Origin of the sequence: Deinococcus sp. LM3 (assembly GCF_002017875.1) — a bacterium.
In the GTDB taxonomy this organism is placed as follows: Bacteria; Deinococcota; Deinococci; order Deinococcales; family Deinococcaceae; genus Deinococcus.
In genome coordinates this window covers 2652636-2709765 of sequence record NZ_MUFV01000001.1, presented here as the reverse complement: position 1 = coordinate 2709765, position 57130 = coordinate 2652636, and the positions used below count along the sequence as shown (strand labels likewise).

At 69.6% G+C, this 57130-nt stretch carries 51 protein-coding genes (2 of these 51 only partly in view); 29 read left to right on the top strand and 22 right to left on the bottom strand.

Features of this window, described 5'->3' with window-relative positions:
• From BXU09_RS12770 to BXU09_RS12755, 4 genes are all read left to right on the top strand, one after another.
• Positions 1–1114 carry the 3' portion of an ABC transporter substrate-binding protein gene (locus tag BXU09_RS12770; protein WP_055363420.1) on the top strand. Its footprint begins 146 nt before the window's first position, so the window shows 1114 of its 1260 coding nt (coding positions 147–1260); its start codon lies off the left edge, out of view; its stop codon occupies positions 1112–1114.
• A 288-nt stretch (positions 1115–1402) separates the two neighbouring features.
• Positions 1403–2332 carry a sugar ABC transporter permease gene (locus tag BXU09_RS12765; RefSeq protein WP_055363419.1) on the top strand — a complete coding sequence of 310 codons (930 nt, stop codon included), beginning with the start codon at positions 1403–1405 and terminating at the stop codon, positions 2330–2332.
• An 18-nt stretch (positions 2333–2350) separates the two neighbouring features.
• Entirely contained in the window at positions 2351–3202 is an 852-nt protein-coding gene (locus tag BXU09_RS12760) for a carbohydrate ABC transporter permease (protein ID WP_055363418.1), read from the top strand.
• A 377-nt stretch (positions 3203–3579) separates the two neighbouring features.
• Complete coding sequence (locus tag BXU09_RS12755) at positions 3580–4746, top strand: branched-chain amino acid ABC transporter substrate-binding protein (protein ID WP_078303477.1); 1167 nt, start codon at positions 3580–3582, stop codon at positions 4744–4746.
• A gap of 222 nt (positions 4747–4968) precedes the next feature.
• On the opposite strand, the gene pfkA is transcribed toward BXU09_RS12755, so the two are convergent.
• The 4 genes from pfkA to BXU09_RS12735 are packed head-to-tail and all read right to left on the bottom strand — an operon-like array spanning position 4969 to position 7715.
• Positions 4969–6006, bottom strand: a complete 1038-nt coding sequence (gene pfkA / locus BXU09_RS12750; RefSeq protein WP_078303473.1) for a 6-phosphofructokinase — start codon at positions 6004–6006, stop codon at positions 4969–4971.
• Positions 6003–7001, bottom strand: a complete 999-nt coding sequence (gene rsmI / locus BXU09_RS12745; protein ID WP_078303469.1) for a 16S rRNA (cytidine(1402)-2'-O)-methyltransferase — start codon at positions 6999–7001, stop codon at positions 6003–6005. Before rsmI ends, pfkA begins: the two co-directional genes overlap by 4 nt.
• Positions 6994–7290: a hypothetical protein gene (locus BXU09_RS20960; protein ID WP_168174526.1), complete on the bottom strand. Its 297-nt coding sequence runs from the start codon at positions 7288–7290 to the stop codon at positions 6994–6996. Before BXU09_RS20960 ends, rsmI begins: the two co-directional genes overlap by 8 nt.
• A complete protein-coding gene (locus BXU09_RS12735; protein ID WP_078305013.1) occupies positions 7287–7715 on the bottom strand; it encodes a hypothetical protein in 429 nt (142 codons plus the stop codon). Before BXU09_RS12735 ends, BXU09_RS20960 begins: the two co-directional genes overlap by 4 nt.
• A gap of 141 nt (positions 7716–7856) precedes the next feature.
• On the opposite strand from BXU09_RS12735, the gene BXU09_RS12730 reads away from it, so the two are divergent.
• The gene (locus BXU09_RS12730; RefSeq protein ID WP_078303466.1) at positions 7857–8297 is read left to right on the top strand and encodes a 23S rRNA (pseudouridine(1915)-N(3))-methyltransferase RlmH; all 441 of its coding nucleotides are present in this window, start codon (positions 7857–7859) and stop codon (positions 8295–8297) included.
• Between the two features lie 77 nt (positions 8298–8374).
• Positions 8375–9046 carry a GNAT family protein gene (locus tag BXU09_RS12725; RefSeq protein WP_346417574.1) on the top strand — a complete coding sequence of 224 codons (672 nt, stop codon included), beginning with the start codon at positions 8375–8377 and terminating at the stop codon, positions 9044–9046.
• 89 nt (positions 9047–9135) lie between these two features.
• Here BXU09_RS12725 and BXU09_RS12720 read toward each other — a convergent pair whose 3' ends face one another.
• A complete protein-coding gene (locus BXU09_RS12720; protein WP_078303463.1) occupies positions 9136–9819 on the bottom strand; it encodes a hypothetical protein in 684 nt (227 codons plus the stop codon).
• Positions 9820–9986: 167 nt separating this feature from the next.
• Here BXU09_RS12720 and BXU09_RS12715 point away from each other — a divergent pair, with 167 nt between their 5' ends.
• The 8 genes from BXU09_RS12715 (at position 9987) to BXU09_RS12680 (ending at position 18228) form a co-directional block, all read left to right on the top strand.
• Positions 9987–10457: a hypothetical protein gene (locus BXU09_RS12715; protein ID WP_055363416.1), complete on the top strand. Its 471-nt coding sequence runs from the start codon at positions 9987–9989 to the stop codon at positions 10455–10457.
• 103 nt (positions 10458–10560) lie between these two features.
• A complete protein-coding gene (locus BXU09_RS12710; protein ID WP_055363415.1) occupies positions 10561–11484 on the top strand; it encodes a phospho-N-acetylmuramoyl-pentapeptide-transferase in 924 nt (307 codons plus the stop codon).
• Between the two features lie 74 nt (positions 11485–11558).
• Complete coding sequence (locus BXU09_RS12705) at positions 11559–12458, top strand: class I SAM-dependent methyltransferase (protein ID WP_078305011.1); 900 nt, start codon at positions 11559–11561, stop codon at positions 12456–12458.
• Between the two features lie 89 nt (positions 12459–12547).
• On the top strand, positions 12548–13192 hold the full coding sequence (locus BXU09_RS12700) for a monothiol bacilliredoxin BrxC family protein (protein ID WP_078303457.1): 645 nt from the start codon (positions 12548–12550) through the stop codon (positions 13190–13192).
• Positions 13193–13541: 349 nt separating this feature from the next.
• Positions 13542–14390: a hypothetical protein gene (locus BXU09_RS12695; protein ID WP_078303453.1), complete on the top strand. Its 849-nt coding sequence runs from the start codon at positions 13542–13544 to the stop codon at positions 14388–14390.
• Positions 14387–14791, top strand: a complete 405-nt coding sequence (locus BXU09_RS12690) for a hypothetical protein (RefSeq protein WP_078303450.1) — start codon at positions 14387–14389, stop codon at positions 14789–14791. The genes BXU09_RS12695 and BXU09_RS12690 overlap by 4 nt, the downstream gene beginning before the upstream one ends.
• Before the next feature lie 322 nt (positions 14792–15113).
• Positions 15114–16970 carry a HAMP domain-containing protein gene (locus tag BXU09_RS12685; RefSeq protein ID WP_078303448.1) on the top strand — a complete coding sequence of 619 codons (1857 nt, stop codon included), beginning with the start codon at positions 15114–15116 and terminating at the stop codon, positions 16968–16970.
• 130 nt (positions 16971–17100) lie between these two features.
• Positions 17101–18228 carry a transposase gene (locus BXU09_RS12680; protein ID WP_078303445.1) on the top strand — a complete coding sequence of 376 codons (1128 nt, stop codon included), beginning with the start codon at positions 17101–17103 and terminating at the stop codon, positions 18226–18228.
• Positions 18229–18260: 32 nt separating this feature from the next.
• Here the strand turns inward: BXU09_RS12680 and BXU09_RS12675 are convergent, their stop codons facing one another.
• A complete protein-coding gene (locus BXU09_RS12675) occupies positions 18261–18719 on the bottom strand; it encodes a PA2169 family four-helix-bundle protein (RefSeq protein ID WP_078303442.1) in 459 nt (152 codons plus the stop codon).
• A 296-nt stretch (positions 18720–19015) separates the two neighbouring features.
• Here BXU09_RS12675 and BXU09_RS12670 point away from each other — a divergent pair, with 296 nt between their 5' ends.
• Positions 19016–19759 carry a DUF2071 domain-containing protein gene (locus tag BXU09_RS12670; protein ID WP_240501231.1) on the top strand — a complete coding sequence of 248 codons (744 nt, stop codon included), beginning with the start codon at positions 19016–19018 and terminating at the stop codon, positions 19757–19759.
• 31 nt (positions 19760–19790) lie between these two features.
• Here BXU09_RS12670 and BXU09_RS12665 read toward each other — a convergent pair whose 3' ends face one another.
• From BXU09_RS12665 to BXU09_RS12655, 3 genes are all read right to left on the bottom strand, one after another.
• Complete coding sequence (locus BXU09_RS12665) at positions 19791–20759, bottom strand: hypothetical protein (protein ID WP_078303437.1); 969 nt, start codon at positions 20757–20759, stop codon at positions 19791–19793.
• A gap of 73 nt (positions 20760–20832) precedes the next feature.
• On the bottom strand, positions 20833–23097 hold the full coding sequence (locus BXU09_RS12660) for a bifunctional (p)ppGpp synthetase/guanosine-3',5'-bis(diphosphate) 3'-pyrophosphohydrolase (RefSeq protein ID WP_078303434.1): 2265 nt from the start codon (positions 23095–23097) through the stop codon (positions 20833–20835).
• Positions 23098–23675: 578 nt separating this feature from the next.
• Positions 23676–24695, bottom strand: a complete 1020-nt coding sequence (locus BXU09_RS12655; RefSeq protein WP_240501230.1) for an alpha/beta hydrolase — start codon at positions 24693–24695, stop codon at positions 23676–23678.
• An 805-nt stretch (positions 24696–25500) separates the two neighbouring features.
• On the opposite strand from BXU09_RS12655, the gene BXU09_RS12650 reads away from it, so the two are divergent.
• On the top strand, positions 25501–26037 hold the full coding sequence (locus tag BXU09_RS12650) for a hypothetical protein (protein ID WP_078303431.1): 537 nt from the start codon (positions 25501–25503) through the stop codon (positions 26035–26037).
• A gap of 164 nt (positions 26038–26201) precedes the next feature.
• On the opposite strand, the gene BXU09_RS12645 is transcribed toward BXU09_RS12650, so the two are convergent.
• The 6 genes from BXU09_RS12645 to BXU09_RS12620 all read right to left on the bottom strand — a co-directional run bounded on the left by BXU09_RS12645 (position 26202) and on the right by BXU09_RS12620 (position 33875).
• A complete protein-coding gene (locus tag BXU09_RS12645; protein WP_078303428.1) occupies positions 26202–27410 on the bottom strand; it encodes an acyl-CoA dehydrogenase family protein in 1209 nt (402 codons plus the stop codon).
• An 81-nt stretch (positions 27411–27491) separates the two neighbouring features.
• Positions 27492–29162 carry an acyl-CoA carboxylase subunit beta gene (locus BXU09_RS12640; protein WP_078303425.1) on the bottom strand — a complete coding sequence of 557 codons (1671 nt, stop codon included), beginning with the start codon at positions 29160–29162 and terminating at the stop codon, positions 27492–27494.
• Positions 29163–29262: 100 nt separating this feature from the next.
• Positions 29263–29892, bottom strand: a complete 630-nt coding sequence (locus BXU09_RS12635; RefSeq protein WP_078303423.1) for a CoA transferase subunit B — start codon at positions 29890–29892, stop codon at positions 29263–29265.
• A 169-nt stretch (positions 29893–30061) separates the two neighbouring features.
• A complete protein-coding gene (locus BXU09_RS12630; RefSeq protein ID WP_078303420.1) occupies positions 30062–31006 on the bottom strand; it encodes a hypothetical protein in 945 nt (314 codons plus the stop codon).
• Between the two features lie 8 nt (positions 31007–31014).
• Positions 31015–32475, bottom strand: a complete 1461-nt coding sequence (locus BXU09_RS12625; protein WP_276205840.1) for a nicotinate phosphoribosyltransferase — start codon at positions 32473–32475, stop codon at positions 31015–31017.
• A complete protein-coding gene (locus tag BXU09_RS12620) occupies positions 32472–33875 on the bottom strand; it encodes an MFS transporter (protein ID WP_346417573.1) in 1404 nt (467 codons plus the stop codon). Before BXU09_RS12620 ends, BXU09_RS12625 begins: the two co-directional genes overlap by 4 nt.
• Before the next feature lie 99 nt (positions 33876–33974).
• Here BXU09_RS12620 and nadE point away from each other — a divergent pair, with 99 nt between their 5' ends.
• Positions 33975–34814, top strand: a complete 840-nt coding sequence (gene nadE / locus BXU09_RS12615) for an ammonia-dependent NAD(+) synthetase (RefSeq protein ID WP_078303414.1) — start codon at positions 33975–33977, stop codon at positions 34812–34814.
• A 57-nt stretch (positions 34815–34871) separates the two neighbouring features.
• On the opposite strand, the gene BXU09_RS12610 is transcribed toward nadE, so the two are convergent.
• The 3 genes from BXU09_RS12610 to BXU09_RS12600 are packed head-to-tail and all read right to left on the bottom strand — an operon-like array spanning position 34872 to position 37399.
• Complete coding sequence (locus tag BXU09_RS12610; protein ID WP_078303412.1) at positions 34872–35570, bottom strand: CoA transferase subunit A; 699 nt, start codon at positions 35568–35570, stop codon at positions 34872–34874.
• 28 nt (positions 35571–35598) lie between these two features.
• Positions 35599–36330 carry an alpha/beta hydrolase gene (locus BXU09_RS12605; RefSeq protein ID WP_078303410.1) on the bottom strand — a complete coding sequence of 244 codons (732 nt, stop codon included), beginning with the start codon at positions 36328–36330 and terminating at the stop codon, positions 35599–35601.
• Positions 36323–37399 (bottom strand): alpha/beta fold hydrolase, encoded by a 1077-nt coding sequence (locus tag BXU09_RS12600; RefSeq protein WP_078303407.1) that lies wholly within the window; start codon positions 37397–37399, stop codon positions 36323–36325. The genes BXU09_RS12605 and BXU09_RS12600 overlap by 8 nt, the downstream gene beginning before the upstream one ends.
• Before the next feature lie 103 nt (positions 37400–37502).
• Between BXU09_RS12600 and BXU09_RS12595 the strand changes: the two genes are divergently transcribed.
• From BXU09_RS12595 to BXU09_RS12565, 7 genes are all read left to right on the top strand, one after another.
• Positions 37503–38663, top strand: coding sequence for an ABC transporter substrate-binding protein (locus BXU09_RS12595; protein WP_078303404.1), 1161 nt, complete (start codon positions 37503–37505; stop codon positions 38661–38663).
• A 129-nt stretch (positions 38664–38792) separates the two neighbouring features.
• Positions 38793–39653, top strand: a complete 861-nt coding sequence (locus tag BXU09_RS12590) for a branched-chain amino acid ABC transporter permease (protein WP_078303401.1) — start codon at positions 38793–38795, stop codon at positions 39651–39653.
• A complete protein-coding gene (locus BXU09_RS12585) occupies positions 39650–40639 on the top strand; it encodes a branched-chain amino acid ABC transporter permease (RefSeq protein ID WP_078303398.1) in 990 nt (329 codons plus the stop codon). Before BXU09_RS12590 ends, BXU09_RS12585 begins: the two co-directional genes overlap by 4 nt.
• Positions 40636–41421: an ABC transporter ATP-binding protein gene (locus tag BXU09_RS12580; protein WP_240501228.1), complete on the top strand. Its 786-nt coding sequence runs from the start codon at positions 40636–40638 to the stop codon at positions 41419–41421. The genes BXU09_RS12585 and BXU09_RS12580 overlap by 4 nt, the downstream gene beginning before the upstream one ends.
• Before the next feature lie 121 nt (positions 41422–41542).
• Positions 41543–42301: an ABC transporter ATP-binding protein gene (locus BXU09_RS12575; RefSeq protein WP_078303395.1), complete on the top strand. Its 759-nt coding sequence runs from the start codon at positions 41543–41545 to the stop codon at positions 42299–42301.
• 100 nt (positions 42302–42401) lie between these two features.
• Entirely contained in the window at positions 42402–45413 is a 3012-nt protein-coding gene (locus tag BXU09_RS21940) for a BTAD domain-containing putative transcriptional regulator (RefSeq protein WP_078303393.1), read from the top strand.
• Between the two features lie 218 nt (positions 45414–45631).
• Complete coding sequence (locus BXU09_RS12565) at positions 45632–46402, top strand: 3-hydroxybutyrate dehydrogenase (RefSeq protein WP_055362986.1); 771 nt, start codon at positions 45632–45634, stop codon at positions 46400–46402.
• 75 nt (positions 46403–46477) lie between these two features.
• Here the strand turns inward: BXU09_RS12565 and BXU09_RS12560 are convergent, their stop codons facing one another.
• The 3 genes from BXU09_RS12560 to BXU09_RS12550 form a co-directional block, all read right to left on the bottom strand.
• The gene (locus BXU09_RS12560; RefSeq protein WP_078305007.1) at positions 46478–46978 is read right to left on the bottom strand and encodes a CAP domain-containing protein; all 501 of its coding nucleotides are present in this window, start codon (positions 46976–46978) and stop codon (positions 46478–46480) included.
• A 136-nt stretch (positions 46979–47114) separates the two neighbouring features.
• Positions 47115–49166 (bottom strand): M3 family metallopeptidase, encoded by a 2052-nt coding sequence (locus BXU09_RS12555; RefSeq protein WP_078303390.1) that lies wholly within the window; start codon positions 49164–49166, stop codon positions 47115–47117.
• 176 nt (positions 49167–49342) lie between these two features.
• Complete coding sequence (locus tag BXU09_RS12550) at positions 49343–49600, bottom strand: cold-shock protein (RefSeq protein WP_055362985.1); 258 nt, start codon at positions 49598–49600, stop codon at positions 49343–49345.
• 430 nt (positions 49601–50030) lie between these two features.
• Between BXU09_RS12550 and BXU09_RS12545 the strand changes: the two genes are divergently transcribed.
• The 5 genes from BXU09_RS12545 to BXU09_RS12525 all read left to right on the top strand — a co-directional run bounded on the left by BXU09_RS12545 (position 50031) and on the right by BXU09_RS12525 (position 55883).
• On the top strand, positions 50031–50702 hold the full coding sequence (locus BXU09_RS12545; RefSeq protein WP_078303386.1) for a GntR family transcriptional regulator: 672 nt from the start codon (positions 50031–50033) through the stop codon (positions 50700–50702).
• Positions 50699–51631 (top strand): proline dehydrogenase family protein, encoded by a 933-nt coding sequence (locus BXU09_RS12540; protein ID WP_078303383.1) that lies wholly within the window; start codon positions 50699–50701, stop codon positions 51629–51631. The genes BXU09_RS12545 and BXU09_RS12540 overlap by 4 nt, the downstream gene beginning before the upstream one ends.
• A gap of 6 nt (positions 51632–51637) precedes the next feature.
• Positions 51638–52108 (top strand): hypothetical protein, encoded by a 471-nt coding sequence (locus BXU09_RS12535; RefSeq protein WP_078303380.1) that lies wholly within the window; start codon positions 51638–51640, stop codon positions 52106–52108.
• An 11-nt stretch (positions 52109–52119) separates the two neighbouring features.
• Positions 52120–53691: an L-glutamate gamma-semialdehyde dehydrogenase gene (gene pruA, locus BXU09_RS12530; protein WP_078303377.1), complete on the top strand. Its 1572-nt coding sequence runs from the start codon at positions 52120–52122 to the stop codon at positions 53689–53691.
• A gap of 413 nt (positions 53692–54104) precedes the next feature.
• Complete coding sequence (locus BXU09_RS12525; protein ID WP_078303374.1) at positions 54105–55883, top strand: S8 family serine peptidase; 1779 nt, start codon at positions 54105–54107, stop codon at positions 55881–55883.
• Positions 55884–55934: 51 nt separating this feature from the next.
• Here the strand turns inward: BXU09_RS12525 and BXU09_RS12520 are convergent, their stop codons facing one another.
• Positions 55935–57130, bottom strand: partial view of an NAD(P)/FAD-dependent oxidoreductase gene (locus BXU09_RS12520; RefSeq protein ID WP_240501226.1) — the 3' portion only. It continues 163 nt past the right edge of the window; the window shows 1196 of its 1359 coding nt (coding positions 164–1359); its start codon lies off the right edge, out of view; its stop codon occupies positions 55935–55937.

Sequence of the window (57130 nt, the reverse complement as noted above, 5' to 3'; positions counted from 1 at the left end):
GACCGGCAACACCGTCAAGATCTTCGAGAGCCCCAACCTGACCAACGACCGCCTGGGCCTGTACCAGCAGCAGCTGGCCGCCAAGAGCAGCGACATCGACGTGTACCAGCTCGACGTCGTGTGGCCCGGCCTGCTCGCCCAGCACTTCGTGGACCTGAAAGGCAAGGTGCCGGCCACAGAGGTGAACGCGCACTTCAAGGGCATCATCGACGCGAACACCGTGAACGGCAAACTGGTCGCCATGCCCTGGTTCACGGACGCCGGCCTGATGTACTACCGCACCGACCTGCTCCAGAAGTACGGCTTCAAGAGCCCCCCCAAGACCTGGACGGAACTGGCCCTGATGGCCAAGAAGATCCAGGACGGCGAGCAGAAGACCAACAAGGCCTTCACCGGCTTCGTGTGGCAGGGCAAGAACTACGAGGGCCTGACCTGCGACGCCCTGGAATGGGTCGTGAGCTTCGGCGGCGGCACCATCGTGGACGCCAAGGGCAACATCACCATCAACAACGCCCAGGCCGCCAAGGCGCTGGACACCGCCGCCAGCTGGATCAAGAGCATCAGCCCCGCCGGCGTCACCACCTACGCCGAGGAAGAAGCGCGCGGCATCTTCCAGGCCGGGAACGCCGCCTTCATGCGCAACTGGCCCTACGCCTGGGCGCTGGGCCAGGGCGACGACTCCAAGGTCAAGGGCAAGATCGGCGTGGCGCCCCTGCCCAGCGGCGGCAGCCGCAACGCCGCCACCCTCGGCGGCTGGCAGCTCGGCGTGAGCAGCTACAGCAAGAACCAGGCCGCCGCCATCGACCTCGTGCGCTACCTCGCCGGCCCCGCCGAGCAGAAGATCCGCGCCATCGAGGGCACCTACAACCCCACCATCGCCACGCTGTACAAGGACAAGGACATCCTGAAGGCCAACCCCTTCTTCGGCAGCCTGTACAACGTGTTCACCAGCGCCGTCGCCCGGCCCTCCGGCCCCACCAAGAGCAAGTACAACCAAGTCTCCCAGGCCTTCAGCACCGCCGTCAGCGACGTGCTGAACGGCAAGATGAAGGGCCAGGCGGCCGTCGCCAAGCTCTCGACCGACCTGGCGCGCATCAAGGGGCGCGGCTGGTAATCCCCGGCACCCCCGCGCCCTGAGCTGGACATCCGGATCAGACCGCGCCAACCGCCACACCGAACAACCACCATACCGAACAACCGTACGAGGAGCCAAGCGGGGGGGACGCCCAGAGTCTGGGCCTCCCCTCCGCCTTCGCGTGCCGGGATCCGGTTGATGGGCAGACGGTTAACCGTCGGGCGCCGCGCGGAGTCATACACTGCCAGCACGCACATCCCCGTCCAGTCTGATTCCCGGCCCTGCCCACCTGCTTCTGAGTTCCGCGCCAAAGGAGGCCACCCGACCATGACCGTCAAGACTCCTGTTTCTGCCGCGCCCGTCAAGACACGGGGCATCGAGGCGGCCCGCGCCCGGACGGCCATCTGGCTGCTGCTGCCCACCCTGATCGCCATCGCGCTGGTCGCCGGGTACCCGCTGTACCGCACGATCTACTTCTCGCTGTTCGAGGCGAACCTGACCAGCCCGGACCAGCGGACCTTCATCGGGCTGGGGAACTTCTGGTTCACCACGCCCGAAGGCATCGGCCTGGGCTTCCTGCAGGACCCCAAGTGGTGGGGCGCCGTGAAGAACACCCTGCTGTTCACGGTGGTGTCCGTGTTCCTGGAAACCGTGTTCGGCATGATCATCGCGCTCGTCGTGAACAGCGCCTTCAAGGGGCGCGGATTCCTGCGCACCGCCATGCTGGTTCCCTGGGCTATTCCCACGGTCGTGTCGGCGCAGATGTGGGCGTACCTGTACAACGACTCCTTCGGTCTGATCGGGCGCGGCCTGCTGGGCGGACAGGCCGTGCTGGCGAACACCGACAGCGCCATCTGGGCCCTGATCGCCGTGGACGTCTGGAAGACCACGTCCTTCATGGCCCTGCTGATCCTGGCGGGGTTGCAGAGCCTGCCCAGCGACATGTACGAGGCGGCCGACATGGACGGCGCGAGCAAGTGGACGCAGTTCTGGCGCCTGACGCTGCCGCTGCTGCGCCCGGCGCTGCTGGTCGCGCTGGTGTTCCGCAGCCTGGACGCCCTGCGCGTGTTCGACGTGATGTCCGTGATGCTGGGCAACGTGAACGCCGCCAGCACCAGCATGACCGGGTACGCCCGGCAGGCGCTGATCGACAACCAGCTGCTGGGACTGGGCAGCGCCGTCAGCGTCGCCGTGTTCGTGATCATCATGGTGATCGTCGTGATGTACGTCACCGCCTTCCGCGTCAAGTTCGACTGATTCCCAGGAGGTGACCCCATGAACCTGAAAAACACCAACCCCACCCTGTACTACCTGCAACGCGCCGGCTTCTACCTGCTGGTCCTGGTGATCGGCGTGTACCTGCTCGCCCCGTTCTTCTGGGCGGTCCTGACCAGCCTGCGCTCGCCCGGCGACCTGTTCCTCACGCCGCTGGAATTCATCGGCGCGAGAACGACGTTCGGCAACTACGCGGACGTGTTCGCCAACCCCGGCTTCCAGCGGGGCCTGATCTACTCGCTGATCGTGGCGGTCGGGTCGGTCGCCATCAGCCTGCTGCTGGGCGCGTTCTCGGCGTACGCGCTGGGACGCTTCCGGTTCAAGGGCAAGACCATCGTCATGTACGTGATCCTGGCGGTCAGCGTGTTCCCGCAGATCGCCGTGCTCTCGGGCCTGTACACCCTGATCAACAACCTGGGGCTGTACAACAACCCGCTGGGCCTGATCCTGTCGTACCTGATCTTCACGATTCCGTTCACGGTGTGGGTGCTGACCAGTTTCGTGCGCGACATTCCGGGCGAACTGGAGGAAGCGGCGCTGGTGGACGGCGCCAGCCCCCTGCAGACGCTGTTCCTGGTGCTGTTCCCGGTCATGATGCCGGCGCTGGTCACGACCGGCCTGCTGGCCTTCATCAACGCCTGGAACGAGTACCTGTTCGCGCTGACCTTCACGAGCACCAACCGCACGGTGCCGGTCGTGATCGCCAACTACTCGGGCGCCACGCAGTTCGACCAGCCGTGGGGACAGATCATGGCCGCCAGCATCGTGGTGACGGTGCCGCTGATCATCCTGGTGCTGGTGTTCCAGCGCAACATCGTCTCGGGCCTGACCGCCGGGGCCGTCAAGGGCTGATACGGGTTCCGTTTGTTTCGCTGACAATCCGGAACTTCACCGGATTGCCAGCTCCACGTCCGGAACCCGTTTCTCTCCTTCTCGCATCCGCTCGGATTGAACGGGCTTTGCAGCCCATTCAATCGGAGTCCGTATGACCCTCCCCCGCTCCTCCCGGCCCGTTCCAAGCCCGTCCCTCCCACACCCGTCCCTGCCATGCCCGGCTGGGACGGGTCTTTTCTGCATTCTCGCCGGCCGGAGCCCGCGCACCTGTGTAGACGCCCCGGGGGGCGCGCGGGCCTATCTGGCTGGACATCCCGCCCCGGACGCGCCTGCCCCGCCTATCCTCGTGCCCTGGACCGGCCCGGTTTTCCGGCCCCCGGCACGAGGAGTCCCACATGTCTGCTACCACCCGAATGACCGTCACCCTCGCCGCCCTGCTGCTGGGGTCCGGCGCCAGCGCCCAGAACGCCGGCAAGACCATCAAGATCGCCACGCTCTCCCCGCTGTCCGGGTCGCTCAGCAGCCTGGGCGTGCAGGTCCGTAACGGCACGCAACTGGCCGTGAACGAGGCCGCGCCCGCCTTCGCGAAACTGGGCCTGAAACTGCAACTCGTCGCCTTCGACGATCAGGCTGACCCCGCCACCGGCACCGCCGCCGCCCGCAAGATCGCCGCGGACCGTCAGATTCTCGCGGTGGTCGGCGCGCTGAACAGCGGCGTGACCATCCCCGCCACCGCCGCGTTGCAGGCCAGCCGGGTCGCGGTCGTGAACTCGGCCAGCACCGCCAATCAGGTCACGGACCGCGGCCTGAAGAACGTCAACCGCATCGTGCCGCGCGACGACGCGCAGGGACCGGCGGGGGCCAGCTTCATCCGCTCGACCCTGAAAGCGAAGAAGGTGTACGTCCTGAACGACAAGACCGCGTACGGCGAGGGACTGGCGCGCGAGGTGGAACGCAGCCTGAAGGCGGCCGGCGTGAAGGTTGTGGCCAGCGAGGGCACCGAGGAGAAGGCGGACTTCTCCGGCGTGATCGCCAAGATCCGACTCCAGAAACCCGACGTGATCTACTTCGGCGGGGTGTACAACCAGGTGGGCGTGTTCCTGCGGCAACTGCGCGGCGCGGGCGTCATGATCCCCGTGGTGGGCGGCGACGGCCTGGACAGCAGCGAACTGAGCAAGATCGCCGGGCCCGGCGCGCGGGACGTGTACTACACGACGACCGCCGCGCCGGTCGAGTCGCTGCCCAGCGCCGGGGCGTTCGCGGCGACGTACCGCAAGACCTTCGGCATGGCCCCGCAGGGCTTCGCGGTGTTCGGCTACGACGCGGCCCGCGTGGCGCTGCGCGGCATCCTGGCCGCCGCGAAGGCCGCCCAGAACGGCGTGCCCAGCCGCGAGCAGGTGCAGAGCGCCGTGCGCCAGGGCACCTACAGCGGCCTGCTGACCGGCACCGTGGCCTTCAACAGCGTCGGGGACCGCCGCGAGGCGAACCTGTACGTCATGAAGCTCAATGGCACGAAGGCCACCCTGAGCACCACCGTGAAGGTCAAGGCCCCGGCCCGCTGATACGGACTCCGATTGAATGGGCTGCAAAGACCGTTCAATCCGAGCGGATGCGAGAAGGAGAGAAACGGGTTCCGGACGTGGAACCGGCAATCCGGTGAAGTTCCGGATTGTCGGCGAAACAAACGGAATCCGTATGAGCGGCCGCACGACCGGCGTTCAGAGGTACAGGGCAGAGGCACCGGAGGGCGTTACCCCGGTGCCTCTATCCTCTGTGTGCGTCGGTCAGACGCTGAGGGTCTTGGCGCAGCGGTACAGGTCGCGGTTGACGTCCTTGCGTTTCTCCCAGGTGTCGTTCAGGGGAATGAAGGTGATGCCGTGGTTCTGGCGGCCCACCATGACGTTGCTGCGGCCTTCCATCAGGGCGTACACGGCGGCCTCGCCGAGGCGGCTGGCGAGCACGCGGTCGCTGCTGACGGGGCTGCCGCCGCGCTGGATGTGACCCAGGATGCTCACGCGGGTTTCCATGCCGGTGCCGGCCTGGATGGCGTCCGCGACGCCCTGCGCGCCGCCGGGGTAGCCTTCCGCCACGATGATGATGCTGCCGGTCTTGCCCTTGGCGACGCTCTGCTTGACGACGTCCAGCACGCAGCTGACGTCCTTGGCGTCCTCGGGGATGAAGACTTCCTCGGCGCCTCCGGCCACGGCGACGTCCAGGGCGATGTGCCCGGCGTGGCGGCCCATGACCTCGATCACGAAGATGCGTTCGTGGCTGGCGCCGGTGTCGCGGAGTTTATCCACGGCGTCCAGGGCGGTCTCGACGGCCGTGAAGTACCCGATGGTGTGGTCGGTGCCGTACAGGTCGTTGTCGATGGTGCCGGGCACGCCGATCACGGGAATGCCGTGCTCCTGCTGCAGGTAGTGCGCGCCGTGGAAGCTGCCGTCGCCGCCGATGACGATCAGGCCGTCCACGTTCCAGTCGCGCAGGTGCTGGGCGCCGCGCGCGCGGCCTTCCGGGGTGCGCCAGGTGTGGCTGCGGGCGGTCAGCAGGATGGTGCCGCCGCGCTGGATGGTGTTCGCCACGTCGCGCGGGCCGAGCAGGTGCAGTTCGCCGCGGTGCAGGCCGGAGAAGCCGCGGCGCACGCCGACGACCTCGATGCCCTGCGAGGAGGCGGTGCGCACGACCGCGCGGATGGCGGCGTTCATGCCGGGGGCGTCGCCGCCGCTGGTCAGGACGGCGACGCGCCGGACGCCCTGCGGGTTGGGGTGCGCGGGTTCCGGGTTGAGGGAGGACGGGACGGGAGCGGCGTTCTGGTCGGTCATGGGAGCCTCGTTTCGGGGGCGGCGGGTGGGCGGGGGCCGGCGTGGGTGCCGGTCGCCTGTAACGCCAGGGTATATGCGTCATTCTTACGCAAACCCTGCGAAACGAGAAGCTCACGTATATCCCTGACCCCCAGCCCCTGGGCAGCCCAGGCCTGCGCCTGCCCCAGGTGATCGACCTGCGCGGCCTCGGCGGCCACCTCGGCGTCGCTGCGGCCCGCGACGACCACGGCGATCTCGCCGCGCACCGCGCCGCCGAAATGGGCCGCGAGTTCGCTCAGGGTGCCGCGCGCCGTCTCCTCGAACCGCTTGCTGAGTTCCCGCGTCACGCTCGCGGCCCGGCCCTCCCCGCAGGCCTGCGCCAGGTCCAGCAGCGTGGCCTGCAGGCGGTGGGGGCTCTCGTACAGCACGCTGGTCTCGGAGCGGGCCGCGATGGCCGACAGGCGCTCCTTGCGTTCCCGGCCACTGCGCGGCAGGAAGCCCTCGAAGGTGAAGCGCCCGCCGGGCAGGCCCGACAGGACCAGCGCCGGCACGAAGGCGGTGGCGCCCGGCAGCACCTCGACGGGAATGTCGGCGGCCACAGCCGCCTGCACGAGTTCCGCGCCGGGGTCGCTGATGCCGGGCGTGCCGGCGTCACTGACGTACGCCAGGCGCGGGTACTTCCCGAGGACCTGCGGCGCGCGGCGCATGGTGTGCGCGTCCAGGCGCACCAGCGCCTTGCGGATGCCCAGGTGCGTCAGCAGCGCCCCGGTGCGGCGGGTGTCCTCGCAGGCGACCGCGTCGGCGGCGCGCAGCACCTCCAGGGCGCGCAGGGTGATGTCGCCCAGGTTCCCGACCGGGGTGGGGACCAGCCACACGCGCGCGCCGTCCGGGATGCCCGGGGGGGCGGCGTCCAGCGTGAGCGTCCCGTCTGTGCCGTCCGCGCCGGACAGGTCGGCGTCCGTCTGATCCGTGTCCGTCTGATCAGGGTGGGGCTGATCCGGGTGGGGGTCAGTCATTGGCGACCCGCGGCCCCCGGCCGTACCCGAGCGCGGCCTGCCCGAGTTCGGCGGCGGCGCTGCTGGCCTGCTCACCCACGCGGGTGGCCTGCTCGCTGAAGGTGGCGGCCAGTCCGGTGTTCGGTTTCAGGCGCACCTTGACCTTGCGCGGGCGTTTGAGGACGTTGGTGATGCGGGCGCGCAGCAGCTCGCCCTCCCCGACGGTGACGGTCACGACCGTGCCTTCCGGCAGGCGGCCTCCGATCACGACGACCACGCCGTTTTCCACGACGCCCTTGTAGGCTTTCATGCTTCCCTCCTCTGGGCGCGGCGCTGACGGCGCTCGGCGCTGGACAGCGCTTCACGCAGCGCAACGATTTCCGATTCACGGGCTCCGCCGAGACGGGCGTACCGGTCGATGACCTCGGCGGCCTCGCGGCGGCGGTCCAGGCGCAGCAGCAGGCTGCCCAGGTGCTCGCCCGCCACGAAGTACGAACGGGGATTCTGCGGGTCGGCGGCCACCTGGGCGCGCGCGGCGGCCAGCCGGTCCAGGTGGACACGGTGGCGGTTCACCTGCCAGCGCACCAGGAACGTCGCCAGTCCGAAGGTCAGGACGGCGCCCAGCACCGACACGGACACCGCCTCGGGCACACCGACCGCCGAGCCGACACGCACGGTCAGCGGAAAGCAGAACGCCAGGACCGCCAGGACCGCCAGGGTCGCCGCGTAGTTCACGCGGTCCCTGCCGGACCGGTCGGCCACCGGGGGGCTGCCAGGATCGTCGGGCCTTTCATGATCGACAGTCTAGCGGGCCGGAGCGCGCCGCGCCGTGCGGGACTCCGGATTCCGGCCGGGCGCGGGTGTACCCTGGCGGGCGTGCGCCTTCACCTGATCACCGTCGGAGACCCGAAACTCGCCTACGCCCGCGCCGGCTGGGACGAGTACGAGAAGCGGCTGCGGCGCTACCACAAGGTGCAGGTGACCCGCGTGAACGGCCGCTCGCAGGCGCTGGAGAGCGAGGCGGTGCGCCGCGCGGCCGGGAAGGCGCCGCTGGTGCTGCTCGACCCGCGCGGGCAGCAGTTCACGAGCGAGGCCCTGAGCGCGTACCTGGACGCGCAGGCGCTCGGAGGCGTGGGCGAACTGGCCTTCGCCATCGGCGGGCCGGACGGCCACACGGACGAACTGCGGGCCTCGGCGCACGCCCTGTGGAGCCTGGGCCTGCTGACCCTGCCGCACGACTTGGCGATGGTGGTGCTGGCCGAGGCGCTGTACCGGGCGAGCACCATCAGCGCCGGGGAACCGTACCACCGGGGCTGAGCGCGCGCCGGGGACGCGGTCAGTGGTCTGCACCTGCACCCGGAAGCGCGGCGGGAGGGGCCGCTACGATGGGCGGCGTGAACGTTCCCCCGGCCGACCCTGATCCCATGACGCCTCCCGCCGCGCCGCTGCCGGAAGCGCCATTGCCAGAAGCGGAGTGGCTGCGCGCGCCGGTGCTGTCCGGGCGGGCCGTGACCCTGGGGCCGCTGCGCGAGGAACACGCGGCGGACCTGTGTGCCGGCGCGACACCCGACACCCTGCGGTTCCTGGCGCGGGGCGGACCGGTCACCTCGGATGTGGCGGGCTGGGCGGCGCACGTGGCCGAGCTGAACGCCCTGCCGCGCCGCGTGAACTTCGCGGTTCACCTGAACGGCCCGGACGGGCCCGGCGCCGCCGTGGGCCGCATCAGTTTCAGCGAGGTGAACGCCGCCGACGGCTGGGCCGAGATCGGCACGATGCTGCTGCCGGCCGCGCAGGGAACGGCCGTGAACCCGGAATCCAAACTGCTGCTCATGACCCGCGCGTTCGAGGTGCTGGGAGCGGGGCGCGTGCAGTTCAAGGTGGACGCCCGCAACGAACGCAGCCTGCGGGCCATGACGCGGCTGGGCGCGGTGCGGGAGGGCGTGCTGCGCGCCTACCAGCGCCGTCCGGACGGGTTCACGCGGGATTCCGTGGTGTTCAGCGTGCTGGCCGGCGAGTGGCCGGCGGTGAAGGCCGGACTGACCGCGCGGGTGCGGTCCCTGACCTGACGGGCCGACCGGAACGGCCGCGCGAAAGCCGCGTCACCCAGCCGCCCAGCCGCGCACCGGGCGGATACTGAACAGACTTCCGGCGACAGTCACGTCCGTGAAAGATCGGATGGGAGAAGCCACTGGTCTTCAGGGAGTGGAGACGTGTATGACAACATCGTTCCCATCAGGCAGAACTGCCCATCCGGCATTCCGGTCAGCACGTCACGGATCCAGGCTGTCGTCTGCTCCAGTTGCTCGTAACGGCCTGAATCGCCTGTGAGTTCCAGTGTCTCGCCACGCACGACACTCACCTGCACGAGTCGGACGTGATGCCAGACCAGATCCACCGCTGCTTGAAGGGCGGCGGCGCCCGTGACGGTCACGTGTACCTGGTTCTCTGATGTGAGTTGAGCACGGAGACTGGGCTTTGCACGCAGGATGGAAGCCCTTTCGCTCCATGGGACGTCATCCGATACGTCATACGAGAACAGCATCGCCTCAGACGTGCCCAGGTGACTTTGAACGAATCGCGCCGCTTCCGTAAGCCCCAGAGCACGGTCTTTCCCAAACTGCCGGGTGTCCTTGACAAGGACTGAATGGTCGGGCTGAAGTTCAAGCAGGTCGACGCCATAGAGCAGAGCGATATCCAATTCCGCCAGTCGCCGGAGAAACTTAAGGGCCTGGGATGCAGGGATCAGGAGCTCAGGGGGCGCCCATGGTTCGCCCCCAGTACACGGGTGCAACGCTTCAAATTCCTGCTGCAGGAGGCGTTGTTTGGTGGAGGCATCCATGGCTCACATGCTGTCATGCCCCAGCAGGAGCCGTTGACCCCTCGATTTCACTATGCCTTGGAAGCACTCGCGGCGCATTCGCCCACCGTAGTCCTGCACTCTTGCAGGAGGCCTGATGAGAATCTGGTCAAGATTGCCACAATGGGTTTGCTACGCTCGGAGGCATCATGCCCCGCGCCCGCCTCTCCCCTGCCGCGCTCCTGATCCTGAGCGTCCTGACCCTGTCCCTCGGCCACGCCACGGCGCTGATCGTTCCGATGCCCGGCTGGACCCCCCAGAACGGCGACGCGAACTACTGGATCGACGCGCGCGGCGAGTGCGTGCTGCGCGAGGAGCGTCACGGTCAGGCGTTCCCGACCTTCACCTCGCCGGACGAGGCGCGCAGCTTCGCGCTGAAACTCCAGTCGTCGCTGGGCCGCAGCGTCAGCAACGTGGTCACGCAGCCGGTGGACCGCGCCGGTAGCTGGGGCGTGCTGGCCGCGTACGACTACCAGCAGGCGGGCGTGAAGTACCGCGTCAGCCAGCTGTTCCTGAGTGACAGCGGCGTCCTGCGGACCGTGACCGGCAGCAGCGCCGCGCAGGGTGCGCCCACCTGCGCCAACGACATGCGCGACTTCATCCGTTACCTCGCCAACTGATCGCCGCGGACGTGTGCGGCCGGGGTGGGCGGGAGCGTACCGGGTGCGTGGTAGGCTCCACGGTTGAGATGAATGTTCTGCGTGCGGTGCGGGTGGTGCGGCCATGATGGTCGTCACGGCGATTCTTTCGTGGTTCCTGGTGGGCCTGTTCGTGCGGGTCAGCCGGGCGCGTGGCTGGGGCCAGAAGGTGCGCGTGGACGGCCCTCAGACGCACCTGGTGAAGGAGGGCACGCCCACGGCGGGCGGCGTGCCGTTCGTGCTGGCGGCGGCGCTGGTGTTCTTCCCGCTGTACCTGACCGGGAATGCCGGCGGGCCGCGCGAGCTGATCATCATGCTCGCGGCGCTGGCGATGGGCGTGATCGGCGGAATCGACGACCTGCTCAAGATCCGCTCGCGTATGACCGGGCGGGGCCGCACGGAACTGCTGGCCCGTGAGAAGTTCCCGTTGCAGTTCGTGGTGTCGCTGGTGTTCGCGTACTTCGCGGCGCCGCTGGCCTCGCATGAACTGCTGCCCAGCCTGGGGCCGGTCGCCGACGTGATCCTGCTGACGCTGGTGATGGTCGGCAGCGTGAACGCCTTCAACTTCACGGACGGACTGGACGGCCTGCTGAGCGGCGTGGCGATCATCGTGCTGCTGCCGCTGCTGGCGCTGTCGCCGGTCAGTGCGCTGCTCGTGGCGGCGCTGCTGGGGTTCCTGTGGTTCAACGCGCACCCGGCGCGGGTGTTCATGGGCGACATGGGCAGTCACGCGATCGGCGCGGTGGCGGCCGGCGCGTACGTGCTGTACGCGGACGTGTGGCTGCTGCCGCTCGCGGCGATCATTCCGGTCGCGGCGGTCCTGAGCGTCGTGATTCAGGTCGTGTCGTTCAAGACGCGCGGCAAGCGGGTGTTCAAGATGTCGCCCATCCAGCATCACTTCGAGCACGCGGACGTCGGCTGGCCGGAAACGCACGTCACCATGCGGTTCTGGATGGTCACGGCGGTCGCCACGGCCGCCACGTGGTGGATTCTGGGCGGTCGCCCTTGACCCTGGACGGGGCGCTGGGCGGCACGCTGCGCGCCCTGCCGGGCCTGTTCGCGGCGCGGGCGTACCTGCCGTCCATGGGCACGACCGTGTACCGCGCCGCGCACCAGACCGAGACGGGCGGGCTGTTCACGCTGGACGTGGCCGGGGACGCCGGCATCCTGAGCCTGTACGCGCCGCTCGCGCCGCACGAGGAGGCCGCGCTGGCCGACGCCTGCGCCCGCGCGGGGGGGCTGGCGGCCGTGTACCTCAAGCGCCGCCCGGTCGAGGCGCGGCACGCGGCGAACGTGGAGCGCGAGTACCTGTCCCCCCCGGAACCCGTGTGGGGCGAAGCGCGCACGGAGGTCACGGCGCTGGAGAACGGCGTGCCGTTCCTGATCCGGCCCGGCGCCGACCTGAGCGTGGGGCTGTTCACGGACGCCCGCCCGGCGCGCGCCTGGGTGCGCGAACACGCCTCGCACGGTGAGGGGCGGGTGCTGAACACCTTCGCGTACACCTGCGGGTTCGGCCTGAACGCCGCGCTGGGGGGCGCGCCGGTCGTGAAGAACGTGGACCTGTCCCGCAAGGTGCTGGCCTGGGGACAGGCGAACTACGCCCTGAGCGGCCTGAGCGCCCCGGACACCGACTTCCTGTTCGGGGACGTGTTCGGGTGGTTCACGCGGCTCGCGCGGCGCGGCGCGCAGTTCGATCTGGTGATCCTGGACCCGCCCAGTTTCGCGCGCAGCAACGCCGGGACGTGGCGTTCCGAGCGGGATTACGGGCGGCTGATGACGCTGGCGGCGGGCGTGACCGCGCCGGGCGGGCGGGTGCTGGCGCTGCTGAACCACGCGGGCGTGACCCCCGGCACCTTCGAGCGACTCGCCTGGGCGGGCCTGGAGGAGGCGGGCCGGGCGGGGCGCATCACGGCGCACCTGGGGGCCGGCGAGGACTACCCCGGCGCGACCCACCTGAAAGCGCACGTGTGGTCCCTGAGCTGACCCCCGGCAGGCAGGGTGGCGCGCCCTACCGGGCCGGGAAACGCGAGCGGTATCACTTCGCTTTGTAAAGCGGGCGCTATGCTGTGGGCATGACCCAGACCGCGCAGAACGAACCGCAGGTGCTTGTCCCGCTGACCACGCCCGAGGAAGTCGATCAGTTCCTGACCGAGTACCCGCTGGCGGCCGTGTTCAAGGCCGGCACCTGCCACAAGACCATGCAGGGCTTCGGCGTGCTCGAAACCTTCCTGCAACGCCACGAGCTGCCCGTGGGCTTCATCCGCGTGGTGGACTGGCGTTCGGCCAGCAACCATGTCGCGCAGCGCACGGGTCTGGTGCACCACAGCCCGCAGCTGATCCTGTTCCAGGACGGCCAGCCGCGTTTCGAGGTGAACAACTGGGACATCACGCCCGAGGCTCTAGCGCCGGTGTTCGAGCAGCACGTCCCGGTGCGCGCGGGTGAGGGCAGCGTCGCCACGGACGACAACGCCGAGCCGTACCGCCGCCTGATGCGCGCCTTCCTGGACGGTCAGCTGAGCGAGTGGGCCTTCCAGGATCAGTACGTGAACATGTTCCGTGACGACGCCAGCCTGCGCAGCCAGCGTGAATTCGAGCTGCTCTCGCGTCTGTTCGGCGATCCCGACGCCTACCACGGTGGCCTGCACCAGCTGGGAGCCCCGCAGGAGCGCGGCGACCTCAAGGCCCGCGTGCAGGCCCTGCTGACCGAACTCGGCTGAATTCAACCGAACTGATACCGACTCCGATTGAATGGCTTAAAAAGCCGTTCAATTCGAGCGGAGCGAGCAGGAGAAAAACGGATTCCGGGCGTGGAGTTGGCAGATCGGTGGTGTTCCGATCTGTTAACGAAACAAACGGAGTCCGTATGAGCTGATGCCCGCGCCGCCCGCTGACCATCCCTGGTCGCGGGCGGCGCCCTGTGGTCAGGTGGGCCGGAGAGCGACCTGAACGTGACTTTTTCGACACATGTAAGCGGCACGTAAGACGACAAGGGGTGTCATGATGAGGTATCCATAACGGTGTCCCTCATCCTGAAGCCAGCCTCGACACGTCTATACCGGAACTTTCATGCCAGAGCCTACTCCCCTTCCCTCACTGACGCTGAACCACCCGGTTCCCGTGCCCGCCGACGCGGCCGTGTACACCGGCATCAGCACCGACCACTATCCCTGGACGGAAGTGACCGCCGACCTCGCCGTCCGGCAGTCCCAGGAGTTCAGCGGCGTTTTCGACGCGTGGCAGGGGCCGCGCTGGGCGCGGTTCGTCTGGACGCGCGGCACGCTGCTGGGCGGTTTCACGCGCGCCGGACAGGGCCTGGGGTGGGCGGCCGCCACGCAGGGACTGCCGCGCGCCAGCGTCAGCCTGACCGAACTGTCACCCAGCCTGAGTGACCTGCTGTGGTCCACCCGCGCCGCGCAGGCCCGCGCCCTGCCCGGTGCGTGGCCGGACCCGCGCCCGGCGCTGGAACGCGAACGCTTTCACGGGCTGCTGATCTCGGGACCGCACTGCTCGTTCTGGTCGTCCGGGCGGGTGCTGGGCGGCGCGTTGCCGCTGGCCGGCGCGACCTGTCAGGTGTACTCGCAGAACACCGAGGCGAACCGGGACGCGCTGCTGGCCTTCTGGCAGGAGCTGCTGGGCCGCATTCACCGGGCCGTGAATCTCGACGCCACGTGGCGGCAGGTGACCATCCGGCTGGCCGAGCAGCACCCCTGCCTGGACCCCTTCGCGCAGGACGTGCACCTGGGCGGCGGCGTTCTGAGCGTGGACGACGAGGTGACGGTCAACGAGTTCCGGCCGGCGCTCGTGGCGGCCCTGGAAGCGACCCTGGCGCGGCTGGGGCAGCGGCTGATCGACCTGCCCGTCACGGACCTGCGTGACCGGCCCGAGTGGATGGCCGCCGGCCTGGAAGCCCGGTGAGCGCCCCGCAGTGGCCCGAGGGCCTGAACGACAGCACGCCCCTGCCGTACACCGTCTGGCGGGTCATGCATCACGTGGACGGCGTGCGGGACATCGCGGAGGTCGCGCGGCTGGCCGGGCTGACCGTCCCGGACGTGACCGAACGCCTGAACGCCGCCGCTCAGTGGATCAACCGCGCCGCGCAGCGCGAGCAGCAGGTCACGGACCAGACGGCCGACGTGGTCATCCAGTGCCTGATGCCGGTCGTCGGCCCGATGGCCGAGGTGATGGTGGACGAGGTCCTGGACGAACTGGGTGAACAGGCGACCCTCAGCGCGCTGCTGTCCGGACTGGCCCGGCAGCTGACGCCGGAGCGCGTCCAGCAGTTCGCCCGCAATCTGCGTGACCGGGGGATCACGTGACCCCGTCCCTGCCGCTCTCCTGGCCGTCGGTGGTGGCCTCCCGGCCCGATACGCGGTCCAGGACACGCCCGGGGCTGCATGGCCCGGCTCGTACGGATTCCGTCTGTTTCGCCCTCCACCCGCCAGGGCGCCGGGCTGTCGACCCCACGCCCGGAACCCGTTTCTCTCCTGCTCGCTCTTCTGCTCTCTCTTCTAAGGAGCTCTGCGAGTCCGCTCGGGTGCCAAGGTTCTGCAACCCTTTCGACCGGAGTCCGTATCACACTGCCCGTTTCACCCCGCCGCGCCGGAGGTCCCACCCGATGAACACGAACAAGGAACCGTCATGAAGTACACCGTCGTGATCCGGCAGCCCGTCGCCGACAACATGCGTCAGGTCCTGGAAAACCAGCTGATGGAACGGTTCGGTCTGAACGGCGAGCAGGCCCAGCGGCTCAGCGCGCGCCGTTCGGGCCGCCTGATGAAACCCACGGGCCGTCCCCGCGCCGAGCTACTGCTCAGCATGTTCCAGGCGGTCGGGGCGAACGTCTCGCTCGAGGAGGTCCGCGAGGAGACCAGCCTGATCAGCGAACCCTTCCAGGGCGTCGCGCCCGGCAGCGCCCGCCCGGCCACTCCCAGCCCGGCGTTCCCGGCCGCGCCGGACGACACGCTCATGGCGCCCACCAACCCGCAGCCGACCGCGTCGCAGGACATGGCGGACCTGCGGGCCTCGGCCATCTGGCCGGAAGTGAAATTCCCGGAGGACAGCGCCGCGTCGGTCCCGCGCGCCGACGATCCGTTCGGGGGGTTCGGGGCGCCCCTCGCGCCGGCTGCCGACACCGCCGACTGGCAGAACGCATGGCAGTCCCCGCCCGTCCCGGCCACCGGGGTGCTCGACATGGGCGAATTCACGCCCGGACTGGCCTTCGCGCCGCCCACTCCGGTCGTCCCGGACGCCGACCCGTTCGCGCCGCTGCCCACCGCCAAGGCCGGACCCGCCGCAGGCAGCGACCCGTTCGGTCAGCCGTCCGGCGCGGCCACCGGCAGCGTGACAGGCACCGGCATGGCGGGCAGCAGCATGGCGGGCAGCGGTATGACAGGCGGCAGCATGGCAGGGAGCGCGGCCATCATGGACCCCGTCGCGGCGGCGCCCGCCGCACCGGCCCAGGCGGACGTCTGGAGTGACTTTACCGGGGCGCTCAGCATGCCGGCCGCCGCCACCCCGGACGCCGCGCCGGACGTGCAGCTGCGGCCCATGGATTCCGTGGTGGTCACGCCCGTCGCGGACCTGAACGAGGTGGGCGCGCAGCGGCGCAGCAGCCTGGGCCGCCGCATGGCCGTCGGGGCGCTCGTGCCGCTGGGCCTGAGCAGCGCGCTGACGCTGGGCGTGCTGGCCCTGACCCTGCCGGGACTGCAGCAGTCGCTGGTGCAGCGCAACGCGCAGGCGATCGCGGTGGCCGTCGCCAGCAACATCGACCCGACACGCGGATACCAGAGCATCCCGCCGCAGCTGGACGCACTCGTGAACAACTCCAGCGTGGGGTTCGTGCAGGTCGAGTTGCGGGACGGCTCGCGGTACTTCACGAGTCAGACGCCCGCCGTGAACAACCTGCTGAACGCGCAGGTCAGTGACTTCATCCTGGAAAACCGCGGCCGCTCGGCGTTCAAGGCCGACCTGCGCCCCGCCGACGTGTTCGCGGCGCAGGCCGCCGAGATGAAGGAGATGGGCGGCACACAGAACGACATCGAACGCCTGGAACGGCAGGCGGCCGATGTAGCCAACCAGGAAGTGACCCGCGTGAACTTCATCGTGCAGCAGGTCACGGTCGTGCAGGACGGCGCGCGCCGCGAGGTGACCACTGGCCGCGCCGCCGAGAACGCCGACGTGCTGTACACCGTCGCGGTGGGTGTCGAGAACGGCGCGCAGGAGTCCGCATTGCGGCGCACGCTGGCGCTGGTGCTGCTGGTGTCGCTGCTAGCGCTGGGCATCGCGGCGTACCTCGCGCTGCGCGCCGCACGACTGGTCGTCCGGCCCATCGAGGAACTCGTGCGGGTTGCGGACGCCATCAGCATGGGGGACCTGTCCCGCCCGGTGAAGGCCGAACGCAACGACGAGGTCGGCGACCTCGCCCAGGCCCTGGAACGCATGCGCCTGAGCCTAGACTCTGCCATGGAACGCCTGCGCCGCCGCAAACGCGGCTGAACCGGTACCGCCAGCAGCGCCCCCACCTGTTACGGGTGGGGGCGCTGTTCAGCTATGAGATACGGTCAACTGACATCTTTCAGTTTTAGAAAAGGACGTCCAGCACGGCTTCTGACCTCAGAATGAGGGTGTGAAACAGAAGATCAACCGTGCTGGACAGCTTTATTCTGACATGTTGACTGCCTGCCCCCGAAAGCAGCATCGAGACAACATGCAGGTAGTGCTCAGCTGCTTCCTTGAAGCCCTTGGGATATCCCGCTTCCATGCGTCCACCGCCAAGTCCCCGGGCGCCATCAGCCGGTTCCTCAACTACCAGAACTGGTCGTTGCGTACCCTCATTCGAACCATCCGCCAGCATGCCCTGCGAACCTTCCAGGACAACCTCGGTGGACGCCGGGGGCGTCCACCGCTCGTCGAGATCATCGTTGACACGACCTCCATCTCAAAGGACGGCGCGTTCGCTGAACTGGATGGCTGGATCCACACCCTGAACAGTGTTCGTGGCCTCCATGTCGTCATGCTCTACATCTGCTGTGGTGACCTTCGCCTCCCCTGGGGCTTCAAGATCTGGCGCGGGAAAGGCTCGCCTTCACCGACGGACTTGGCGCTCCGGCTCGTCCGGCAGCTCCCATCCGAGGTGCGCACACGCACCAAACACGTGCATCTGCTTGCAGATGCAGGGTTCAGCAGCCAGGCCTTCATGCACGGTGTTCGGAACCTGGGCCTGGACTTCACCATTGGCATGCGAGCGGATCGCAGGACCATAGAAGGGCAACGTCTGAAAGACATCACCCGCCAACAGTGCCCAGTCACGCTTGCTGGCCTGCCTGACCTCCAGTTGTGGCTGTACTGGGTCTGGTTGCCCGCCAAGAAAGGAGAGAAGCGGGAACAGCGGTTCATCGTGTCCTCCAGGCAACGGACGCCTCAGACGGCCCGGCAGACCGGTCGACGTCGCTGGAAGATTGAAGCGCTGTTCAAAACACTCAAGAGCCGATTTGCCTTCGGCAAATTCGGGCAGAAGACCAAACTGGGCGTCTTACGCTATCTGTGCCTGAGTGTGGCCTGCTTCTTCCTCTGCCATGTTGAGCACCTTGACCAAACAGCGTCGGGCCAAGAGGAGACCTCTTGGCCCGACTGGGGTGCACTGGCTGGTCAGGTCAGGATGAAATTTGTCGGCTGGGTGCGGCTTTTTGAGCTGGAAAGAGAAATGGAGCGGATTTTAGCCGTCTGGGACGGCACTCGCCAGCATGCAGCTTAAAACTGAAAGATGTCAGTCAACAACCTATATGTTCAGCTGGCCTGCATGCCGTGCTTCATGTCACGGATCTGGTCGTGGCTGGCCTTCACCTGCGCGAACTGCCCTTCCACGAAGGTGCGGATATCGGCGGGCAGGTCGGCTTCCTTCAGCACGTCCTGGTAGTTCTCGACGGCGACGTCCTCGCCGCGCTCGGCCTCGGCGACCACCTGGTAGTCGTCACGGCCGGTCAGGGCGTCGCGGACGTTCAGCCAGGTGCGGTGCAGGGCCGCGCCGACGCTGCCGCCCTCGCGGGGTTTGTCGCCCAGACGGGCAATGTGCGCCTCGACCTCAGCCGCGAGGCGGGTGCGCTGGGCGCTGCGTTCCGTGAACAGCGTCTTGAGCTGGGGGTCAGTGGCGTGCTCGGCGGCGTCGGCAAAGCCCTTCTCGCCGTCGCGCAGCGTGCCGAGCAGGTACTGGAGTTTATCGAGAACGGTTTCGTTGTTCATGGTCATGGTGGTGCCTCCTGGGAAGTCGGTGGGGCGAAGTAGGAAAGGGGGGCCGTGAATACTGCAGAGGAGAAGGGTGGAGAAGAACCGCCGGCCGGACCTGGAAGACGGAAGAATCGGCCGCCCGGCCGGAGGGAAGTGCAACGATCAGCAGCCTACGGGCTGCGGCCGGGCCGGACATGACAGCCGTCCCAAGAGCAGGTTCACCCGGCATTGGGTCAGGGTTGCCGGAACTCACATGAAGGCTCCCCTGTCCCGGCAGCGGGACACGGGAACGGCCCGGAACGTGGTCTGCTGAGCGTATGGACCCCTGGCCCCGCCGCCCTGCCGTGACACCCCCAGCTGCCGGCCGTCCGCCCGTCCTGCGGATGGAGTGGCATGACCTGTGCTTCCTGCACTGGGCCGTCCCGGCGCAGGCGCTGCAACGCACGCTGCCGCGCGGAGTGCAGCTGGACACCCGCGCCGGTCAGGCGTACCTGGGGGTGGTGCCGTTCCGGATGGACGGCGTCGCGCCGCTGCACGTGCCGGACGTGCCGGGCCTGAGCGCCTTCCCGGAACTGAACCTGCGGACCTACGTGACCGTGAACGGCGAGCCCGGCGTGTGGTTCTACAGCCTGGACGTGACGCAGCCACTCGCGGCGGCGCTGGCCCGCACCTTCTTCCACCTGCCGTACCGGCACAGCCGCATGTGGGTGGACCGCCAGGGAGGCGTGACCCGGTACGCCAGCGAACTGCTCGCGCCGGGCACGCCGGGCGGGGGCCGCTTCGCCGGGGCGTACCGCCCGACCGGGGAGCCGCTGACCGTCCCCGCCGATTCTCTGGAGGCGTGGCTGACCGACCGGCTGAACCTGTTCTCGGCCGACCGGGCCGGGCGGGTGTACCGGGGCCGGATCGAGCACCGCGCGTGGCCGCTGCGCCGCGCCCTGGCGCAGGTGCGGGTGAACACCCTGGCCGACCCGCTCGGCGTGACCCTGACCGGCGAGCCGCACGCCCTGCACGCCGAACGACTGGACGTGCGCGCCCACTGGCTGGAACGGGTCCGCTGAGGACAGGCGCGCCGAGGAACAGTTCAGCCGGTCAGGTCAGTTCGAGCCGGAACGCTTCGTTCAGGCCGGCGGTCGCGGCGTCGCGGGCCACCTGCGGCGCGTGGTTCAGGGCCAGCACGGCGCGGTAGGTGCGCTGCGCCAGTTCACGGTCGCCCAGCGCGTCGCGGACCTGCCCCAGTCGCGCCAGGACCAGTCCCGGCAGGCTGCGCGGCAGGTCGTCGGTCAGGGCGTGCGCGGCCTGTTCCAGCAGCGCGCGGGCGCCGGGCAGGTCGCCCACGGCGAGGTGAATGCCGGCGGCGGCGGCGTCCAGTTCCGCGCGGGGCGTGACCCGGTCGCCCGCCTCGCGGTGCAGTGCGGCGAGCAGGCCGTTCAGGTCGTCGGTCTCGTTCAGCTGCCACGCCCGGTCGGCCAGGGCGCGCAGGCGGCTGGTCTCGCCCGGCTGGAAGGCGGTCAGGTCCGGCAGTTGCGCGCCGCTCAGGCGGGTCAGGAGGTCCGGGAGGTCGTCGAGCGGCGCGAGCAGCACGCCCCCCTGCCCTTCCAGTTGCGCGGCGAGTTCGTTCAGGCGGCGCTCCCGCCAGCGGGTGCCCGGCCCCTCATCCAGCGCGGCCTGCACGGCCAGCGTCTGCTCCTGCACCCGCGCCATGAATGCCGGGTCGAGCGCGCCGCTCAGGGTCAACGGGGCCGTCACGAGTTCAGCCAGGGCCGCCCCGGCGCGGCCAGCGGCGCGCAGTCGCTCGCGGCCCTGCGGGAACTGGTTCAGGAATCCCGTCAGCTGCTCGTACTCGGCGTCCGCCCAGGCCCAGTCGGCGAGCGGCAGGTCCGTGACGCTCAGGCGCGCGGCGGGCAGCGCGTCCCGCAGCGGGTGGTCCGGGTCGGGGCTGCTGGCCCACAGGACGCCCGGCGCGCCCAGGTGCCGCAGCGCCTCGACCAGCGTGCCGGCGTTGAACTGCGGGTGCAGGCGCAGCAGGTCGCCCAGGTCGGGCAGCAGCGTCAGCGGCACAGGCCCTCCGGCGGGGCGGCCCTCGGTACGTTGAATGGCATCCGCGTCAGTCTAGCGCGCAGGCCCGCGCGGGTCAGCTGCCCGCGCCGTTGCGTTTGCGGCCGCCGACGCGCACCACGTCGTCCACGCCGTCCACGGTCAGGATGGCGCGGCGGATGGCTTCCAGGTCGGTGTTACCCAGCACCGGCAGGCGCAGGTGAATCACGGCGACCTCCTCCATGCCCACCACGGCCTCCACCTTGGTCGGGCTGCGTTTCTCGCGGGCCAGGACGCCCAGCACGTCGGCCAGCAGGCCCGCGCGGTCCGGGCCGATCACGTCCAGGTCCACCAGGGTCGTGCCGGGCGTCCCGGCGTCCCAGCTGGCCGCCACGCAGCGTTCCGGTTCGTCCTTGAGCAGGCGGATCATGTTCGGGCAGTCGATGCGGTGCACGCTGACGCCGCGCCCGCGCGTCAGGTACCCCATGACCTGATCGCCCCGGATGGGGTTGCAGCACTGACTGAGTTTGGTGTTCGTGGTGAAGCCCTCCACGAACACGCCGCCCGGTTCCGGCGCTTTCGGGACGGGCGCGCGGCGCGCCGGGGCGCTCGCCTGCTCCTGCGCCAGCCGGGGCGACAGCACGCGGCCCACCGCGCTGGGCGTGAGTTTCCCGGCGTGCAGCGCGTGGTACAGGTCGTCCGGGTTGCGGGTGCCGAGCAGTCGGCTGGTCGCGTCCTCCAGCAGCTTGGTGCGCATGAGCTGCCGCACGGCCAGCTGCCGCTTGCGCAGGTAGCGTTCCAGCAGGTCGTGCCCGTGTTGCAGGGCCTCGTCGCGTTCCTGCTGCCGGAAATGATGCCGGATCTTCGCGCGGGCGCTGCGGGTCACGGTGAAGTTCAGCCAGTCCTTGCTGGGGTGGCCGTTCTTGCTGGTGACGATCTCGACCATGTCGCCGTTCCCCAGCCGGTACGAGAGCGGCACGATGCTGCCGTTCACGCGCGCCCCCACGGTCGTCTCGCCGATCCGGGTGTGAATGTGGTACGCGAAATCCACCGGGGTACTGCCCGACGGCAGGCTGATCGCCAGTCCCTTGGGCGTGAACACCCGCACCCGCTGCGACAGGATGTCGGTCTTCACGGCGTCCATGTAATCAGAGGCGTCGTTGATCTCGTTCTGCAACTCGCGCAGCTGCGAGATCCAGTTCTCGCGGTCCTTCTGCGCCAGCTGGTTGCCCTGCTTGTACATCCAGTGGGCGGCCACGCCGTACTCGGCGACCTCATGCATGCGCCGCGAACGGATCTGCACCTCGATCGGCTGCCCGCTCTGGCTGATCACGGTCGTGTGCAGCGACTGGTACCCGTTGGGTTTGGGCACCGCGATGTAATCCTTGAACCGCCCCGGCAACGGCGTCCACATGGAATGTACGATGCTGACCGTGTGGTAGCAGATGCGTTTCTCGCGGGTCGCCTCGGCCCGCTCGCGGCGCACGTCGTCCGTGCCGGGCGGCACGATCAGGTCCCGCGGGGTCAGCATCACCCGGATCGCCAGCAGATCGAAAATCTGCTCCAGGGCCTTGCCCTCCCGCTGCATCTTGTTGTGAATGCTCCACAGGTGCTTGCTGCGCCCGGCAATGTCGATGTCCGCCACCCACTCGGGCAGTTCCAGGTCGTCCTCGAGCGCCTCCTGCAGTTCCTTCACGGCGCGGGTGATCAGCGCGTCGCGTTCCTCCTGCCGGGTCCGCAGGCGCGACTGCAGGTACTCGTACTCGTCGGGTTGCAGGTACCGGAAACTCAGGTCCTCCAGTTCCCACTTGATCTGCCCGATGCCCAGCCGGTGCGCGAGCGGCGCGAAGATGTCCATGGTCTCCCGCGCGATCCGCTGCTGCTTGTCGGGCCGCATGCTGCCCAGCGTGCGCATGTTATGCAGCCGGTCGGCGAGTTTCACCACGATGATACGGATATCGCCGGTCATGGCGATCAGCATCTGCCGCAGGTTCTCGGCCTGCACGTCCCGCCCGGCGTCACTCACCTCGGCCGCCTGCGACCCCTGCTTGGAGAGCTTGCTGACCTTCGTCTCGCCCTCCACGATGCGGCGCACGTCCGGCCCGAACTGCTGCTCGATCAGTTCGAAGGTCACGTACTCCACGTCCTCGACCGTGTCGTGCAGCAGCCCCGCCATGATGCTGTCGGTATCCATCCCCAGCCGCGCCAGGATCACCGCGACCGCCACCGGGTGCGTGATGTACGGCTCGCCGCTCTTGCGGGTCACGCCGTCATGCGCGTCCCGCGCGAACACGAACGCCCGCTCGATGCCTTCCACTTCCGCCGGGGGCCGCGTCGTCACCAGTGCGCGCAGTTCACTCATGCCATGATCGCCGTCAGCCACGCCCCGCAGAATAGCGCCTGATACGGACTCCGATTGAATGGCTTGCACAGCCATTCAATCCGAGCGGAGCGAGTGAGAGCAACACGGGTTCCGGGCGTGGAGTCAGCAACCCGGTGTCGTTGCAGGTTGCTGATGAAATAGCCGGAATCCGATGAGCGCCGCGCACACCGACCTGCCCCTGCCCCACCCCACCAACGCATGAAAAACGCCCACCCGGAAGCGGGTGAGCGGTCAAGTGTCCGTGAGGAGGGAGCGGGAAACAGGAGGCCCCTAGCGGCGATCACGCACGCGCACGGGGATCGGCACCGGCTGCGGTTGCGGGCTGCCTTTCAGCACCTCGCGGAGCCAGTCAACAAATTCTCGCAGGCCCTTCATGCCTCCCAGTGTAATGACCAGAGCCTGACAGAGATGGCACGAAGCTTACGAAGAGTTCACACCCCGGACTCACACCCGCCGCGCCGTGCAGCACGCACTCCAGACAAACGTCCCGCCCCCGGCGAACAGGCGCGGGCGCCCCGCATCTGACAGACTCTGACAAGTGTCTGGCAGCAGGACCGTCACGTCAGCTCCAGCCCCCGCCGCAGCGCGTTCAGGGCGGAGGCCGTGAAGGTGCGGGCCACCGCCGAGTCCGGCGCGAAGCGTTCGAAGGCGTGGTACGCGCCGGGCACCTCCACGTACTCGCACGGCACTCCGTCCTGCTGGAGTCGCCGGGCGTACTCGCGGTCTTCCGGGCAGAACAGGTCGAGGGTGCCCACGCCGATCCACGCGGGCGGCAGGCCTTCCAGGCTCTCGCGGCGGGCGGGCGCGGCGTACTCGGGGGCACTGTCCAGGCGGGGCGGACAGCCCAGGTACGACGTCCAGCCCAGCACGTTCGACGCGGGCCGCCAGATGAACTCCCCGCGCTCGTCGTGAGTGTTCGCCAGGGCCGTGCGGTCGTCCAGCATGGGGTAGTACAGCAGCTGAAAGGCGGGCCTGACCTCGCCCCGGTCGTGCGCGAGTTGCGCCAGCGCGGCGGCCAGTCCGCCCCCGGCACTGTCTCCGACCAGCGCGATACGAGCCGGGTCGATCCCCAGCGCCTCTGCTTCCCGCGCCATCCACGTCAGCGCCGCGTAGCAGTCCTCCAATGGGCCGGGGAACGGCGTGCCCGGCGCGAGGCGGTACTCGACACCCACGACCACCACGCCCAATTCCCGTGCGTACGCCGCACTCTGCGGATGGTACGAGGCGGCCGACCCGGTCACGTACCCGCCCCCGTGAATGTTCAGGATCGCCGCCGCATTCGCCGATAGGTTGGGGGGCCGGTACACGAACACCATCACATCCGGCGCACCGGGCGGGCCGGGAATACGCCGCTCCTCGACCTCCACCCCGTCCGGCAGCGCGGGAGCCTTCGCGCGGGCCTGCATCGCCCCCATAACCGCCACGACGCCCGGCGAGAACGGCGGCGAGCGGAAGCGCACGAACGGAGAGCGCAACTCCGGATGCAGCCGGGCATACGAGGCGGCGCGTCTGGTCGAGAGGACCCACGCGCCCAGCACCAGCGCCGCCCCCACCCCCAACAGTCTTCCGGATTTCATGACTGATTGTCGCACCCGCCAGCCGTTAAGTAGTCCGCCAGTATGGATCGCGTCATAACCGTGAAGCAACGAGGTCGTAAAGCCATTCTAGGAGGATTTACCGAGAAAGCAACGGACGAATCCACAGCGAGTACCTACTCAATCATGCAAAATCAGCACAGATATACAAGTCGATCGCCAAATATAGGCTTATCTGTCTGTTGAAAAAACAAATTTTCCATGATATATATGCGGTATGGATCACATAGCATCAATGACGGATAGTTCTGTATACGAACTTTGCAAAGTTCACAGAGGCAGATTGCATTTTTGTATTATATCCATTGAATTAGACAGGTTGTCTGGATCGAATTCAGTTCTGTGTGATATTGATTTAGTAGATCGTGTCCCGGTCCGCGCTTTAATATCGGATGCCATGGCGGGGATCGCCCTATTCTTCAGAAAACACGCAAATGAATTGCCAAATGATGGATTCCGTGTTTATATTAAAGATATACAATCCACTACGGTTGACACATACCCAGATGACGGAAGAGTGTCATCATATATGGCAATGTTTAAACTGATATTTCCAGATAAGAAAGAGCCTGAATTGAGATACATGACCGAAGGCGAAGTTTGGTATATAGGCGGTCAATAAGATAACCGGCATAAGATGGAGTGCATTTGGCAGCACCTGAGGGATCGCCACTTGACAACACGTTCGCTTTTGAGCACAGAGAGGTTGCGATTTGCTGTTGAAGCCACCCACTAGGGAATGGCAATATGATGCAATTCACTCCCACAACCTATTTACACTGACGGCATGGCCCTGACCCTCACGCAACTTCGCCAGACGCTCGATGATATGGACGCCCCGGAACTCCGCGAGGTCCTCGTAGCCCTGTACCGCGCCAGTGCCGACAACAAACGCCAGCTGGCCGCGCTGCTGGAGGGCGACCACAGCGGCCTGCTGGACCGACTGGAAACCGAACTGGAAAAGGCGTTCCGCACGTCTGGTCGCCTTCCGACCATGAAGGTCGGCGGGGCGAAGAAGGCCCTGAGCGCGTACCTGAAGGTCGCTGCACCCGCCGACGCGCTCGACGCGGAACTGCGCTACGTGGAGGCGGGCGTGCTGTGCCTGCACGCGTACGGCGACTGGCCGGAGAACAACTACGCCAGCATGGAGGGCGTCTTCGAGGCGGCCCTGAAACGCGCGGCGACCCTCGACCACAAGGACATTCCCTTCAAGCGGCTGGAACGGCTGGTGTCGAACGCTGGCGCGTTCGGGTACGGCTTCTCGGATCAGATCGCGTACCTGTACGACGAGTTCCTGGAGAAACTGGAGGAGCCGGAGGACTGATACGGACTCCGATTGAATGGGCTGCAAAGACCGTTCAATCCGAGCGAAGCGAGTAGGAGAAAAACGGGTTCCGGGCGTGGAGCTGGCAGATCGGTGGTGTTCCGATCTGTCAGCGAAACAGACGGCAGTCCGTATGACCCCCGGCCCCTCCCCTGCCCCCCGGTTCAGTCCGCGAAGCGTTTCAGCACGTCGCGGCTGATGACGAGGCGCTGCACCTCGTCGGTGCCCTCGCCGATGCGGGTGAGGCGGTTGTCGCGCCACATGCGTTCCACGGGGTACTCCTTGATGTAGCCGTACCCGCCGAGCATCTGGATGGCCTCGTCGCAGGCTTCGACGCCGACGGTGGTGGCGTACAGCTTGGCGCGGGCGACCGGGACGGTGAAGTTCATGCCCGCGTCCTTGAGGTCGGCGGCCTTGCGGATCAGCAGGCGGGCGGCTTCGAGTTTGGTGTCCATGTCGGCGAGGCGGAAGCTGATGTTCTGGTTGGTGGCGATGGGTTTGCCGAACTGCTCGCGGCCCAGCGTGTAGCGGGCGGCGTACTCGAAGGCGGCGCGGCCCAGGCCGAGGCCCATGGCGGCGATGCCGACGCGGCCCCCGTCGAGGACCTTCATGACGTCCTTGAAGGCGTTGCCACGCTCGCCCAGCAGGGCGTCTGCGGGCAGGTGGATGTCTTCGAAGATCAGCTGCGCGGTGTCGCTGGAGCGCAGGCCGAGTTTGTCTTCCTTGCGGCCGATGCTGAAGCCCGTGACCTCGTCGCGGTTGAACACGAACGCGCTGATACCGTCGTTCTTGCCCTTGCCGGGGCGGGCGGGGTCGGTGCGGGCCAGGATGACGTACGTGCCGCCGACGCTGCCCTGCGTGATGAAGTTCTTGCTGCCGTTCAGGATCCAGCTGCCGTCCGGTTGCTCCTTGGCGTTGCTCTGCATGCCGCCGCTGTCCGAGCCGCTGCCGGGCTCGGTGAGGCCCCACGCGCCCAGCTTCTCGGCACTCGCCAGGGCCGGCAGGAACTTCTGCTTCTGCGCCTCGGTGCCGCCGATCAGGATGTGACCCTGGCACAGACTGTTATGGCTGGCGACGGTCAGGCACAGGCTGCCGTCCACGGCGGCGATCTCCTCGATGATCATCGCGAACGTGGCGGTGTCCAGCCCGGTACCGCCGTACTCCTCGGGCGTCTGCGCGCCCATGATGCCCATCTCGCCCAGTTCACGCACGATCTGCATGGGGAACTCGCTGGTCTGGTCACGCTCGGCCGCGCCCGGCTCGACCTTGTTCTTCAGGAACGACTTCAGGGCGCTGATGATCGTGCGCTGCTCGTCGTTCATGGGCTGCGTGTTCGGATTGCTGGCGTCGGGACGGTTCAGGGTACTGGTCATGGGGGGCTCCTTTGGAGGGGTTGATAGGTGATGGAGGAAGGGGGTGATCTTTCGACCATCAACCTTCAACCATTAACGGCTTCACACCTGGAACACGCCGACGCGGAATTCGTCCTGGTGGGGGTTCTGGGCGCAGGCTTCGAGGGCGCGGATCAGGCGGTCGCGGGTGTCGTTGGGCTCGATGATCTCGTCGACCCAGAGGCGGGCGGCGGCGTAGCGGGGGTCGAGTTCGGTGTCGTACTTGCTCTTGACCTCGTCGTAGAGGCGCAGGATGTCCTCGTCGTCGGGCTCGGTTCCGGCGCGTTTCAGGGCGGCGAGCTGGATGTCCATGAGGGTCTTGGCGGCGGCGTTGCCGCTCATGACGGCGTACTTGGCGCTGGGCCACGCGAACAGGAAGCGGGGCGCGTACGCCTTGCCGTTCATGGCGTAGTTCCCCGCGCCGAAGGAGCCGCCGGTGATGATGGTGATCTTGGGCACGACGGTGTTGCTGACGGCGTTCACGAGTTTCGCGCCGCGCCGGATGATGCCTTCCTGTTCGCTGTCGCGGCCGACCATGAAGCCGGTCACGTCGCTCAGGAACACCAGGGGCACGCCGGCCTGGTTGGCGTCCATGATGAACCGGGCGGCCTTGTCGGCGCTGTCGCCGTAGATGACGCCGCCGACCTCAATGCGGGTGCGCAGGCCGGGTTCGCCGCCGCTCTTGAGTTTCTTCTTGATGACGGTGCGCTGGTTCGCCACGAACGCCACGGGGTACCCGCCCGCGCGGGCGAAGCCGCACACGAGGGTCTCGCCGTACTCGGCTTTGAACTCGTGGAACTCGCCGCCGTCCACCAGGGCGGTGATGAGGTCGCGCACGTCGTAGGTCTTGCTGCCGTCGAAACCCACGAGGTCGGTCAGGTCGCGTTCCGGCGCAGGCAGCGTTTCCTTGCGGCGTCTGGCGAAGGGGGCGCTTTCGCCCTGCGCGTACAGGTCGGCCAGCGCGCGGATGCGCCTTAATGCGGCGGCGTCGTCGGGTTCCTTGTAATCCACGGTGCCGGCGATAGAGGCGTGCATACTGGCCCCGCCGAGGTCCTCGCTGTCCACGACCTGCCCGATGGCGGCCTTCACCAGCGCGGGCCCGGCGAGGTACAGGCCCGAACCCTCGGTCATGATCAGGGTGTCGCACATGACGGGCAGATACGCGCCGCCGGCCACGCAGTTGCCCATGATCGCGGCGATCTGCGGGATGCCGCGCGCGCTCATGCGGGCGTTCAGGTAGAACACGCGCCCGAAGTCGTCCTGATCAGGGAAGATCTCGTCCTGCATGGGCAGGTACACGCCTGCCGAGTCCACGAGGTACACGACCGGCAGGTGGTTTTCCAGCGCGATGGTCTGCGCGCGGATGACCTTCTTCGCGGTGATCGGGAAGAACGCTCCGGCCTTCACGGTGGCGTCGTTGGCGATGATCATCCACGGGCGGCCCTGAATCTGGCCGATCCCGGTGACGGTGCCGCCGGACGGGCAGCCGCCGACGTCCTGGTACATCTCCCAGCCGGCGAAGGTCATCAGTTCGTCGAAGGGCATGCCGTCGTCGAGAAGCTGGCGGATGCGTTCGCGGGCGGTCAGGCGGTTCTTGTCGTGCTGGCGCTGCTGGGCTTTGGAGCCGCCGCCAGCGTGGACGGTCAGGCGGTCGGTGGCGAGGCGTTCCAGGGCGTCCTGCCACGCGCTACGGGTGGGGGGCGCCGGGGGGGCGCTGGTGTCTGGCTGGGTCATTGTTGCCCACAGTCTAACAAACGGTCGTTAGGGTGTGGTGGGATTCACGACACACCCCCCGCATCCACCGGGACACGAGGGGCGCCGAGGGGGGAGCGGTTCAGGCGTGGACAGCCGCGCCAGTCTTCGCCTGCAACTCGTCCAGCGTCACGCCCGGCGCGAGTTCCACCAGCTTCAGGCCGTCCGGGGTGACATCCAGCACGCCCAGGTCGGTGATGATGCGGTTCACGACCCCCTGCCCGGTCAGCGGCAGGTCGCACTCGCGCAGGATCTTGTGCGCGTCGCCCTTCGCCACGTGCTCCATCAGGACCACCACGCGCTGCACGCCCGCCACGAGGTCCATCGCGCCGCCCATGCCCTTGACCATCTTGCCGGGAATCATCCAGTTCGCCAGGTCGCCCCGCTCGCTGACCTGCATGGCCCCCAGGATCGCGAGGTTCACGTGCCCGCCCCGGATCATGGCGAAACTGTCGGCGCTGGAGAAGAAACTGGCACCCGGCAGGGCCGTGACCGTCTGCTTCCCGGCGTTGATCAGGTCGGGGTCCACCTGCTCATCGGTAGGGAATGGCCCGATGCCCAGCAGGCCGTTCTCGCTTTGCAGCATGACGCTGACGCCTTCGGGAATGTGGTTGGCGACCAGGGTGGGCAGGCCGATCCCCAGGTTCACGTAGTAGCCGTCCTGCAGTTCACGGGCCGCGCGGGCGGCCATCTCGTCTCGGGTCCAGGGCATGGGTGACCTCCTTGAAGTCAGTAGGGGCGAAATTGTGAAAGTCAGGGGCAGCTTGCGGCGCGCTGGCCGGGCCTGTCAAGCGGCCCGACCCGCCGAATAGGACAAAGGCATCATGCCCCCCGCCCATCACAGGCACGTTTCAGGCAGGCTGATGGACAGTCCATGCCTTTCACGCACGACTGCGGCCCGCCTCCAGCATCCGGCAGAGGATGACGTGGTGATCCTCGAAGAAGGCGTGCGGGCGGGCCAGTGCGGCGGCCAGCGGGACGGGTCGCGTGCCGGGCGGCGGGGCAGCGACTCGGACGACGTGCGCGGTGGTGGGCCAGACCGGCGAGCGGGCCGGGTGCGCGAACACGGTGGCCTGGGCGGGGGGGTCGCCGGGCAGGAGGGGGGTGGCGGGGAGGGTCCACAGGCCGCGTCCGATGAGGCCGTCGCGGCGCGCGAGCCAGACCGTGTGCGGGTCGGTGTGCAGGTCCAGCCGCTCGTGCCGGGGCGTGGGCGTGCCGCTCAGGGAGGCGCGTGTGGCCTGCACGGCGTGGTACTCGGCGCTCAGGCGGGCGGCGGTGCGGCTGCGCAGGAAGTCGCGCAGGAAGGCCTGCACAGCTGGTGGGACGTGGGGCGGCACCTCTCCCCTGCCCAGCAGCGCGGCGCGCAGGTCCGTGGCATTCAGCACGCCCGTCCCGTCGGCGGTCCGGGGGGGGACGGGGTCGGCCTGCCACTGCGGGAACCAGCGCAGGTAACTGCTGCTGGCGTCCTTCTCGAAGCCGGTCAGGACGACCGGGCGCGGCCCCAGGCGGTCCAGGGCAGCGGCCACGGCGGCCTGCACGTGCGCGGCCCAGCGCGCGGCGTCGAATTCGTCGGGCAGGGGGTGCACGCTCAGGCGGCGGGGGTCGTGCCCGGCTTCGCGCAGCGCGGCGCGGATCAGGCGGGCGCGTTCCGGGGCGGTCCAGGGGTTGTGGGCCGAGCGGGCGAGGTTGGCGCTGCCGGTCAGGACCAGCAGGTGCGCGTGCCGGTCCAGCGCGGCCTGGATGGTGTGCAGGTGCGCGTCGTGCGGCGGCTGGAAGCGCCCGATGTACACGGCGAGCGCGCCGGGCGGGCGGGAGGCGGGCGGCACGGCTCCCCTTACAGTCCGTGGCGGTCGCGCAGGTCGGTGATCAGGGCGTCCCGACGGCCCTGAAGGGCGGCGCTGAGGCTCACGTGGTACGTGTGCGGGTTCAGCAGGCGGCGCGTGCCGTCCGGCAGGGCCGCCAGTTCCGCGTGCGCGCGGGCCTGCAACTCCGGCAGGCTCTCGGGGGGGCGGGTGCGTTGCCCGGCGTCCATGACGGTCACGCGCGGGTCGAACCAGTCCAGGCCGTCCGGCAGGCGGCGCGAGCGCAGCGGGTTGGCGGGGTCGCTGACGCGCCCACCGGCCTGCGGGGCGGCCTCGTCCTGCCCGGCCACGACGTCCAGCGCGTACCGACCCGCGCCGTCACGGGCGCGCCAGACGCGTTTGGTGCCGGGCACGCTGGTCTTGGCCGGGTCGCCCGTGAGTTTCATGCGGTCCTGCCCGCCCAGCGCCACGAGTTTGTACACGCCGCCCAGCGCGCCGCCACCGTCGCCGCCGCCCGTGGCGAGTTGCGTGCCGATGCCGTACACGTCCACGCGCCCGCCTCCCTGGATGACGCTCTGGATCACGAATTCCGACAGGTCGTTACTGGCGATGATCCGCACGTCCGGGAAGCCCGCCCCGTCCAGCGCGGAGCGCACCTGCGCGGACAGGTACGCCAGATCGCCGCTGTCGAGCCGCACGCCGCGCAGTTCATGCCCGGCGGCCCGCAGTTCCCGCGCGACGGTCAGGGCGTTCGGGAGGCCGCTGCGGAGCGTGTCGAAGGTGTCGAGCAGCAGCGTGGTGGCGTCCGGGTACAGCGCGGCGTACGCGCGAAAGGCGCTCAGTTCGTCCGGGAAGCTCTCGACCCAGGCGTGCGCGTGCGTGCCGGTCACGCGCAGGCCGTAGCGGGCGGCAGCCTCCACGTTGCTGGTGCCGCTGGCCCCGCCGATCACGGCGGCGCGGGCCGCGCCGAGCGCGCCGTCGGGTCCCTGGGCGCGGCGCGCGCCGAACTCCACGACCTCGGGCCCGTGCGCCCCGGACTGCGCGGCGTGCAGGCAGCGGGCGGCCTTGGTGGCGATCAGGGTCTGGAAATTCAGGACGTTCAGCAGCGCCGTCTCGACGAGTTGCGCCTCCCAGAGCGGGCCGCGCACGGTCAGCAGCGGCTCGTGCGCGAAGACCACGCTGCCCTCCGGGAAGGCCGTGACGCGCGCCGTGAACCGCCAGCCCCGCAGCGCCGCCAGGAAGTCCGGGCGGAACAGGCCCGTCCCCTGCAGGTACGCGAGGTCTGCCTCGCCGAACTGCAGGCCGCTCAGGTACTCCAGGGCGGGTTCCAGTCCGGCCCACACGGCGTACCCGCCCCGGTACGGCGCGCGGCGGAACGACAGGTCGAAGGTGGCGTCCTGGGTGTGCAGGCCACTGGCGAAGTACCCCTGCATCATGGTCAGCTGGTACAGGTCCGTGAACAGCGCCGGGCCGAACGTGCCGGGGGGGGTCACGCGGTCTCCCGGTCGCGTAGCGGCTGGCCGCGCGTCTCGATCCCGACCGCCCACACGCACGCGGCGGACAGGACGAACAGCGCCGCGAACACCGTCAGCGCCTGCACCAGCTGACCGCCCAGCAGCAGCGCCCCCGCGAACGGCGAGATCAGGCTGCCCAGCCGCGCGAACGCGCTGACCATGCCCATCCCGGAGGCGCGCAGCAGCGTGGGGAACAGTTCCGGGGTGTAGGCGTACAGGGCGCCCCAGGTGCCCAGCAGCGAGAACGACAGCAGCGCCGAGGTCAGCAGCACCCCGGTCGGCGTGCCCGCCAGCAGGAACAGGTACGCGCCCAGCGCGCTGACCAGCATGAAGCCCACCAGCGTGGCGCGGCGGCCCACCCACTCGACCAGCAGGCTGGACAGCAGGTAGCCCGGCACCTGCGCGGCGGCCAGCAGCAGCGTGGTGGCGTACGTCTCACTCAGTTCGAAGCCGTTGGCGCGCAGGTAGGTGGGCAGCCACGAGAAGATGCCGTAGTACCCGAGGCTCATGCCGAACCACGCCGCGCCCATCAGCAGCAGCCGGTCGCGCAGAGCCGGCCCCAGCAGTCCCGCGAAGCGTGAGGCGCGCCGTGGAATGGGCAGCGGCGGCGCCAGCGGTTCGGGCGGCAGGGCGCGGCCGTTGCGGCGGCCCAGCTGCGCCAGCGCGGCGCGGGCCTCGTCCATGCGGCCCCGCGCCGAGAGCCAGCGCGGCGAGTCCGGCACGCCCAGCCGCACGAACAGGCCCGCCAGGCCCGGCAGGGCCGTCAGGGCCAGCAGCCAGCGCCAGCCGTCGCCGGCGGGCAGCCACGCGGCCGTGGCGGCGGCCAGCAGGGTCAGGAGCAGCGTCCCGATCACCCAGAAGCCTTCCACGATCACCAGAAAGCGGCCGCGCTGGGCGGCAGGCATGAATTCGGCCATCAGGGCGTAGTCGACGGGCATGGTGCCGCCGATGGCGAGGCCGGTCAGGACCCGCGCGGCCAGCAGCACCCACACGTTCGGCGCGAACGCTCCGAGCAGGCCGAACAGCACGCCCAGCGTCACGGTGGTCAGGAACACGGGGCGGCGGCCGAAGCGGTCGGCCACGCGGCCCCACAGCGGCGCGCCGATCAGCATCCCGGCGAAGGTCGCCACGGTCAGCAGCGTGACGGTGGGCGAGTCGTCCGGCAGACCGAAGTGCGCCTGCACGCCGTTCAGGGCGAAGCCCATGACCAGGACGGCCATGGCGTCGGCGGCGAAGGTCAGGCCGCAGATCAGCAGCAGACGGTACTGGAAGGGTCCCAGACCCAGGTGTTCGATCACCTGATCGACCGTCCGGGTGTCCGGGGGCGGCGCAGCCACGGCGTCGTCCGGGAGACGCAGGCGGGTGGGACGGTCGTTCACGTCTGTCAGTGTAGGGGCAACGGGGCGCCCGCGTGACATGACCTGCCAGCCACGGGGCCGCGCCGGACACGCGCGGCGGGCCGTGAAATACTGCCGCGCATGAGTATGCAGCAGACCATCCGGCGTGAACTGGCTGTCCAGACCCGCATCGAACCGGCGCGGGAGGTCGAGCGGCGCGTGGCGTTCCTGTGCGAGTACCTGCGGGCGTCGGGCGCGCGGGGCTTCGTGCTGGGCATCAGCGGCGGGCAGGACAGCACCCTGGCGGGGCGGCTGTGCCAGCTGGCCGCCGAACGTCTGCGTGCGGAAGGGACGGAGGCGACCTTCATGGCGGTGCGCCTGCCGTACGGGGTGCAGGCCGACGAGGCCGACGCGCAGCGTGCCCTGGCGTTCATCCGCCCGGACCGCCGCGTGACCGTGAACGTCAGGGGCGCGGTGGACGCCGCTGCGGGCGCTGCCGCCGCCGCGCTGGCAGAGGCGGGTGCGGGCGGCGAACTGCGTGATTTCGTGCGCGGGAACATCAAGGCCCGCGAGCGGATGGTCGCGCAGTACGCGCTGGCCGGGCAGCTGAACCTGCTGGTGGTCGGCACCGACCACGCCGCCGAGGCGGTCACGGGGTTCTTCACCAAGTACGGGGACGGCGGCGTGGACGTCACGCCCCTGACCGGCCTGAGCAAGCGCCAGGGCGCGCAACTCCTCGCGCACCTGGGCGCCCCCGAGGAGACGTGGCAGAAGGTGCCCACCGCCGACCTCGAAGACGACCGCCCGGGCCTGCCGGACGAGCAGGCGCTGGGCGTCACGTACACGCAGATCGACGATTACCTGGAGGGTCAGCCCGTGCCGGACGAGGTCGCCGCGAAGCTGGAGCGGATGTACCTCCAGACCCGCCACAAGCGCGCCGTGCCGGTCACGCCGTTCGACGCGTGGTGGCAGGAGGCGTAAACGCACGGGAGGTCACACTGGTTGGACGTTCCAGTGTGACCTCGTGCGCGGCCGACCCTACCCGGCGCGGACGGTGCGCTGCTCGATGCGCTTCTCGGGCGTGGCGTTCAGCACCACGCGCTGCACGAAGATGCCGGGGGTGTCCACGTCGTCCGGGTCGATCTGCCCGACCTCCACGATCTCCTCCACCTCGGCGACGGTCACCCGACCGCAGGTTGCCACCATCGGGTTGAAGTTCCGCGCGGTCTTGCGGTACACGAGGTTCCCGGCGCGGTCCGCCTTCCAGGCCTTCACGAGGGCCACGTCGGCGACGATGCCGTGCTCCAGGATGTACGTCTGCCCGCCGAAGTCCTTGTATTCCTTGCCCTCGGCGACCAGGGTGCCCACGCCGGTCTTCGTGTAGAAACCGGGAATGCCCGCGCCCCCGGCCCGCATCCGTTCGGCCAGGGTGCCCTGCGGCGTGAATTCCAGTTCGAGTTCCCCGGCGAGGTACTGGCGTTCGAATTCCTTGTTCTCGCCGACGTAGGAGCTGATCATCCGGCGGATCTGGCGGGTCTGGAGCAGCAGGCCCAGGCCCCAGCCGTCCACGCCGGCGTTGTTGCTGACGGCCGTCAGTTGCTGCGCGCCGGTGTCGCGCAGGGCCAGGATGAGTTGCTCGGGAATGCCGCACAGGCCGAAGCCGCCCACGGCGATGGTCTGGCCGTCGGCCACGATGTCGGAGAGCGCCGCGTGGGCGTCGGGGTACACCTTGTTCATATGGGCTCCAGTGTAGAACGAACGGTCGTTAGGGAGTGGGGAGGATCCGCAGGAACCCGTCCAGCAGCGCGCGGAAGGCGGCCGGGTCCTCCTGCGGGAACCCGTGCCCCCGCCCGGACAGGACCGTGGCCTCCACGTTCAGCGCCGCCGCCTGCGCCCGCACCATGTCCGGCGTGATCAGCGGGTCCAGTTCGCCGCCCACCACCAGGGTCGGCAGTCCGGCCAGCCGCGCCGGGTCCACCCCCCACGCGGCCAGCGCGCGAGCGTTCCCGCTGTAGTGCGTGGCCGCCATGTTCGCCCCGTCTGCCAGCAGGTCCGCGAAGTTCGCGGGGCGGCTCGACGGAAACAGCGCGCTCAGGCTGGCCTCCAGCAGGGCCGGGGTGGAGCGCAGCAGTTCCAGCACCGGGTAGTTCTCCTCCGGCGTGACCAGTCCGTTCAGGGGCGCGCTGGCCGCCAGGACCAGCCCCGACAGGGCCTGCGGGTCACGCGCGGCGACCTCCAGCGCCACCGCGCCGCCCAGCGAGTGGCCCAGCAGCACGGGCCGCGTGACCTCCTGCGTGCGCAGCCACTCCTGAAGCCAGTCGGCGTACCCGGCGATCGAGACCGGCCCCGCGTAGGGCGTGCCCGCGAAGCCCGGCAGGTCCGGGGCCAGCACCCGCCACCCGGCCGGCGGATCGGCCCGCAGGTCCACCCACCAGCGGGCCGAGGCGAAATTGCCGTGCAGGGCCACCAGGGTCCGGTTCCTGCCTTCATCAGGCATGCCGGACCTCCGCCGCGTCCAGCGCAGGCGGCATCGGCGCCGTGCCCAGCAGGTCGCGCAGGGCGTCCGCGAAGGCGTCGGTGTCGGTCAGGGCGCCCAGGTGCCCGCGCGGCGAGTCGAATTCCAGGTGGGTGTGCGCCACGCCCGCCGCCCGCGTCTGCGCGGCGAAGTCTCGCATCTCGGCGGCGGGGAAGAACTGGTCGCCGCGCACGTTCACGCTGAGCAGCCGCGTGCCGTGCTCGCGCCAGCGGCGGCACAGGTCGTCCAGCGGGGCGACCTCCCGCAGGTCGTGGGTCTGCACGGCCCGGCCGATGTCCAGCACATGACTCAGGTCGGCGGTCACGGTGCGGGTGCGCAGGTAGGTGTCCACGTCCCCGTCCCGGAACAGCAGGTCCAGGCCGTCGGCGCCCAGCCCGAAGAAGGTGATCAGGCGCAGCGTCTCGTGCAGGCCGTCGCGGCTGCCGGCAGCGGCGCGCAGCAGCGGGCCGAACACGCCGCGCAGCACCGGCCCGGCGACCGGGCTGGTCGCCACGGCCGCCACGCGCGGCGCCAGCGCCGGGGTGCGGGCCGCCCACTGCAGCGCCTGCATCCCCCCGAAGCTGGGCCCGACCACCGCGTGCCAGCGCGGGGCGTTCAGGGCGCGCAGCAGGCCGCACTGCGCGGCGTGCAGGTCCGCCATCGTCCAGGCCGGGAACCGCTCGCCCCACGGCTGCCCGTCCGGGTGGGGGGTGGCGGGGCCGGTGGTCAGCACCCCGGCGTCGCGGGCCTGCACGTTGCCGGGGGTGTTCACGCACACCACGTGGTAACGGTCGGTGTCCAGCGCCCGCCCCGGTCCGATCAGGGTGTCCCACCAGCCGGGCGTGCCGTCCGGGTTCGGGCCGGCGGCGCGCATGGTGCCGGTGTAGTGGTGGCAGACCAGCACGGCGTTGTCGCGCGCCGCGTTCAGGGTGCCCCAGGCGCGCCCGCCCAGTCGCAGCGGCACGCTCACGCCGCGCACGGGCAGCGCGCCGCGCAGTTCAAAGGCTCCGGGGGAGTCGCCGGGCGTCCAGGTCCACTGACTGTCTCGCATCGCGGTTCAGGGTAGGGGGGCGGCGTCACTCGCCGGTTACAGGCCGCGCCGGGGGCCGGTGTAACGCGCGTGTGACGCGCCGGTCCTACACTGCCGGGCGAACATGAAAACACTTCTGATGACGGGCGTTCTGCTCGCGCTGTCCGGCGCGGGCGCGGTGAAGGTCGGCGTGCTGCTTCCCCTGAGCGGGGCGGGCAGCGTGTCCGGGCAGGCCGCGAAGAACGGATACCAGCTGGCGCTGGACGAGATCAACCGGGCGGGCGGCGTGCTCGGCAAACCCCTGGAACTGGAATTCGCGGATGACGGCAGCGCGCCCGCCAAGGCCGTGCCGGAATTCGTGAAGCTCGTGACGGTCGAGAAGGTGGACTTCATGGCGGGCGGCGTGAGCAGCGCCACCAGCATCGCCATCAGCGGCCCCGCCAAGCAGTACGGCACCTTCATGGCCTGGATCGGCGCGGCCGCCGTGCCGGTCGAGGACGCCTTCGCGGACCACCCGTACTTCTTCCACTACCACCCCTGGTCGTACTACAACTTCGAGGCGATCCTCGGGTACTTCAAGTACCTCAAGACGTACAAGAAGGCCAAGAACATCGCCATCGCGTACGAGGACGGCCCCTTCGGCAGCGCGGGCATCGACGCGACCGTCGCGGCGTTCAAGAAGGCGGGCTTCAATGTGGTCCTGACCGAGAAGTTCAAGACCGGCAGCGGCAACTTCGGGCCGCTGGTCAGCAAGGCCAAGGCCGCCAAGCCCGACATCCTGTACTGGGTCGGGTACGACACCGACGCCCTGCCCCTGGCGACCGAGATCCGGCAGCAGAACCTGCAACTGGGCCTGCTGTACGGCACGCCCCCCAGCTGGCCCGTCGGTTTCGAGAAGAACAAACTGGCCGACAACGTCGCGGGCCTGAGCCTGTGGCTGTCGAGCAGCCCCAACAAGGACAGCCGCACCTTCGTCGCCGCGTACCGCAAGAAGTACGGCACCGTCACCGACGAGTACTTCGCGCCGCTGGCGTACGTGAACCTCAAGACGCTGGCCGCCGCGATCAACGCCGCCGGCACGACCGACAAGGCGAAAGTCGCTGCCGAGATGGCCAAAACCAACGTGTCCACGCCGTTCGGGCAGCTGACCTTCAGCCCCAGCCTGAAAACCAAGTACCAGGGCTTCAAGGCCGGAAACTGGCTGCACTTCCAGTACCTCGGGGACGCGCGCGTGCCGGTCTTCCCGATCAAGTTCGCGCAGAAACCCATGGTGTACGGCAAGTAATGTCCTGAGTGGTGAGCTCTGGGCTGTGAGCTGCCTGGGACGTGTTTCCCGGCAGCCCGGAGCCCGGAGCGTTTTTCTGGACGACCGGGCGTCTTCAGGAAGCAGAGAAGGCAGAGAGGAGGACGTGGAATGGATTTGTTTGCACAGACGCTGGTGAACGGCCTGCTGCAGAGCGGGCTGTACGCGCTGGTCGCGTCGGGGCTGGCGCTGGCGGTGGGTGTGGTGGGCATCGTGAACTTCGCGCACGGGGAGTATCTGATGATCGGGGCGTTCCTGGCGTGGGCGGGCAGCGCGCTGCTGGGCGTGGACCCGCTGCTGAGCCTGCCGGTGATCGCGGTGGCGGTGTACGGGGTGGGGGCGCTGACGTACCGGGTGAGCATCCGGCACGTGCTGCTGGCCCCGGAACTGAACCAGATGCTCCTGACGTTCGGGCTGGGCATCCTGCTTCAGAATCTGGCGCTGATGCTGCTGGGCGGGAACACCCGCACGGTCAGTACGCCGTATCAGGCGAGCAGCCTGCAACTGGGCGAGCTGAGCGTGGGCGGCCCGAAGGCACTGGCGTTCGGGCTGGCGGCGGCGCTGCTGGGCGCGCTGTACTTCACGCTGTACCGCACGACGCTGGGCCGGCAGATGCGGGCGGTCGCGCAGAACCGCCGGGGCGCGCAGCTGATCGGGATCGACGTGGACCGCGTGTACCTGATCGCCTTCAGCGTGAGCTGCGCGCTGGCGGCCGTGGCGGGCGTACTGGTGAGCGTGCTGCTCTTCGCGTCGCCGACCGTGGGGCTGGTGTTCGCGCTGAAGGCCTTCGCGATCATCGTGATGGCGGGCCTGGGGAACCTGACGGGCGTGCTGTGGGCGTCCGCGCTGCTGGGCGTTTCCGAGGCGCTGGTGCAGACGTACGTGCCGGGCGGCGGCGGCTGGAGTGACGCGGTGTTCTTCCTGATGATCTTCGGGACGCTGGTGCTGCGCTCGTACCGGGGTGCCCGGTGAGTGCCCGCAACGTCGAGGGGGGAACGCCCGTGCGCGCCGCGCCGCGCCGTGAGGTGACGCTGGGAGCCGCGCTGCCGCTGCTGGCGTTCCTGGCGCTGGCGGCGCTGTTTCCGTTCCTGCCGCTGGGAAGTCGCGCGGAATTCCTGCTTCAGATCGCGTTCTTCACGCTGGTGGCGGGCATCATGGCGCTGTCGTGGGACATCCTGGCGCGCAGCGGGCAGGTGAGCCTCGCGCACGCGGCGTTCTACGGGCTGGGCGCGTACGGGTACGCGCTGCTGCTGAAAGCGGGCCTGCCGTGGGCGCTGGCCATGCCGGTCGCGGCGCTGCTGGCAGGCGGCGTGAGTCTGATCCTGGGCGCGGTGACCATGCGTCTGAGCGGCATGTACTTCGCGATTGCCACGCTGGCCTTCACCGAGGTGGTCCGCACGATCATCCAGAACCTCCCCGAGAACGTGGCGGGCGGCGCGACGGGCCTGCTGGTGCCGGCGCTGCTGGGCGGGAACAGCCGCGCGCAGTACGCGCTGGCGTGGGGCCTGCTGGCCTTCACGGTGCTGGTCAGTCTCGCGGTGCGCCTGACGCGGCTGCACTTCGCGTTCGCAGCGATCCGGCAGGGTGAGGAAACGGCGCGGGTACTGGGGGTCAGCATCGTGCGGTTCAAGTTGCTGGCGTTCTTCATCAGTTCGTCGCTGGCGGCGCTGGCAGGCGTGCTGTACGCCGGGAAGACCTTCTTCATCAATCCGCTGGAGACGTTCAGTCTGGCGAACTCGATCGCGCCGCTGACCACCTCGATCTTCGGGGGGCTGTACACGACGCTGGGGCCGGTGCTGGGCGCGGGCGTGCTGCGCGTGGCCGAGGAATTGCTGCACAACAGCGTGAAGAACGGCTATCTGGTCGTGTACGGGCTGGTGCTGATGCTGAGCATCCTGTGGCTCCCGCGCGGCCTGATGGGTCTGCGGCGGGGCCGGAAACACGGAGGTGACCTGTGACGGCCGCGACGACCATCGGGGGCGCCCTCTCCCCCACCCCGCCGGGAGCGGAAGTGCTGCGTGCCGAGGGCCTCTCGAAGCGTTTCGGGGGTCTGAAGGCCGTGCAGGACGTGTCGTTCACGCACTACCAGGGCGAGATCCTGGCCGTGATCGGGCCGAACGGGGCGGGCAAGACGACGCTGCTGAACCTACTGTCCGGCGTGTACCGCCCGTCAGCGGGACGGCTGCACCTGGGGGGCCGCGACGTGACGGACCTGCCCATGGAGGCCCGCTGTCACGCCGGGCTGGGCCGCGCCTTCCAGATCGTGCGGCCCTTCCCGGAGATGACCGTGCACGAGAACGTCACGGTGGGCGCGCTGTTCGGCAAGCCGGGTCAGCGCCTGCCGGAAGCGCGCGAGCGGGCCTGGGCGCTGCTGGAACGCACCGGGCTGGCCGCGCACGCGGAGAAGGCCGCGCACGAACTGACGCTGCTACAGGACAAGCGCCTGGAGGTGGCACGCGCCCTGGCGACCCAGCCCAGCGTGCTGCTGCTGGACGAGGTGATGGCGGGCCTGCGTCCCGGCGAGGCGCAGGAAGCGGTCGCGCTGGTGCGGGGCGTGAGGGACAGCGGCGTGAGCGTGCTGTTCATCGAGCACATCATGCCGGTCGTGCGGGATCTGGCCGACCGGGTGGTCGTGATGGACCAGGGGCAGGTGCTGGCGCAGGGCACGTACCGCGAGGTGACCGCCGACCCGCGCGTAGTGAGCGCCTACCTGGGCACCGAGGAGGGACTGCACGCATGAAAAGAATTGCGGTGAGTCGGAGACGAACCCGACCGGAGGGAGAAGCCATGATGAACGGACCTCAGGAGATGGACGGGCTTGCGGTGGGGTTCCGGAAGACCGGGAATCGGATGAATCCGGCATGACGGACACACTGAATCGGACGACCCCCGCAGCGAACGATGTGGGGCAGGAATTGAGGATCGAGGGTCTGGCTGCCGGGTACGGGAAGGTGCAGGTGCTGTGGGACGTGACGCTGCACGCCGCGCCGGGCGAGTTCGTGGCCGTGATCGGCGCGAACGGGGCGGGCAAGACGACCACGCTGCGGGCCGTGAGCGGCGTGGTGAAACCCACGGCGGGCCGCATCACGCTGGGTGGCGTGGACATCACGCGGGCCTCGCCCAGTCAGGCGGTCGCGCTGGGCCTGGGGCACGTGCCGGAGGGCCGCGAGCTGTTCGCGCACATGACGGTGCGCGAGAACCTGGAGCTGGGCGCAGCCATGAGTGCCCCGGCCCGCGCCCACGCCGCCGCGACCCTGGGCGAGGTGTACGCGCTGTTCCCGCGCCTTCAGGAGCGTTCGGCGCAGCTGGCGGGCACGCTGTCCGGCGGCGAGCAGCAGATGGTCGCGGTGGGCCGCGCGCTGATGGCCCGTCCCAGCGTCCTGATCGTGGACGAACCCAGCCTGGGCCTGTCGCCCCTGATGACGCAGACGGTGTTCGGGGCCCTGAAGGCCGTGAACGCGCGGGGCGTGACGGTCGTGCTGGTCGAGCAGAACGTGAACCTGAGCCTGAAACTGGCGCACCGGGCTTACGTGCTGGAAAACGGGCAGGTCGTCAACGAGGGCACGGGCGCGGCGCTGCTGGCCGACCCGGCGGTACGCGAGGCGTACCTGGCGCTGTGATACGGAATCCGGGCAACCCGGTGCCGGGCCGGGTTCCCGGCGGGGCCGACGGCCTCCAGATGGGGCGCGGCTGGCCGGCACATGCGGTAGATTTCGCGGCGTGACCCTTCACTGGCGGGATCTGACGTCCGCGCGGCGCACGCGGCTGCCGGCGGTGCGTGGCGCGGTGGCGCGCCCGCGCCTGCTCGCGGCGCTGGACGCGCGGGTGCTGCTCGTGACCGCCCCGGCCGGGTACGGAAAGACGACCGCGCTGGCGGAGGCGGCTGCGGCGCGTTCCGGCCCGGCCGCGTGGCTGACGCTGGACGCGGACGACGCCGATCCGCTGGTGCTGGCGGCCAGTCTGTCCCTGGCGGTGCAGGGCCTGCCGGGCGGCGCGCGTCCCGGCGAGGCGCTGGGCGCGGGGGCGTCGCCGCGGCGGGTGGCGGGACTGGTGGCCGACGTGCTGGACGGCTGCGGGGCGCTGCTGGTGCTGGACGAGGCGCAGGTGCTGTCGGGCACGCCCGGCGCGGCGCTGCTGGGCGGGCTGCTCGGGCCGGGTGGGGGGCGGCTGGCGCTGCTGTCGCGCACGGCGCTGGACCTGCCGGAACTGGCGCGGCTGGAGGTGTCCGGGGAGGCGGCGCGGCTGTCGGCGGCGGAACTGGCGTTCACGCCTCCGGAGATCGCGGCGCTGTTCGCGGCGCAGGGCCTGAACGCGTCGGGGGCGGAGGTCCGGGCGGCGCACGCGGTCACCGAGGGCTGGCCGATCGCGGCGCGGTTTCTGGCGCAGGCGGCCGCGCAGGGCCGCGTGACCCTGGCGGATCTGGCGGACCTGGAGGGCAGCGGCGCGCCGCTGGGGACGCTGTTCACGTACCTCGCGCAGGAGGTGCTGGGGCCGCTCGATCCGTCGCTGCGGGGCCTGCTGACGCGCAGCAGCGTGTTCGAGGAACTGATTCCGGCGCTGCTGGAGGACGCGCTGAACGAACCGTACGCCCGTGAACTGCTCGACGCGCTGGCCGGGAGCGGCACGTTCCTGACCCGTTCGGGCGAGGACACGTACCGGGCGCATCCGTTGCTGCGCGCGCACCTGCGCAGCCTGCTGCCGCCGGCCGAGGCGCGCGGGATCGCGGCGCGCGGCGCGGCGTTCTTCGAGCGGACCGGGCGGCTGAGGCGGGCGCTGGCAGCGCACCTGCTGGCCGGGAACACGGCGCGGGCGGCGGCGCTGCTCTCGGCGCGGGGGGGCGTGTGGCTGGCGCAGGGCCGCGTGACGCTGGTGGACCGCAGCCTCGCGCGGCTGCCGCGTGCCGACTGGACGCCCGCCCTGCACGCCCTGGCCGGGGACGCCCTGCGGCTGGCCAGCCGGTACGACGAGGCCCGCGCCGAGTACGCGCTGGCAGGGGCGCTGGAGCGCGCGCTGGGTGAGGTTCGGCTGGCGCTGGATACCGTGCAGCCCGCCCTGGCGTGGGGGCCGCTGGACGAGGCGGCGGCGCTGGTGGACGGCGGGTGCGTTCAGGACGAGCTGCGGCGCCTGCGGGCCGAGAACCTGCTGAACGCCGGGCAGCTGGCGCAGGCCGTGGCGCTGGAACCCGGCCTGCGCGGCACGGCGCGTTACGCGCTGCGCTCCGGGGATCTGGACGCGGCGCTCGCGCGGGCGCACTCACTCGCGGACGGCGAGACGGGCGGCGCGCGGGCCGCGCAGAATCACCGCGAGGGTCTGCTGCTGGCCAGTTTCCTGCACGCGGCGCGTGGCGAGGTGGCCCCGGCGCAGGCCTGCGCGCACCGGGGCCTGAGCGAGGGCGAGCGGCTGGAGAGTCCCTTCGTGCAGTCGCTGGCGCTGGCGCGACTGGGGCACGCGCAGCAGGCGGCGGGGGACTTCGCGGCGGCGCGCGAGAGTTACGACGCGGCGCTGCGGCAGGCGCAGCCGGTCACGGGTCGCCTGCGGGTCGAGCCGCTGATGGGCCTCGCGGCGCTGGCCGGCCGGGCCGGGGACGGGGCGCGCGCGCACGCCCTGACCGCCGAGGCGCGCGGGCAGACCGGCGGGGACAGCTACATCGCGGGCCTGCTGGAACTCACGTCGGCGCTGGGACTGGCGCAGGGGCCGCAATCGGCGCAGGCGGTCCGGGGATTGCAGGAGGCCGCCACGCTGTTCGAGGCGTGCGGGGACGCGTTCGGGCAGGCTGCCGCCTCACTGGCCCTGTTTGCGCTGGACGCCGGGCCGGCCAGTCAGGCGGCGCAGGCGGTGGCCGCGTACCCGTTCCTGCTGGGTGCGCCGTCGCTGTTCGCACCGGCCAGTACCCGGGCCGCGCGCGCGGCGCTGCTGGCCCGGCTGGGCGGGGCGCAACCCGGCGCGCACGGGGCGCTGGCCGGGGCGGCGCGCCTGCTGGGGTACGAGGCGGTGCCTGACCCAGCCGACACGCCGGGCTTCGAGGCACACGTGCAGGTGCTGGGCCGCGTGGCAGTCACGCGCGGGGACGGACGGGCGCGCGAGTGGGGCCGCGCCCGGGCGCGTGACCTGCTGGCCCTGCTGGCCGTGCATCCGGCGGGCCTGCCGCGCGAGGCGGCGCAGGAGGCGCTGTTCCCGGGCGCGGACCCCGGCGTGGGTGAACGGAACTTCCGCGTGACCCTGCACGCCCTGGGGCAGGTGCTGGAGGAGGGGGCGCGCAGCGGCGTGTTCCTGGAACGCGGCGACTGGCTGCGGCTGCGGCCAGGGCCGGACCTGCACGTCGATCTGGCGGCCGCCTGGACGCTGCTGGCGCAGGCGACGGGCACACCGGGCCGCCTGGACGGCCTGCTGCTCCTCCCGCCCGCGCTGGCCGATGTGGACCTGGACGACGTGGTCCGCGAGGCCGGGCGGTACGCGGCGGCCCTGCCCGAGGCGCTGACCGCCGAGGCGGAGGTCGCGCTGGCCGTGGCCCGCCCGGATCAGGCGGTGAGGGCCGCCGAACGCGCCCTGACCCTGGACCCGGCGCATGAACCGGCCGCGCGGGCCCTGATGCGCGCACACTACGCCCTGGGGCGCGGCGCGGCGGCCGGGCGGGTGTACGCGGCGCTCACGGCGGCGCTGGCCGAGCTGGACCTGCGGCCCCTGCCGGACACGCAGGCGCTGTGGCAGGCGCTGGCCGGAACGCGCTCCTGACCGCACCTGCGGCTGCACTTCTGGTCGCGCTTCTGATGCGCACTCCGATTGAATGGTCTGCCAGAACCGTTCGATCCGGGCGAAGCGAGTGGGAGCAAAGAGGAGTCCGGGCGTGGAGCTGACAACCCGGCGATGTTCCGGGTTGTCAACGAAGCAAACGGAGTCCGTATGAGCCGGGTCGTAACCCCGGCGTGACACGCGCGCCCTACACTCCACGCATGACGCAAGACACGCATCAGAGGGCCGCGCTGGTCACGGGCGGCACCAGTGGGATCGGGCTGGCGACCGCGCAGCGCCTCGCGCAGGATGGGCTGTGGGTGGCGGTGCTGGACCTGGACCGGCCGCAGGCCCGCGAGGTGGCGCGAGAGCACGACCTGACGTTCATCGGCGCGGACCTGTCGCGCCGCGAGGACTGCCGCCGCGCCATCGACGAGACCGTGACGGCACTGGGCGGCCTGGATGTTCTGGTGAACAATGCGGGCTTCCAGCACATCGATCCCATCGCGGAGTTCCCGGAGGACACCTGGGACGCGATGCTGCACGTCATGCTGACCGCGCCGTTCCTGCTGAGCCGGTACGCGTGGCCGCACCTGACGCGCAGCGGGCAGGGCCGGATCGTGAACGTGGCGAGCATCCACGGGCACGTCGCCAGTCCGTTCAAGAGTGCGTACGTGAGCGCGAAGCACGGTCTGATCGGCCTGACCCGCACGGCGGCGCTGGAGGCCGGCGAGCAGGGCCTGACCGTGAACGCCGTCTGCCCCGGCTACGTGCGTACGCCGCTGGTCGAGGGGCAGATCGCGGATCAGGCCCGCACGCGCGGCCTGACGGTGCAGGAGGTCGAGCAGCGGGTGATGCTGGAGCCCGCCGCCATCAAGCGCCTGCTGGACCCACAGGACGTGGCGGCGCTGATCAGTTACGTGGTCAGCCCGGCCGCGTGGGGCATGACCGGCGCGGTCCTGGATCTGGACCTGGGCTGGACCGCCCGGTAACGACCAGCACGGAGTCCCTCACAGCACAAGCATGGAGGATGGTTCCATCAACCATCCTCCCTCCCCTATCAACCCTCAGCGGGGCTGGCTGCTCAGGACCATCACGTACGAGGTGCCGCGTGAGCCCTGCACGACGGCGGCGCCCACGTGGGTGTAGCGATTCTCGTTCATCCAGTAGCAGTGGACCGCCGAGTTCAGCCACCAGCGCACGGCCTGTTCGGGGTTCACGCCGCCGCCCATGTAGATGATCTCGGTGACGCTGACGGCATTCACGCCGGTGCTGGCCGCGCGGACCTTGGGGGTGGAGCCGTCGGCGCCGGTGTGGGTGATGCGGCCGCTGCTGCTCATGTACCCGGCCTGGATGCGCGCGGCGGCGGCCAGTTCCGGCGAGTAGCTGAGTGCGCCCGCCACGGGGCGCCGCCCGCTGCCGGGGCAGATGACGCCCTGGGCACGCACCTGATTCAGCCGGACCATCAGCTGACTCTCGGCGGGGGTGGGGGCGGCCTGGGTGGTGCCGGGCAGACCGAGGGCCAGAAGGGCCGCCAGTGCGCCAAGCGTCCGCTTGGGGTTCCACATGAGCATCGTGAACGCAGCTTAACCTGAATGTCCGGTGAATGTTGCAGGTTCCGGGCGCAGAGGTATCAACTCTGCGCCCGGAACCCGTCCTGGCCGGGGTGAACGATCAGGTCAACCGTTCACGCCGGTGTCCTTCTTACAGCAGGCCGCTGCGGCGCAGCAGGGCGTCGGCGTCGGGGTCGCGGCCCATGAACTCGCGGTACAGTTCGGCCGGGTCGGCGCTGTTGCCCCGGCTCAGGACGCTGTCCACGAAGGCGCGGCCGGTGTCGCGGTTGAAGATGCCTTCCTGCGCGAAGCGGCTGAAGGCGTCGGCGTCGAGCACCTCGGCCCACTTGTAGCTGTAGTAGCCTGCGCCGTACCCGACGGGGCTGCTGAACAGGTGGTTGAAACTGGCGATCTGCGCGTACGTGTCGGGCAGCGGGAACGGGATGAAGGTCGCCATGATGTCCCGCGCGTACGGCAGGGGGTCGGCGTCGCCGGTCGGGTCGAATTCCACGTGCAGGCTCAGGTCGGTCAGGCCGAAGGAGTACTGGCGCATGGCGGCGTTCGCGGCGCGGTAGTTGCGGGCGGCGATCATGCGCCCGAACAGGTCCTCGGGGATGGTCTGGCCGGTCTGGTAGTGGCGGGCGAACAGGTCGAGCGCCTCGCGTTCCATGACCCAGTTCTCCATGATCTGGCTGGGCAGTTCCACGAAGTCCCAGGCGACGCGGGTGCCGCTGAGGCTCCGGACGCTCACACGGGCCAGCGCGTGGTGCAGCAGGTGCCCGAACTCGTGGAAGACGGTCTCGACCTCGCGGATGGACAGCAGGGCGGGCGTGTCGGCGTCGGGGGGGGTCATGTTGCCGCACATCAGGCCCAGGTGGGGGTCCACGCCGTCCTCGCGGGGGCCACCGGTGATGAAGGCGTTCATCCAGGCGCCGGCGCGTTTGCTGTCACGCGGGAACCAGTCGGTGTAGAAGCTCGCGACGTGCGTGCCGTTCTCGTCGTGAATGTCGTAGTAGCGAACTTCCGGGTGCCAGCCGGGGGCCTGCGATTCGCTGACGGTCACGCCGAACACGCGCCGCACGATCTCGAACATTCCCGTCAGCACGCCGTCCATCGGGAAGTACGGGCGCAGGGCTTCCTCGTCGAAGTCGTACTTGGCCTGCCGCTGCTTCTCGGCCCAGTACGCGCCGTCCCAGGGTTGCAGTTCCGGGGCGTCCGCGCCGGCCTGCTCGTGGTAGAAGGCGACCAGTTCGGCGTTCTCGCGTTCGAAGGCGGGGCGGGTGCGGGCGTCCAGGTCGCGTTCGAAGCTCAGGGCGCGGTCGCCGCTGCCGGCCATGCGGTCCTGCAGCACGTAGTCCGCGAAGTTCCGGAAGCCCAGCAGCGTGGCCTTCTCGCGGCGCAGTTGCAGGATCTCGCGGATCAGGGGGCGGTTGTCGCGGCCCTCCTGCACGCCCAGCTGTCCCTGCGCCTGCCACAGTTCGCGGCGCAGTTCGCGGTCGTCGGCGTAGGTCAGGATGGGCAGCAGGGTGGGCGCGTGCAGGGTCAGACGGTGACCGTCCTGGCCCTTGCCCTGCGCGTCGCGGCGGGTGGCGTCCTGCACGCGCTGCGGCACGCCGGCCAGCCGCTCGGTCGGCACGTACAGTTCGTACGCGGCGGTGGATTCCAGGACGTTGCGGGAGAAGGTGCTGGTCACTTCCGCCAGCCGGGTGTTCAGGGTCAGCAGGCGGTCGCGGGCCTCGCCCTGCAGGTCGGCGCCCTCGCGGCGGAACCCGTCGATGGCCGTCTGCAGGTGCCGGGCGCGGACGGGGTCCAGCGCGGCGGCCTGGGGGGTGGCGGCGAAGCCCTTGACCGCTTCCCAGAGGCCCTCGTGCAGGCCCAGGCGGGTGTAGAACTCGGTGGTGCGGGGCAGGATCTCCATCTTGGCGGCGGTCCATTCGGGGCTGCTGATCACGGCGTCCAGGTGGTGCACGATGGTGTTCACGGTGTCCAGCTGCTCGGTCAGGGTGTCGAGGTCCGCCATGAAGTTCGCGAAGTCGCGTTGCGGCGCGGCGGCCAGCTGCTCGAGTTTCTCCTGCGTCCGGGCCAGCAGGGTGTCCACGGCACTGGCAGCGTGCTCGGGACGGATGCGGTCGAAGGGAATGCGGAATCCGACGTTCAGCAGGGGGTTGCTCACGCCGGTCGTATCGGTCTGGGTTGCAGTCATCGTTCCGGAGTATAGAAGCCTGACTGGCGCAGACCGTAAGCATCCTGGCGTGTCAGGCTTGCAGTGGGCGGGCCGGGTCGGACGGACGGGACAGCAGGTGAACCCTGCGGCGGCCAGGGAGCGCAAAAAAACCGGAGCGGCCCTGGTGGGCTACTCCGGTTAGGGGTGGTTTGCGATTACCAGCGGTCGTCGCGGCGGTTGCCGCCGTACTCGCTGACGGGCGCGGCCTTCGTCACGACGATGTTCTTGGCCTGCGGGCCCTTGCCGCGCTGGCCTTCTTCCACTTCGAACTCGACTTCATCGCCCTCGTTGAGCTTCTTGAAGCCGGTGCTCTGGATGGCGCTGAAGTGCGCGAACACGTCGGGGCTCCCTTCCGTCTGAATGAAACCGAAGCCCTTCTCCGCGTTAAACCATTTCACTTTACCTACAGCCATGTTCAACTCCTTAGTTTCCAAAGACACGAAGAGACGCACAGAAACCTTGTGCGCCTCTTACTCACTGCGTACCCAGGAAAACTATGGAGCCAGTGTAGGGGCCACCCATCTCGGTAAAAGTGATTCCAATTACATTTATCGCAGGTAGATTAAACGCTCAGTCAGCATCAGGACAGCCTGATCAACCGGTCCGGCCCACCCTGACAGAAAACCACATTCCAGACGTCATCCGGCGGGCCGACGCCCGCGCAACATGAGGACGGCAGGCAGGCCGCAGAAGCGGTGGCTTTCCGGAGTCCCCGTGAGCGGGCACCCTGGGGACACCGAAGGGATGGCCACGCCGAATGGATCAGGCGGAACGCGCGACAGCACTCGCCCTTGCAGGACTCTCTCTTGCGGGGTAGTCGAAATATTGTATACAATATCCACAATGACCTCTTTCGAGCGCCCCACTCTGGTCCGCGACGGCGTCTACGAACACCTGCGCCGCGCCGTGCTGGACGGCGACATCGCACCCGGCGAACGCCTCGGCGAGGTGGAACTCGGCGCGCAACTCGGCGTGTCCCGCACGCCCATCCGCGAGGCCCTGATGCGCCTGACCCAGGACGGCCTGCTCGTCGCCGAGGCGAACAAGGGCGTGCGCGTCCGCACCCTCAGCGCCGACGAGGCCCGCGACACCTACGTCGTCCGTGAGGAGCTCGACGGACTGGCCGCCGCCCTCGCCGCCCAGCACCACACGCCCGCCGACGCCACCGACCTGCGCCGCGCCCTGGGCGCCCTGCAACGCGCCCCCAGCCACGACTACCGCGAACAGACCCGGCTGGACCTCGCGTACCACCGCGCCATCACCGCCGCCACACACAACGCCGCGCTGGCCGACCTGAACCGCGACCTCGAACAGCGCGTCGCGCTCATCAAGCACCAGACCCGCACGTACAACGCCCACCCCCAGACCGACGCCCAGCACGCCGACATCCTGAACGCCATCCTGGCGCGCGACCCGGACGCCGCCCGTCAGGCCGCCCGCACGCACGTCCGCACCTTCGCCGCCCTGGTCCTCCAGAACCTCGCCCAGCCCACCCCACCGGAGAAACAAGCATGATCGACCAGCTGTACCGCAAAGCCGTCCTGACCGTCGCCGGGCAGAAAACCATCGAGAACATCGTGCGCGCCCGAGGCTGGGGCGTCGCCCAGCGCTTCGTGGCCGGCGAGAGCATCCAGACCGCCCTGAACGCTGTGAAGGAACTGGAAAAGGACGGCGTCCTGGCCAACCTCGACCTGCTGGGCGAATTCATCGACTCGCCTGAGAAATGCACCGCGTTCGCCGACAACGTCCTGAACCTCATGGACGCCGCGCACGCCCAGGGCATCAAACCGTACGTCAGCGTGAAGCTCAGCAGCGTCGGCCAGGGCAAGACCGTGGAGGGCGGGGACCTGGGCCTCACCAACGCCCGCCGCATCGTGGGCCGCGCCAAACAGTACGGCGGGTTCGTGTGCCTCGACATGGAAGACCACCCGCGCGTGGACATCACCCTCGCGCAGCTCCGCACCCTGATCGGCGAGTTCGGCCACGAGCACGTGGGCAGCGTCCTCCAGTCGTACCTGTACCGCAGCGAGGCCGACCGCGCCGCGCTGGACGACCTGCACCCCAACCTCCGGATCGTCAAGGGCGCGTACCTGGAACCCGAGACAGTCGCCATGCCCGTCAAGGCCGACGTGGATGCCAGCTACCGCAAACTCGTGTACGCCCACATGAAAGCCGGGAACTACGTGAACGTCGCCACGCACGACGAGAGCATCATCCGCGACGTGCAGCACTTCGTCCTTGCCAACGGAATCAGCAAGGACGCCTTCGAATTCCAGATGCTGTACGGCATCCGCCGCGACCTCCAGAAGAACCTCGCTGCCGCCGGCTACCGCGTCCGCGCGTACATCCCCTACGGCCGCGACTGGTACCCGTACTTCTCGCGCCGCATCGCCGAACGCCCCGCCAACGTCATGTTCGTGCTGCGCGGCATGCTCAAAGGCTGAACGAACGTGATGAACCCGCTGGGGTACATCAACCTCTTCTGGCTGCATGAGGTCCTGAATTCGGCCGTTCATGTCTCAGACGACTGGTACCGGCAGACCTATCCGGACAAGGTGGATTTCGAGATGGACAGCTACGTGCTGGCCCCATACACCGGCAATGCGCACAGCCTCCAGGCGTTTCTGGCACATGGACTCAGACCCGTCTTCGACTCGCTGAACGACTTCCAGAAGGTTCTCGTCCTCGACTGCCTTGCGCTTCTGCTCGCCAGAGACGAGTCTTCTCTGTGGGAGAGGGTCAACTTCTTCGACACCGTCATGAGCAACCGGATCGTGCTGGCCGACGAGCCAGTGCCTCTCTTCAGAGCGTTCTTCGACGTCCTCAGCGCGGGAACGGCACCGGAACTCGCCACCTACCGGGACATTTCAGCTCCCGTATTCAACCCAGCCGACCCCATCTCGCGCTACCAATTCTGTTAAGGAGACCCACCATGATCAAAGTTCAGGAGTACCGCCCGCAGAGCTTCATCGACTTCACGAAGGAAGAGAACGTCAAGGCCTATCAGGACGCCCTCAAGAAGGTACGGGCTGAGCTGGTCGGGAAGCATTACCCCCTGATCATCGACGGCGAGAGGGTGGATACGGCCGAGAAGCTGACCTCGCTGAACCCGTGCGACACCAGTGAAGTGGTGGGCACGACGGCGAAGGCAACCGTCGAGGATGCCGAGCGTGCCCTGCAAGGCGCGTGGAAGGCGTTCGAGTCGTGGAAGACGTGGGACATGGACGCCCGCGCCCGCATTCTGTTGAAGGCGTCTGCGATCCTGAAGCGCCGCCGCCTGGAGGCCTGCGCGCTGATGAGCGTCGAGGTCGGCAAGAACTACGCCGAGGCCGACGTGGAGGTTGCTGAGGCGATTGATTTCCTGGAGTACTACGCGCGCAGCGCCATGAAGTACGCGGGTTTCGGTGCGGCCGAGACGACGTGGTTCGAGGGTGAGGAGAACGGCCTGATGTTCATGCCGGTGGGCGTGGGCGTCAGCATCAGCCCGTGGAACTTCCCGTGCGCGATCTTCCTGGGGATGCTGGCCGCGCCGATCGTGGCGGGCAACTGCGTGATCGCCAAACCCGCTGAGGACAGCGGCCTGATCGCGGGCATGATGGTAGACATCCTGCTGGAGGCGGGGCTGCCCGCCGGGGTGCTGCAGTTCCTGCCCGGCGTGGGCAAGGAAGTCGGCGAGTACCTGACGACGCACGCGAAGACGCGCTTCATCACGTTCACGGGGAGCCGCGCGGTGGGCCTGCACATCAACGAGGTGGCCGCGAAGACCCAGCCGGGCCAGAAGTGGATCAAGAAGGTCATTCTGGAACTGGGCGGTAAGGACGGCCTGATCGTGGACGAGACCGCCGATCTGGACGTGGCGGTCACGGCGGCGGTGCAGGGTGCCTTCGGTTTCAACGGGCAGAAGTGCAGCGCCATGAGCCGCCTGATCGTGGTGGACAGCGTGTACGACGCCGTGGTCAGTGGCTTCGTGGAGCGCACGAAGGCCCTGAAGGTGGGCACGGGCGAGGAGAACGCGAACGTCACGGCGGTCGTGAACCAGATGAGCTTCGACAAGATCAAAGGGTACCTGGAACTGGCCCCCAGCGAGGGCAAGGTGCTGCTGGGCGGCGAGGCCCCCGGCGAGGCGAACGGCAAGCAGGGGTATTACGTGCAGCCGACCATCGTGGGCGACGTGAAGCGCGACGCGCGGCTGGCGCAGGAGGAGATCTTCGGGCCGGTCGTGTCCGTGATCCGCGCGCGGGACTGGCAGGACGCGCTGGACATCGCGAACAGCACCGAGTACGGCCTGACGGGCGGCGTCTGCAGCCGTGACCGCGCCCGGCTGGAGCAGGCGCGGCACGAGTTCGAGGCGGGAAACCTGTACTTCAACCGCAAGATCACGGGCGCCATCGTGGGCGTGCAGCCGTTCGGCGGGTACAACATGAGCGGCACGGACAGCAAGGCGGGCGGCCCGGACTACCTGGCGAACTTCATGCAGCTCAAGACCGTCACCGAGCGCTGGTAAACGCCGCGCAGAAGAGAGTCAACGGGGCACCACTTTCCAGCGGAAAGTAACCGTCGAGGGGGCAGACAGGGGGATGAACCTCTGCCTGCCCTTTTCGTGCGGTGAGGCGCGTTCGGGTGGCCCGGTTCGCCTCCGCTACGTCCCTGTGCTGTGGAGCGTCTCCCTGATGGCTCCTGCGGCCTCCCGCCCTTTAACTGACCAGCCGGCGAAATGCAAGCGACCGTGCGCCTATTTGTTGAACTCCGTCCAGAGCTGTCTAGCCGACCTGGGCGGATGGATGGCGGGCGCGCATTAGTATCCGCGCCAAGCTTAATTGCAATAGCGTCTGCCGGTGAATTCCAAGTCCCTGCCGCACTTCCCCGTGCGGCCGGAACAGCCTTCCCGTCCCACGGCCAGACCCCACGGAGGCACGCATGAAACTGACCCACCCCCTGCTGGCAACGACCCTCGCCCTGACCCTGGCCGCCTGCGGACAGCCGAGTGCCGTCGCCCCGGACGCCGCCGCCCCGACCGCCCCCGTCGCCGGTACGCCGACCGGGACGGACAGCTACCTCGTGGGCTTCCGTCAGCCGCTCAGTGCCCAGAACCTCGGGGGTCAGGAACTCGCCGCGCAGGCCGCCGTGCAGGCGCAGGCCATCACCGCAGCGGGCGGCGTGATCAGCAGCCAGTGGGCGGACATCAGCGCCGCCGCCGTGCGCCTGAGCCCCGCCGCCCTCACGAAACTCCGCGCCAACCCCAGCGTCGAGTACATCGAGCAGGAAGCCGTGCACCGCGCCCAGGGCCGACCCAGCGGCACCAGCGACGCCCGCCCCGCCTCTGCCCTGGCGGCGCAGGGGTCTACCCTGTCGGCGCAGCGCCTGGGCGCCCAGGCGCTGTACGCGCCCAGCGGCGAGTTCACCTGGGGCGACAACGCCCTGCGCGTTCCCGCCCTGCGCGCCGCCGGTTACACCGGTGCGAGCACCACCAGGGTCGCCGTGTGCGTCCTGGATACCGGCATCGACGGGAACCACCCGGAATTCCAGCGGAAGCTGACGGGCTTCAAGAACTTTGTGACCACCGAAACCAACCGCAACGACCCCTACGCCCTGAACGACGTGGACGGGCACGGCACGCACGTCGCCGGGACCGTGTTCGCGCAGTACGGCGCGGGCACCGGCACGACCGGCCTGCAGAGCGGCATGGACGCGGCCGGCGTGGGCGGCGTGGCGACCGGCGCGAACCTGTTCGTCGGGCGCGTGCTGGGCGACACCGGGTCCGGCAGCAGCAGCGGCATCATCAACGGCGTGAACTGGTGCGTGGCGCAACTGAAATCGCAGGGCGGCACGCAGGACCGGGTCGTGGTGTCCATGAGCCTGGGCGGCGGCAGCAAGAGCCAGACCGAGCAGCGCGCCTACACCGCCGCGTACAACAAGGGCGCGCTGATCATCGCCGCGACCGGGAACGACGGCGCCGCCGTGTCCTACCCCGCCGCGTACACCCAGGTGGCGGGCGTGGCCGCCGTGGACAGCAATCTCGCCAAGGCGGACTTCAGTAACTTCGGCACGCAGGTGGACCTGTCGGGGCCCGGCGTGGCTGTCCTGAGCCCCGTGCCGCTCGGGCAGGGCACCGCCGCGAGCGCCTCGGGCGGCGGCGTGACCTTCGCGGACGTGCAGGCCGCCGACAAGACCGGGCGGGGCAGCTTCACCGGCACCGTCGTCGCGGCGGGCGGCACGAACAACGAGTTCTGCGGGGCCGGCACTCGCAACGCGGCCCTGAACGGCAACATCGCCCTGATCGCGCGCGGCACCTGCTCCTTCGAGGAGAAGACCGCGAACGCCGTCGCCAGCGGCGCCCGCGGCGTCATGATCTACAACAACGCCGCCGGCGCCCTGGGCATCAGCCTGACCAACACCTACGCCGTGCCGGTCCTGGGCATCCAGCAGGCCGACGGGCAGGCGCTGCTGGGCAAACTGCCCACCACGGGTACCGTCGCCGTCACGAGCGCCGATTACGCCTACCTCGACGGGACCAGCATGGCCACCCCGCACGTCAGCGCCGCCGCTGCCGTCGTCTGGGCCGCCAAACCCACCCTGACGAACACCGGGCTGCTCAACCTGCTGACCAGCACCGCCAGGGACCTGGGCACGGCTGGCCGGGACAACAACTTCGGGTACGGTCTGGTCGATCCCCTGAAGGCCATCACCGGGCAGTAAGCACCCCGCGCACCCGGCACCCCCCTCCACGCGGAAGGGGGTGCCGTTCATCTACCAGCCCGCCTCTCCCAGCAGGCGGTCCACGATCAGCGCGCCGCCCAGGATGGCGGGCAGACCGCCGCCGGGGTGAACTCCGGTGCCGACCTGCCAGAGGTCGGGGGTCAGGCGGTACGGCTGCGGGTGCAGGGGGCCGCCGCGCCAGGCGGGCAGGGCCGCGCCGTAGATCGCGCCGCCCGGATGGCCGCCCCGCGCGTAGTGGGCGGGGTTCAGGGTGACGGTATCCAGGGCGGAGGCCAGCAGGCCCGGCACGTTCAGGGTGCGTTCCGCGCGCCGCAGTTGCCCCCGCACCCAGGGGTGGTCGGCGCTCAGGGGGCGGCCGGTGGGGGGCGCGGTCAGCAGGACGGCGAGGCGGGGGCCGTCCGCGTGGACGAGGGTCAGGGTGGTGTGCGGCAGGGCTCCGGCGCGCAGGGCGGCGCGGAAGTCCCGGAAGCTGTCGGGCGGGATGACGCTGGTGGTGGGCAGTGGCGCGGGGGCGGGCAGCGCGGCGTACACGGCGACCCCACTGACGGTCCGGGGGCCGGGTCTGACCGACTGGCCGCGCAGCCGGGCGAGGCGGGCGGGGTCCACGGCGCTGACGATCAGGTCGTGGCGACGGACCTCTCCCCCGTTCAGGGTCAGGGTGGTGTCGCTCAGGGCGCGGACGCCCACGCCCTCGCGGATGGTCAGGCCGCGCGCCTCGCCGAATCCGCGCAGGGCGTCCAGCAGCGCGCCCATGCCGTGGGCGGGCCGGGACACGTCCGCGCCCACCAGTGCAGGAATCAGGGCGTACAGGGCCGGGGCGTCGGCGGGGCTCAGACCGGCGTTCAGGGCGTGCGTGGCGAGCGCGTGCTCCAGCGCGGGCGGCAGGTGCCGGGCACGCAGCCACGCGGCGGCGCTGGCGTGCGGCCCGGTGGCGCGCAGCAGCGCCGCCGACGCCCGCAGGAACGCCGGGTCGTTCAGGCGCGGCGGGGTGGTCAGCAGGGTGGTCAGGTGCGCCCGCAGGGGTTCGGCGGCCCGCACGTACCGCTGCCAGTGCGGGAACAGCGCATAGCTGGGCGGCACGGGCAGCGGCACCGGCCCGTGCGGCGTGTGGTGGACGCCCAGAGCACCGGGCAGGGGGCGCAGGTCCAGCGGGTCGGGTTCGTGCAGGCGGGCCAGCACGGCGCGCCACACGTCCGGGAAGGTGAAGAGGCTGGGGCCGGTGTCGA

Excerpts from the sequence above, each read along its gene's own strand:
- BXU09_RS12765 (WP_055363419.1), top strand. The coding sequence starts at position 1,403 with ATGACCGTCAAGACTCCTGTTTCTGCCGCGCCCGTCAAGACACGGGGC.
- BXU09_RS12760 (WP_055363418.1), top strand. The coding sequence starts at position 2,351 with ATGAACCTGAAAAACACCAACCCCACCCTGTACTACCTGCAACGCGCC.
- BXU09_RS12755 (WP_078303477.1), top strand. The coding sequence starts at position 3,580 with ATGTCTGCTACCACCCGAATGACCGTCACCCTCGCCGCCCTGCTGCTG.
- pfkA (WP_078303473.1), bottom strand. The coding sequence starts at position 6,006 with ATGACCGACCAGAACGCCGCTCCCGTCCCGTCCTCCCTCAACCCGGAA.
- rsmI (WP_078303469.1), bottom strand. The coding sequence starts at position 7,001 with ATGACTGACCCCCACCCGGATCAGCCCCACCCTGATCAGACGGACACG.
- BXU09_RS20960 (WP_168174526.1), bottom strand. The coding sequence starts at position 7,290 with ATGAAAGCCTACAAGGGCGTCGTGGAAAACGGCGTGGTCGTCGTGATC.
- BXU09_RS12720 (WP_078303463.1), bottom strand. The coding sequence starts at position 9,819 with ATGGATGCCTCCACCAAACAACGCCTCCTGCAGCAGGAATTTGAAGCG.
- BXU09_RS12715 (WP_055363416.1), top strand. The coding sequence starts at position 9,987 with ATGCCCCGCGCCCGCCTCTCCCCTGCCGCGCTCCTGATCCTGAGCGTC.
- BXU09_RS12710 (WP_055363415.1), top strand. The coding sequence starts at position 10,561 with ATGATGGTCGTCACGGCGATTCTTTCGTGGTTCCTGGTGGGCCTGTTC.
- BXU09_RS12705 (WP_078305011.1), top strand. The coding sequence starts at position 11,559 with ATGGGCACGACCGTGTACCGCGCCGCGCACCAGACCGAGACGGGCGGG.
- BXU09_RS12700 (WP_078303457.1), top strand. The coding sequence starts at position 12,548 with ATGACCCAGACCGCGCAGAACGAACCGCAGGTGCTTGTCCCGCTGACC.
- BXU09_RS12695 (WP_078303453.1), top strand. The coding sequence starts at position 13,542 with ATGCCAGAGCCTACTCCCCTTCCCTCACTGACGCTGAACCACCCGGTT.
- BXU09_RS12685 (WP_078303448.1), top strand. The coding sequence starts at position 15,114 with ATGAAGTACACCGTCGTGATCCGGCAGCCCGTCGCCGACAACATGCGT.
- BXU09_RS12675 (WP_078303442.1), bottom strand. The coding sequence starts at position 18,719 with ATGACCATGAACAACGAAACCGTTCTCGATAAACTCCAGTACCTGCTC.
- BXU09_RS12670 (WP_240501231.1), top strand. The coding sequence starts at position 19,016 with ATGGACCCCTGGCCCCGCCGCCCTGCCGTGACACCCCCAGCTGCCGGC.
- BXU09_RS12660 (WP_078303434.1), bottom strand. The coding sequence starts at position 23,097 with ATGAGTGAACTGCGCGCACTGGTGACGACGCGGCCCCCGGCGGAAGTG.
- BXU09_RS12655 (WP_240501230.1), bottom strand. The coding sequence starts at position 24,695 with ATGAAATCCGGAAGACTGTTGGGGGTGGGGGCGGCGCTGGTGCTGGGC.
- BXU09_RS12650 (WP_078303431.1), top strand. The coding sequence starts at position 25,501 with ATGGCCCTGACCCTCACGCAACTTCGCCAGACGCTCGATGATATGGAC.
- BXU09_RS12645 (WP_078303428.1), bottom strand. The coding sequence starts at position 27,410 with ATGACCAGTACCCTGAACCGTCCCGACGCCAGCAATCCGAACACGCAG.
- BXU09_RS12640 (WP_078303425.1), bottom strand. The coding sequence starts at position 29,162 with ATGACCCAGCCAGACACCAGCGCCCCCCCGGCGCCCCCCACCCGTAGC.
- BXU09_RS12635 (WP_078303423.1), bottom strand. The coding sequence starts at position 29,892 with ATGCCCTGGACCCGAGACGAGATGGCCGCCCGCGCGGCCCGTGAACTG.
- nadE (WP_078303414.1), top strand. The coding sequence starts at position 33,975 with ATGAGTATGCAGCAGACCATCCGGCGTGAACTGGCTGTCCAGACCCGC.
- BXU09_RS12610 (WP_078303412.1), bottom strand. The coding sequence starts at position 35,570 with ATGAACAAGGTGTACCCCGACGCCCACGCGGCGCTCTCCGACATCGTG.
- BXU09_RS12605 (WP_078303410.1), bottom strand. The coding sequence starts at position 36,330 with ATGCCTGATGAAGGCAGGAACCGGACCCTGGTGGCCCTGCACGGCAAT.
- BXU09_RS12600 (WP_078303407.1), bottom strand. The coding sequence starts at position 37,399 with ATGCGAGACAGTCAGTGGACCTGGACGCCCGGCGACTCCCCCGGAGCC.
- BXU09_RS12595 (WP_078303404.1), top strand. The coding sequence starts at position 37,503 with ATGAAAACACTTCTGATGACGGGCGTTCTGCTCGCGCTGTCCGGCGCG.
- BXU09_RS12590 (WP_078303401.1), top strand. The coding sequence starts at position 38,793 with ATGGATTTGTTTGCACAGACGCTGGTGAACGGCCTGCTGCAGAGCGGG.
- BXU09_RS12575 (WP_078303395.1), top strand. The coding sequence starts at position 41,543 with ATGACGGACACACTGAATCGGACGACCCCCGCAGCGAACGATGTGGGG.
- BXU09_RS12565 (WP_055362986.1), top strand. The coding sequence starts at position 45,632 with ATGACGCAAGACACGCATCAGAGGGCCGCGCTGGTCACGGGCGGCACC.
- BXU09_RS12560 (WP_078305007.1), bottom strand. The coding sequence starts at position 46,978 with ATGTGGAACCCCAAGCGGACGCTTGGCGCACTGGCGGCCCTTCTGGCC.
- BXU09_RS12555 (WP_078303390.1), bottom strand. The coding sequence starts at position 49,166 with ATGACTGCAACCCAGACCGATACGACCGGCGTGAGCAACCCCCTGCTG.
- BXU09_RS12550 (WP_055362985.1), bottom strand. The coding sequence starts at position 49,600 with ATGGCTGTAGGTAAAGTGAAATGGTTTAACGCGGAGAAGGGCTTCGGT.
- BXU09_RS12545 (WP_078303386.1), top strand. The coding sequence starts at position 50,031 with ATGACCTCTTTCGAGCGCCCCACTCTGGTCCGCGACGGCGTCTACGAA.
- BXU09_RS12540 (WP_078303383.1), top strand. The coding sequence starts at position 50,699 with ATGATCGACCAGCTGTACCGCAAAGCCGTCCTGACCGTCGCCGGGCAG.
- pruA (WP_078303377.1), top strand. The coding sequence starts at position 52,120 with ATGATCAAAGTTCAGGAGTACCGCCCGCAGAGCTTCATCGACTTCACG.
- BXU09_RS12525 (WP_078303374.1), top strand. The coding sequence starts at position 54,105 with ATGAAACTGACCCACCCCCTGCTGGCAACGACCCTCGCCCTGACCCTG.